The sequence below is a fragment of the Polaribacter litorisediminis genome (assembly GCF_019968605.1).
GTDB lineage: Bacteria > Bacteroidota > Bacteroidia > Flavobacteriales > Flavobacteriaceae > Polaribacter > Polaribacter litorisediminis.
Map to the genome: position 1 here is coordinate 4079977 of NZ_CP082966.1, position 57671 is coordinate 4137647.

Annotated in this window: 56 protein-coding genes and 1 pseudogene (2 of these 57 only partly in view); 21 read left to right on the top strand and 36 right to left on the bottom strand. The window is 29.0% G+C overall.

Features of this window, described 5'->3' with window-relative positions; genetic code table 11:
* The 5 genes from K8354_RS17385 to K8354_RS17405 form a co-directional block, all read right to left on the bottom strand.
* Positions 1 to 648: the start of an efflux RND transporter permease subunit gene (locus K8354_RS17385; RefSeq protein WP_223443866.1), read on the bottom strand. Its footprint begins 2364 nt before the window's first position; the window shows 648 of its 3012 coding nt (coding positions 1-648); the start codon lies at positions 646 to 648; its stop codon lies beyond the left edge, outside the window.
* 9 nt (positions 649 to 657) lie between these two features.
* Complete coding sequence (locus K8354_RS17390) at positions 658 to 1722, bottom strand: efflux RND transporter periplasmic adaptor subunit (RefSeq protein WP_223443867.1); 1065 nt, start codon at positions 1720 to 1722, stop codon at positions 658 to 660.
* A gap of 14 nt (positions 1723 to 1736) precedes the next feature.
* Positions 1737 to 2147, bottom strand: a complete 411-nt coding sequence (locus K8354_RS17395; RefSeq protein WP_223443868.1) for a DUF1573 domain-containing protein — start codon at positions 2145 to 2147, stop codon at positions 1737 to 1739.
* Position 2148: 1 nt separating this feature from the next.
* Positions 2149 to 3186, bottom strand: coding sequence for a 6-bladed beta-propeller (locus K8354_RS17400; protein WP_223443869.1), 1038 nt, complete (start codon positions 3184 to 3186; stop codon positions 2149 to 2151).
* 65 nt (positions 3187 to 3251) lie between these two features.
* Positions 3252 to 3503 carry a hypothetical protein gene (locus K8354_RS17405; protein WP_223443870.1) on the bottom strand — a complete coding sequence of 84 codons (252 nt, stop codon included), beginning with the start codon at positions 3501 to 3503 and terminating at the stop codon, positions 3252 to 3254.
* A gap of 250 nt (positions 3504 to 3753) precedes the next feature.
* Between K8354_RS17405 and K8354_RS17410 the strand changes: the two genes are divergently transcribed.
* Positions 3754 to 4008, top strand: a complete 255-nt coding sequence (locus K8354_RS17410) for a hypothetical protein (protein ID WP_223443872.1) — start codon at positions 3754 to 3756, stop codon at positions 4006 to 4008.
* 137 nt (positions 4009 to 4145) lie between these two features.
* On the opposite strand, the gene K8354_RS17415 is transcribed toward K8354_RS17410, so the two are convergent.
* The 3 genes from K8354_RS17415 to K8354_RS17425 all read right to left on the bottom strand — a co-directional run bounded on the left by K8354_RS17415 (position 4146) and on the right by K8354_RS17425 (position 6083).
* A complete protein-coding gene (locus K8354_RS17415) occupies positions 4146 to 4568 on the bottom strand; it encodes a hypothetical protein (RefSeq protein ID WP_223443874.1) in 423 nt (140 codons plus the stop codon).
* A 2-nt stretch (positions 4569 to 4570) separates the two neighbouring features.
* Positions 4571 to 5716 (bottom strand): DUF4221 family protein, encoded by a 1146-nt coding sequence (locus K8354_RS17420; protein WP_223443876.1) that lies wholly within the window; start codon positions 5714 to 5716, stop codon positions 4571 to 4573.
* 154 nt (positions 5717 to 5870) lie between these two features.
* On the bottom strand, positions 5871 to 6083 hold the full coding sequence (locus tag K8354_RS17425; protein ID WP_223443878.1) for a hypothetical protein: 213 nt from the start codon (positions 6081 to 6083) through the stop codon (positions 5871 to 5873).
* A 294-nt stretch (positions 6084 to 6377) separates the two neighbouring features.
* Between K8354_RS17425 and K8354_RS17430 the strand changes: the two genes are divergently transcribed.
* Positions 6378 to 6581, top strand: coding sequence for a hypothetical protein (locus tag K8354_RS17430; protein ID WP_223443880.1), 204 nt, complete (start codon positions 6378 to 6380; stop codon positions 6579 to 6581).
* On the opposite strand, the gene K8354_RS17435 is transcribed toward K8354_RS17430, so the two are convergent.
* The 6 genes from K8354_RS17435 to K8354_RS17460 all read right to left on the bottom strand — a co-directional run bounded on the left by K8354_RS17435 (position 6570) and on the right by K8354_RS17460 (position 10588).
* Positions 6570 to 7037 carry an efflux RND transporter permease subunit gene (locus tag K8354_RS17435; RefSeq protein ID WP_223443882.1) on the bottom strand — a complete coding sequence of 156 codons (468 nt, stop codon included), beginning with the start codon at positions 7035 to 7037 and terminating at the stop codon, positions 6570 to 6572. The two genes, K8354_RS17430 and K8354_RS17435, sit on opposite strands and share 12 nt — an antisense overlap.
* 9 nt (positions 7038 to 7046) lie before the next feature.
* Positions 7047 to 8105 carry an efflux RND transporter periplasmic adaptor subunit gene (locus K8354_RS17440; protein WP_223443884.1) on the bottom strand — a complete coding sequence of 353 codons (1059 nt, stop codon included), beginning with the start codon at positions 8103 to 8105 and terminating at the stop codon, positions 7047 to 7049.
* Positions 8106 to 8199: 94 nt separating this feature from the next.
* Positions 8200 to 8661 (bottom strand): hypothetical protein, encoded by a 462-nt coding sequence (locus K8354_RS17445; protein ID WP_223443887.1) that lies wholly within the window; start codon positions 8659 to 8661, stop codon positions 8200 to 8202.
* Positions 8662 to 8663: 2 nt separating this feature from the next.
* On the bottom strand, positions 8664 to 9617 hold the full coding sequence (locus K8354_RS17450) for a DUF4221 family protein (protein WP_496559634.1): 954 nt from the start codon (positions 9615 to 9617) through the stop codon (positions 8664 to 8666).
* Between the two features lie 227 nt (positions 9618 to 9844).
* The gene (locus K8354_RS17455; RefSeq protein WP_223443891.1) at positions 9845 to 10081 is read right to left on the bottom strand and encodes a hypothetical protein; all 237 of its coding nucleotides are present in this window, start codon (positions 10079 to 10081) and stop codon (positions 9845 to 9847) included.
* 264 nt (positions 10082 to 10345) lie between these two features.
* Positions 10346 to 10588, bottom strand: coding sequence for a hypothetical protein (locus K8354_RS17460; protein WP_223443893.1), 243 nt, complete (start codon positions 10586 to 10588; stop codon positions 10346 to 10348).
* Between the two features lie 247 nt (positions 10589 to 10835).
* Between K8354_RS17460 and K8354_RS17465 the strand changes: the two genes are divergently transcribed.
* Positions 10836 to 11048: a hypothetical protein gene (locus tag K8354_RS17465; RefSeq protein WP_223443895.1), complete on the top strand. Its 213-nt coding sequence runs from the start codon at positions 10836 to 10838 to the stop codon at positions 11046 to 11048.
* 67 nt (positions 11049 to 11115) lie between these two features.
* On the opposite strand, the gene K8354_RS17470 is transcribed toward K8354_RS17465, so the two are convergent.
* The 3 genes from K8354_RS17470 to K8354_RS17480 are packed head-to-tail and all read right to left on the bottom strand — an operon-like array spanning position 11116 to position 14063.
* Positions 11116 to 11574, bottom strand: coding sequence for a DUF1573 domain-containing protein (locus tag K8354_RS17470; RefSeq protein ID WP_223443896.1), 459 nt, complete (start codon positions 11572 to 11574; stop codon positions 11116 to 11118).
* Positions 11558 to 12883: a peptidase associated/transthyretin-like domain-containing protein gene (locus K8354_RS17475; RefSeq protein ID WP_223443897.1), complete on the bottom strand. Its 1326-nt coding sequence runs from the start codon at positions 12881 to 12883 to the stop codon at positions 11558 to 11560. The genes K8354_RS17470 and K8354_RS17475 overlap by 17 nt, the downstream gene beginning before the upstream one ends.
* Entirely contained in the window at positions 12873 to 14063 is a 1191-nt protein-coding gene (locus tag K8354_RS17480) for a hypothetical protein (protein WP_223443901.1), read from the bottom strand. The genes K8354_RS17475 and K8354_RS17480 overlap by 11 nt, the downstream gene beginning before the upstream one ends.
* Before the next feature lie 712 nt (positions 14064 to 14775).
* Here K8354_RS17480 and K8354_RS17485 point away from each other — a divergent pair.
* The 4 genes from K8354_RS17485 (at position 14776) to K8354_RS17500 (ending at position 19839) form a co-directional block, all read left to right on the top strand.
* Positions 14776 to 17898 (top strand): efflux RND transporter permease subunit, encoded by a 3123-nt coding sequence (locus tag K8354_RS17485; protein ID WP_223443906.1) that lies wholly within the window; start codon positions 14776 to 14778, stop codon positions 17896 to 17898.
* A 153-nt stretch (positions 17899 to 18051) separates the two neighbouring features.
* Complete coding sequence (locus K8354_RS17490) at positions 18052 to 18282, top strand: hypothetical protein (RefSeq protein ID WP_223443908.1); 231 nt, start codon at positions 18052 to 18054, stop codon at positions 18280 to 18282.
* A 61-nt stretch (positions 18283 to 18343) separates the two neighbouring features.
* Positions 18344 to 19438, top strand: coding sequence for a BF3164 family lipoprotein (locus K8354_RS17495; RefSeq protein ID WP_223443910.1), 1095 nt, complete (start codon positions 18344 to 18346; stop codon positions 19436 to 19438).
* The gene (locus tag K8354_RS17500) at positions 19432 to 19839 is read left to right on the top strand and encodes a DUF1573 domain-containing protein (RefSeq protein WP_223443911.1); all 408 of its coding nucleotides are present in this window, start codon (positions 19432 to 19434) and stop codon (positions 19837 to 19839) included. The genes K8354_RS17495 and K8354_RS17500 overlap by 7 nt, the downstream gene beginning before the upstream one ends.
* Here K8354_RS17500 and lepB read toward each other — a convergent pair.
* Positions 19836 to 20855: a signal peptidase I gene (lepB, locus tag K8354_RS17505; RefSeq protein ID WP_223443912.1), complete on the bottom strand. Its 1020-nt coding sequence runs from the start codon at positions 20853 to 20855 to the stop codon at positions 19836 to 19838. The genes K8354_RS17500 and lepB overlap by 4 nt on opposite strands.
* A 109-nt stretch (positions 20856 to 20964) precedes the next feature.
* Positions 20965 to 21144, bottom strand: a complete 180-nt coding sequence (locus K8354_RS18875) for a T9SS type A sorting domain-containing protein (RefSeq protein WP_367890435.1) — start codon at positions 21142 to 21144, stop codon at positions 20965 to 20967.
* Between the two features lie 121 nt (positions 21145 to 21265).
* Between K8354_RS18875 and K8354_RS17515 the strand changes: the two are divergent.
* The 4 genes and pseudogenes from K8354_RS17515 to K8354_RS17530 all read left to right on the top strand — a co-directional run.
* Positions 21266 to 21385, top strand: a pseudogene (locus K8354_RS17515) (galactose-1-phosphate uridylyltransferase); the annotation flags it as partial.
* A 249-nt stretch (positions 21386 to 21634) separates the two neighbouring features.
* On the top strand, positions 21635 to 21853 hold the full coding sequence (locus K8354_RS17520; RefSeq protein WP_223443913.1) for a helix-turn-helix domain-containing protein: 219 nt from the start codon (positions 21635 to 21637) through the stop codon (positions 21851 to 21853).
* Positions 21850 to 22176: a HipA N-terminal domain-containing protein gene (locus K8354_RS17525; RefSeq protein WP_223443915.1), complete on the top strand. Its 327-nt coding sequence runs from the start codon at positions 21850 to 21852 to the stop codon at positions 22174 to 22176. Before K8354_RS17520 ends, K8354_RS17525 begins: the two co-directional genes overlap by 4 nt.
* Complete coding sequence (locus K8354_RS17530) at positions 22176 to 23162, top strand: type II toxin-antitoxin system HipA family toxin (RefSeq protein ID WP_223443917.1); 987 nt, start codon at positions 22176 to 22178, stop codon at positions 23160 to 23162. The genes K8354_RS17525 and K8354_RS17530 overlap by 1 nt, the downstream gene beginning before the upstream one ends.
* 187 nt (positions 23163 to 23349) lie before the next feature.
* On the opposite strand, the gene K8354_RS17535 is transcribed toward K8354_RS17530, so the two are convergent.
* Positions 23350 to 23538 (bottom strand): hypothetical protein, encoded by a 189-nt coding sequence (locus K8354_RS17535; protein ID WP_223443918.1) that lies wholly within the window; start codon positions 23536 to 23538, stop codon positions 23350 to 23352.
* A 283-nt stretch (positions 23539 to 23821) separates the two neighbouring features.
* On the opposite strand from K8354_RS17535, the gene K8354_RS17540 reads away from it, so the two are divergent.
* Entirely contained in the window at positions 23822 to 24148 is a 327-nt protein-coding gene (locus K8354_RS17540) for a YraN family protein (protein ID WP_223443919.1), read from the top strand.
* On the opposite strand, the gene K8354_RS17545 is transcribed toward K8354_RS17540, so the two are convergent.
* Entirely contained in the window at positions 24145 to 25515 is a 1371-nt protein-coding gene (locus K8354_RS17545; RefSeq protein ID WP_223443920.1) for a TlpA family protein disulfide reductase, read from the bottom strand. The genes K8354_RS17540 and K8354_RS17545 overlap by 4 nt on opposite strands.
* A 104-nt stretch (positions 25516 to 25619) precedes the next feature.
* Between K8354_RS17545 and K8354_RS17550 the strand changes: the two genes are divergently transcribed.
* A complete protein-coding gene (locus K8354_RS17550) occupies positions 25620 to 26414 on the top strand; it encodes an SDR family oxidoreductase (protein ID WP_223443922.1) in 795 nt (264 codons plus the stop codon).
* Between the two features lie 77 nt (positions 26415 to 26491).
* Here the strand turns inward: K8354_RS17550 and K8354_RS17555 are convergent, their stop codons facing one another.
* A complete protein-coding gene (locus K8354_RS17555; RefSeq protein WP_223443924.1) occupies positions 26492 to 26848 on the bottom strand; it encodes a hypothetical protein in 357 nt (118 codons plus the stop codon).
* An 81-nt stretch (positions 26849 to 26929) separates the two neighbouring features.
* On the opposite strand from K8354_RS17555, the gene K8354_RS17560 reads away from it, so the two are divergent.
* Entirely contained in the window at positions 26930 to 27454 is a 525-nt protein-coding gene (locus tag K8354_RS17560; RefSeq protein WP_223443925.1) for a CvpA family protein, read from the top strand.
* A gap of 1 nt (position 27455) precedes the next feature.
* Here the strand turns inward: K8354_RS17560 and K8354_RS17565 are convergent, their stop codons facing one another.
* Positions 27456 to 28388: a LysR family transcriptional regulator gene (locus K8354_RS17565; RefSeq protein WP_223443926.1), complete on the bottom strand. Its 933-nt coding sequence runs from the start codon at positions 28386 to 28388 to the stop codon at positions 27456 to 27458.
* A gap of 89 nt (positions 28389 to 28477) precedes the next feature.
* Between K8354_RS17565 and K8354_RS17570 the strand changes: the two genes are divergently transcribed.
* On the top strand, positions 28478 to 29440 hold the full coding sequence (locus tag K8354_RS17570; RefSeq protein WP_223443927.1) for a sodium-dependent bicarbonate transport family permease: 963 nt from the start codon (positions 28478 to 28480) through the stop codon (positions 29438 to 29440).
* Positions 29441 to 29517: 77 nt separating this feature from the next.
* On the opposite strand, the gene can is transcribed toward K8354_RS17570, so the two are convergent.
* From can to K8354_RS17630, 12 genes are all read right to left on the bottom strand, one after another.
* Positions 29518 to 30171 carry a carbonate dehydratase gene (can, locus tag K8354_RS17575; protein ID WP_223443928.1) on the bottom strand — a complete coding sequence of 218 codons (654 nt, stop codon included), beginning with the start codon at positions 30169 to 30171 and terminating at the stop codon, positions 29518 to 29520.
* A gap of 12 nt (positions 30172 to 30183) precedes the next feature.
* Positions 30184 to 32046, bottom strand: coding sequence for a SulP family inorganic anion transporter (locus K8354_RS17580; protein WP_223443929.1), 1863 nt, complete (start codon positions 32044 to 32046; stop codon positions 30184 to 30186).
* 668 nt (positions 32047 to 32714) lie between these two features.
* The gene (locus K8354_RS17585; RefSeq protein ID WP_223443930.1) at positions 32715 to 33239 is read right to left on the bottom strand and encodes a hypothetical protein; all 525 of its coding nucleotides are present in this window, start codon (positions 33237 to 33239) and stop codon (positions 32715 to 32717) included.
* Between the two features lie 80 nt (positions 33240 to 33319).
* Complete coding sequence (locus K8354_RS17590; RefSeq protein ID WP_223443937.1) at positions 33320 to 36790, bottom strand: CotH kinase family protein; 3471 nt, start codon at positions 36788 to 36790, stop codon at positions 33320 to 33322.
* 452 nt (positions 36791 to 37242) lie between these two features.
* On the bottom strand, positions 37243 to 37992 hold the full coding sequence (locus K8354_RS17595; RefSeq protein WP_223443938.1) for a tetratricopeptide repeat protein: 750 nt from the start codon (positions 37990 to 37992) through the stop codon (positions 37243 to 37245).
* Position 37993: 1 nt separating this feature from the next.
* A complete protein-coding gene (locus tag K8354_RS17600; protein ID WP_223443940.1) occupies positions 37994 to 39718 on the bottom strand; it encodes a BatD family protein in 1725 nt (574 codons plus the stop codon).
* A gap of 190 nt (positions 39719 to 39908) precedes the next feature.
* Entirely contained in the window at positions 39909 to 40736 is an 828-nt protein-coding gene (locus tag K8354_RS17605; protein ID WP_223443942.1) for a tetratricopeptide repeat protein, read from the bottom strand.
* Between the two features lie 5 nt (positions 40737 to 40741).
* Positions 40742 to 41788 (bottom strand): VWA domain-containing protein, encoded by a 1047-nt coding sequence (locus K8354_RS17610; protein WP_223443943.1) that lies wholly within the window; start codon positions 41786 to 41788, stop codon positions 40742 to 40744.
* A gap of 82 nt (positions 41789 to 41870) precedes the next feature.
* Positions 41871 to 42878 carry a vWA domain-containing protein gene (locus tag K8354_RS17615; protein ID WP_223447720.1) on the bottom strand — a complete coding sequence of 336 codons (1008 nt, stop codon included), beginning with the start codon at positions 42876 to 42878 and terminating at the stop codon, positions 41871 to 41873.
* The gene (locus K8354_RS17620; RefSeq protein ID WP_437440133.1) at positions 42865 to 43836 is read right to left on the bottom strand and encodes a hypothetical protein; all 972 of its coding nucleotides are present in this window, start codon (positions 43834 to 43836) and stop codon (positions 42865 to 42867) included. Before K8354_RS17620 ends, K8354_RS17615 begins: the two co-directional genes overlap by 14 nt.
* A gap of 97 nt (positions 43837 to 43933) precedes the next feature.
* Entirely contained in the window at positions 43934 to 44803 is an 870-nt protein-coding gene (locus K8354_RS17625; protein ID WP_223447722.1) for a DUF58 domain-containing protein, read from the bottom strand.
* A gap of 75 nt (positions 44804 to 44878) precedes the next feature.
* The gene (locus K8354_RS17630; RefSeq protein WP_223443945.1) at positions 44879 to 45868 is read right to left on the bottom strand and encodes an AAA family ATPase; all 990 of its coding nucleotides are present in this window, start codon (positions 45866 to 45868) and stop codon (positions 44879 to 44881) included.
* A 142-nt stretch (positions 45869 to 46010) separates the two neighbouring features.
* On the opposite strand from K8354_RS17630, the gene K8354_RS17635 reads away from it, so the two are divergent.
* The 4 genes from K8354_RS17635 to K8354_RS17650 all read left to right on the top strand — a co-directional run bounded on the left by K8354_RS17635 (position 46011) and on the right by K8354_RS17650 (position 53589).
* Positions 46011 to 46574 (top strand): RNA polymerase sigma factor, encoded by a 564-nt coding sequence (locus tag K8354_RS17635; protein ID WP_223443946.1) that lies wholly within the window; start codon positions 46011 to 46013, stop codon positions 46572 to 46574.
* A 71-nt stretch (positions 46575 to 46645) separates the two neighbouring features.
* The gene (locus K8354_RS17640; RefSeq protein ID WP_223443947.1) at positions 46646 to 47635 is read left to right on the top strand and encodes a FecR family protein; all 990 of its coding nucleotides are present in this window, start codon (positions 46646 to 46648) and stop codon (positions 47633 to 47635) included.
* A gap of 21 nt (positions 47636 to 47656) precedes the next feature.
* The gene (locus K8354_RS17645; RefSeq protein ID WP_223443948.1) at positions 47657 to 50587 is read left to right on the top strand and encodes a TonB-dependent receptor; all 2931 of its coding nucleotides are present in this window, start codon (positions 47657 to 47659) and stop codon (positions 50585 to 50587) included.
* 155 nt (positions 50588 to 50742) lie between these two features.
* Complete coding sequence (locus K8354_RS17650; protein ID WP_223443949.1) at positions 50743 to 53589, top strand: TonB-dependent receptor; 2847 nt, start codon at positions 50743 to 50745, stop codon at positions 53587 to 53589.
* A 239-nt stretch (positions 53590 to 53828) separates the two neighbouring features.
* On the opposite strand, the gene ttcA is transcribed toward K8354_RS17650, so the two are convergent.
* Positions 53829 to 54611, bottom strand: a complete 783-nt coding sequence (gene ttcA, locus K8354_RS17655; protein WP_223443951.1) for a tRNA 2-thiocytidine(32) synthetase TtcA — start codon at positions 54609 to 54611, stop codon at positions 53829 to 53831.
* 131 nt (positions 54612 to 54742) lie between these two features.
* Here ttcA and K8354_RS17660 point away from each other — a divergent pair, with 131 nt between their 5' ends.
* Both K8354_RS17660 and K8354_RS17665 read left to right on the top strand, forming a co-directional pair.
* Positions 54743 to 55648 (top strand): ABC transporter ATP-binding protein, encoded by a 906-nt coding sequence (locus K8354_RS17660; protein WP_223443954.1) that lies wholly within the window; start codon positions 54743 to 54745, stop codon positions 55646 to 55648.
* 9 nt (positions 55649 to 55657) lie between these two features.
* Positions 55658 to 57671 carry the 5' portion of an ABC transporter permease gene (locus K8354_RS17665; RefSeq protein ID WP_223443955.1) on the top strand. 197 nt of this gene lie beyond the right edge of the window, so the window shows 2014 of its 2211 coding nt (coding positions 1-2014); it begins with the start codon at positions 55658 to 55660; its stop codon lies off the right edge, out of view.

The window sequence follows — 57671 nt, forward strand, 5'->3', positions numbered from 1 at the left end:
TAGTTCAAAGTTATTTTGTTTAATTGCATTAATTAACTCATTTGTGCCAATTCCTAAACTTTGTAACTTTTGAGTATTAGGAGTAACTGAAATTTCTGGTTTTGTTAAACCACTAATATCTGCAAGAGCAATATCTGGTAATTGCTCTATTCTTTTTTTTAAAACAGTTTCTGTAAAATCACTTAATTCTAAAAATTTTTCTTTAGAAAAATTTTCTTTTAATGAGACTGTTAAGTTAACAATAGGAATATCTGTGGCAGAAGCTTTTATAACTTTAGGTCTTTCTAAATCTCTAGGCAAATAATTTAATGAAGCATCTACTTTTTCATTAACCTCAATAAAAGCTAAATTAGTGTTTGTACCATATTCAAACACTAACTTTAGTGTTGCAAAACCATCTCTTGTTTCTGAAGTAATATCTTTTAAGTTACCGACTTGAAGTAGCTGATTTCTTAGCGGTCTTATTAAGTTTGTTTCTAATTCTCGAGTTGTATTGTTAGGGTAACTAACTTGAACTGTAATTTCTGGTATTGGAATATTAGGCATTAAAGAAGTTGGAATTCTTGATGAAGAAACAACACCTAATAATAAAAAGGCTAGAGTAGCCATAAAAACAGCAATGGGTCTATTTATTAGAAACTTTACCATAGTTTCTAATTATTTTATATATACCTCTTTCTCAATAAAAGTAGCATTAACTTTTGCATCGTGAGATAAATTTAAATTACCTGAAACTATAATAGTGTCCGAAACTTTTAAACCTTTTTTAATTGCATAACTATTATTATTTTCTCCAGCCACTTCTACATAGTTCCATTTTGCCAATCCTTTTTCTAGGGTAAAAACAACTTGCCTATTTGAACGTAAAACCAAGGCTTCTTTTGGTATCACAATAACATCTTTTAAAGGCTTATTAATTAAAACTTTTACATTCATACCATCTAGTAAATTAGTTTCTTTACTTAAAACCTTGGCTTTAATTTTAATTAATCCATTTTTATCAACTAGTGGGTTAATCTCTGTTATTCTGCCTTTTAACGATTCATCATTGTTAACAAAAGAGAGTATTTCAATTTCTTGCCCAATTGAAACAAACTGAAATTCATTTTCTAAAACCGAAAAGAAAACTTCTAATTTATTAGGATTGATTAACGTGCAAAACACATCTGCAGTAGTGATAAAATCACCTTCTTTTTTTTCTAAATTAGCAATAATACCAGAAAATGGAGCTTTTAATATTGTTTGATTATATTCTATTTGAGCCCTATCTAAATTATTCTGTGCTTCAAATAGTCCGCTTCTTATTTTTAGGTTTTCAAAACTAGATTTTGTAATGTTATTGCCGAAATTTATTTTTTCTTCTTCAAATTTGTACTTAGCTTTTTGTAGTTCAATTTTTGCTTTTTCTATACTGTTTTCTAAAATTTTATTTTCTAATAATCCTAAAACTTGATTGTATTTAACAATTTCTCCTACACTAGTCTTAATTGAACTAATGATGTTATTTTGTGTAAAACGTAAATCTGATTTTAAAGAGTAATTAATTTTACCATTAAATAATATTTTTTTATTAAAATAATTTACATCTATTTTTTTTGTTAAAACTTTAATAGTATCATATGAAATATCATTATAGTCTTCATTATTCACTATCTCATTATTTTTACATTTAGAAAACATGTAAATAATAAGAATTAAAATAAAATAAAATTTTAAATTCATAGATAATAAGATTATTAATCCATTACTATACCTGAAACTCGAAGTGTTAAAGGTGAAGTTTCATTATTGGAGACAATAAATATTTCTTTTGAAAAACGACCTTTTTTATTTGAGTCATAAACAACCAAAATACTATCTATATCATTAGGTTTTAGTTTTTTTTTTGACCAAAAAGGAATGGTACAACCACATGATGCTTTAACTGATTCAATTTTAAAGTCATTTTCTCCAATATTCTTGTATGAAAAATAAATAGAATCTGCTTTAAATAGTTTCAGTTTATCAAAGTTATAATGTTGATTCTCTAATTTTATAGTTGTCTTTTTGCTTAAAATTCTTTTAAAATCGTTTGGCTTTCTTATACTATATGAAATTAGAAAGAATATTACAAAAATAAATATAAGAATTACTGTTTTTTTTATCATATTATTGTAAAGTTGGCTTTAAAAAAAATAACTCAAAATCTTCATTTTTATAAAAACTACTTTCCAAATTTTTAACTGAAATTAAAAATTCATCATCTTTACCAACAATGAAAGGAAAATATTTTTCATTAGTAATATCGTTTTCAACATTAGAAACATCAAAATTCATTACTTTTCTAGTTGATTTATTAACTATAGCAACATATTCTTTACTCTTTTTGATAAAAGAAAAATAAAAATGCTTGTTTGTTGAAAAGAAAAACTCTTTAATGACTTCTTTATAAAAAAACGGATTACTTTTTTCTGTTTTAAAATTTTTTATATCACCTAATTCAGCTTCGTCTAATTCCACGCCATTAAAAATTATTTTATATCCTATTTTTAAATTAGAACCTTTTATTTGGTAAAGAGCATTTGAGTAATTCTTAAAAAAAAACAAATCTTTATTAATATTTATGAAAGAATTATATGGGTATACACCATGTGATGGATGTTCTTTTAAATACTGAATTTGTTTATTAAAATTCATGTCAGCAATCATTAATAAGTCCTGACCTTTCCCATTTACTAAATAATAATATTCATCTGTCTTATAAAACCTTGTACTTGGATAATCAATTCTTTTGCTATTAATATATTCAAAAGTATTAACATCGAAAAAAAGGACTTTACCTGCAACAAGCATTTCAATTTTTTGTGAATCAATTAAAAAGTCATAAATATTTTGTGTTTCATCAAAAGGAACAGTGATTTTTTTTATAAACTCACCCTTAGTATCAAATATATACACGCCAGGAGATGAAAATCTATTCAAGATAAAAATAAAATTTTTATGAACAAGTATTTTATCTATTGAAGCAATTAGATTTCTGTTTTTTGTGTTTAATTTTATTTTTTTTTCAACTTCAAAAAAAGCGCTTAATTTATGTCTAACTATCTGCTCATTTGTGTCTATATTTAAAACCTTAAAATCTCCTGAATCTTTATTTTTACAAGAAAACAGAAGTGAAAATAAAATAATTATAAAGATATTTTTCATTATATTTTTAAATGAAAATAACATTCATTATTTAAAATAATGAATGTTATTTAGTGATTTATAAATTAATTTGGTGCTTGTGTAATAACTGGTTTATCACCACATGTTGTTGAATCCCCACAATTACAACCAACACCATTACCATTAACATGGCAAATAGTTCTGTCTCCAGTCCCCCATCCAGGGCAGTCTATTTGCTCAGATGTACATTCATTTTGAAATGCATTTGCTTCATTAGGAACGAAACTGAATGCAATTCCTAAAGCCATTGAACAAACTAATAATGCGCTAAATAGATTTTTTTTTAATTTTTTCATTTTAAGTGTTTTTTTTAAACCATTAATGTAGTTTAAGTTAATAATTAATTAAATAGTGTGTATGATATAAAATCACATGAAAAATTATGCACAATTTTTAAATAAAAATAAATATTCTTAGCTAAAGACAATTAAAAAAACAATAAAAGCAATCTTAATCATTACATAAAGTAATGATTATACTTTATTTTATTTAGCTTCTTTATCCTTTAATCTAAAATTTTTAGTTTTATTATTTTCTATTAAAAAAATGAGTTTAAAAAAAACCACTTACTTTAAATTTTTTGTTGCTTTCCTAGTTTTAAGTTTTTTAGGGTTTTTAATACTTCCTAAACTTTCTGTTCGGTTAAACCTAAATGAATCCTTGCCATCCATTTCTGTAAGTTATAGTTGTGCTAATGCATCACCCTATACTTCAAGAAGGGAAGTAATTATTATTTTAGAGGGAAGTTTTAGCACTCTAAAAGATTTTACTAAAATTAATTTTAAATCTTCTAGAAAGTAAGGAAATATTATTTTGATTTTGCAGATACGAATAACTTAAATAAAAGTAATTCTCATTTCTTGATGGTATCGAAAGAATTATTTTTAGAATTTGAATAACACAAGAGAAACTTTTTTACATGATATTAATATAAAAAATTATTCAATATTCTCTATCATAAACACTAATTCTTCAAAATTTTCATCTAAAGAAAAATTAACCAATTGGTTAGAATAATTTAGGTAGCTTGGTTTATTAATTTTAAAAATTAGTGACTCTTTTGAAAACGGTTTAGTTAGATAAATAATATTAGAAAAATCTTCATATTTTGAGTATGTGTATTTTAAACTTTTTTTTGAATAACCTGTAATAATAATAATTATTGATTTTTTCTCTTTTACTTCTTCTAACACTTTAAAATTACAAGTATTACATCCTTTATCTGGCAAAATTATTAACAAGTTTTCTGCTCCTTCAAACCTTTTTTTTAAATGGGTTTCAGCATATTTAATAAGTTCATATTTATCATTTGAACAGCTTATAAGAAAGATTGAAATGATTAAAATTTTAATAGATTTCATATCTATTTTTTATTTTCCACAATTTTTAATAATGAAAAAACTAACTTATTCTCATTAAATTCTTCATTTAACTCATTATTCTTTGACATCCACAGGCCTTTTTTTGTTAAAAAGTAGTCATAGTAATTATATACTGAACCAGTGAATTTTGTTTCACTGATTTTTACTAAATCTGAATTTAAAATACTAATAGAAAAAGGACTTAATTGATTTGAAGGTTTTGTATTATTCAAAGACTCTCTTTTTACAGGAAGAATAGTTATTAAGTAATATAAATTTTCGTATTTATTGTAAATTATCGACTTGTATCTATGTTGAGTTAAAAGATTACTCATCATTTCTTCGAATGATGAAGAGCAACCATTTTTAACATTTGTATTAATAAATTTACTTTTAAAATTATGCTCAGATACTATTCTATTTTCTTCTAAACTAAATTTGAATAATTTTGGAGTTATTCCAAATAAATATATAAGCTCTCCTTTGTTATTTTGTGTATATGACCTGTAGTAATAGTCATTTTCCCAACACTTATCAAAGTAATCTTTTGGAAAAGAAATATTCATTTTCCTAACTGAATCATTTTTTAAATTATATTCCATTAAAATTTTTGAGCTATAGAACTCATCAGTAGGTGGCTTGCCATCATATGCGAACAAATTAACGTATAGTTTTTCATTATATAAAGATACTTTTGCGTCATTCCAACTCATCATAAAAAATAAATTAGAATTTGACTTTTCTTGGGAAGTTTCAATTCTATCAGACTTGATAATTTTATTTTCTTTGGTAAAATAAACATTGCTAAAATAGCTTCCTATAAAATTCAAATCTTTACTTAGTGGATAAAATGCTGCCATATCAAAGTTGTTTATCCTATCTGGCCCTTCATCAGCAAAAACTATTTTTTTTATTCTTTCTTTTTTTTTTAGATCATAAATATCTAACGTATTTTGGTAAGATCCTTTTCTGTATAGAAACGTAGAACCATTTATCTCTATTACATAATTCAAAAAACTTTTGTAATGTGTATCATTATCAATTTCCATAACTATAGTCTCGTCCTCAATCAGCATTATATTATCAGTATTCTTTTTATTCTGGCAGCCAAAGAAAAATAAAAGCAAAATTATTTTTAGTATTTTCATAAATTTTTAATTTAAATAAGCAGAAATGAAAGTTTAGAATTCCTCAAACGGAAATTAAATTAATAGAATTTAACCTTTAACGTTTTTTTAATATAATTAAAAAAAAATTGCACAAGAATTTTAGTCTAGTGCAATTTTTATTTTAAGTAAAAAATTACTTCGGTACATGAATAATTACTGGATCCATAACTGTCACAGTACATTGATCCCCATTTCCGATGCAGAAACCATCAGAAGCAATTCTTGTTCTGAAAGTTTCCCAATCTCCATCCTCTTGTGCATAAGCACTTTCTAAGTTAGTCAAACTTAAAATTCCAACAATCATAAAAGCATAAGCAAATAGACTTCCTAAAATTTTTTTATTCATAATAAAAATAGATTTAAAACCTACAAAATGTAGACATGATTAATAAGTACTATATCTAATATGATATAGTTGTAAATTTTACATAAAACAGAAATAATTTTATCTAAAAATGAATCTGTTATAATTCAAATGTAAATATTATAACTGCTGTTGTTGTAACAAGGAAGTTTAGTTTACTTAAAAAGCATACTTATGGTAATGTATTTCCTTTTTACTGATAATTAAACATATAAATACTTTTTAGATAAAATAATTTTAATAATTTAGTTATAAATATAAATACTGAGAAGTAATTTGAAAAAGGAAATTTTTAAAATATTAATAGTTTTTTTAATACTAAGTTTTTTAGGTTTTTTAACTTTCCCTAAACTTTCTGTTCGGTTAAACCCGAGTGAATCCTTACCTTCCATTTCTGTAAGTTATAGTTGGGCAAATTCATCACCTTATGCTTTAGAAAGGGAGGTAACAAATATTTTAGAAGGTGGTTTAGGAATTTAAAAATTTTTCATCATTAAAATTTTCCTTTAAAGAAACGGTAAGATTTAAAATAGGTATATCTGTTGCAGATGCTTTACTTACTTTTGGTCGGTCTAAGTCTCTTGGTAAGTAATTCAATGAGGCATCAACTTTTTCATTCGCTTCAACAAAAGCCAAATTAGTATTAGTACCATACTCAAATTGAAGTTTAAGCGTGGCAAAGCCATCTCTTGTTTCTGAAGTAATATCTTTTAAGTTACCAACTTGAAGTAGCTGATTTCTTAGCGGTCTTATTAAGTTTGTTTCTAATTCTCGAGTTGTATTGTTAGGATAACTAACTTGAACTGTAATTTCTGGTATTGGAATATTAGGCATTAAAGAAGTTGGAATTCTTGATGAAGAAACAACACCTAATAATAAAAAGGCTAGAGTAGCCATAAAAACGGCAATGGGTCTATTTATTAGAAACTTTACCATAGTTTCTAATTATTTTATATTTATTTCTTTATCAATAAAAGTAGTATTAACTTTTGCATCGTGAGATAAATTTAAATTACCTGAAACTATAATAGTGTCCGAAACTTTTAAACCTTTTTTAATTGCATAACTATTATTATTTTCTCCAGCCACTTCTACATAGTTCCATTTTGCCAATCCTTTTTCTAGAGTAAAAACAACTTGCCTATTTGAGCGTAAAACTAAAGCTTCTTTTGGTATCACAATAACATCTTTTAAAGGCTTATTTATTATAACTTTTACATTCATACCATCTAGTAAATTAGTTTCTTTACTTAAAACCTTGGCTTTAATTTTAATTAAACCATTTTTATCAACTAGTGGGTTAATCTCTGTTATTCTGCCTTTTAACGATTCATCATTGTTAACAAAAGAGAGTATTTCAATTTCTTGCCCAATTGAAACAAACTGAAATTCATTTTCTAAAACCGAAAAGAAAACTTCTAATTTATTTGGATTGATTAACGTGCAAAACACATCTGCAGTTGTGATAAAATCACCTTCTTTTTTTTCTAAATTTGCAATTACCCCAGAGAAAGGAGCCTTTAGTAGAGTTTGATTATATATAATTTGTACTCTTTCTAAATTATTTTTAGCTTGTAAAACACCGCTTTTAATCTCTAAATTTCTAATTCTTTCTTTTGTTAAGTTATTATTATAATTTACTTTTTCTTCTTCAAGCTTAATTTCCGATTTTTCTTGATCTATAAAAGATTTTTCTATATCGCTTTTTAAAAGATTATTCTGTAAAGATGCTAACAATTTACCTTTATTAACATTTTGTCCATTGTATATGCTAATAATAGCGATTTTTTCATTTGAATTAAACCTTAGATCAATTTTATTTACTGCACTTATTTTACCATTAGTTACGATTTGATAATTGAAAGAATATTTATCTATTTTATCTATAATGACATTTAATTTATACGACTTTTTTTTACTTAATTTTTTGTCAATTTCAGGTACTTCTAATTTATTTAAGCAGGAAAAAAATACAAGAAATAGTAAAAACTTATAACGATTCATAAAAACTAAATTAATCTATTTTTGAATTTTAAAAATGATTTTAGTAATAAATAATTTATTTATTAAATTAAAATGAAAGTTATAGTGAATATTTCTATTGAGTATTAAAATCTTGCACTGTATTATCTTTAAAATTTTCCCTATCAAAAATAGACACACTATTAACACAGTCCTGATTTAATTTTAAAACTTGTGGGTATATTGAAGATACATTTGTGTTCATGAAAATATTATCTTTATCCATAAAAACATTTTTTTTATTCAAAAAAGAACTTCCTATAGAAATTCTTAGCTGTTTAATATCATAAACTCCAGTGAATATAATAATTGTATTATTCTTATACAACATATTATTTTCTTTAAAAAACAAAGTAGCATCAGATATACAACCTCCACATCCTTCATTAGTTATTACTACTACATTCTTAATCTTTTTCTTTTGAGAATTTGAAACCAAAAAATGATTTAATGATTTACTATAATCATCGCCACAGATTTTTGAATTACAAGACACTAATAGTAAGAAAAAACAAAGCAAAATAAAATAAAATTTCATTTCTATTTTATTAATTTAAAAATACTAAAAGTTAATTTATCATTATCTTGTTCATATAAATCTTTTCTTGCTATAGCTAGGCCTTCTTTTGATACTAAGATAAAATTATTGCTAAAAGTATTTGAATCAAACTTTTGCTCACCTAAAACATTAAACTTTTCGTCTAAGACAATTATAGAAAAATCTGGTTTCCGATCACCAGAAATATATTTATCTAAATCTGGTCTTAAATAAACGACTCTGTAATACAACTTATTGAATTTATCAAATATTATTGAATTGTAGTCTGATGAAGTTAAACTGTAAGAATTTATTTTTTTCCAATCTGCAATGTTCTTATTCCCATATAATTTATCATTATTCATAGGTTCAATATTGTCTATAAATTTAGATTTACACTCAATTTCTTTTAAAATATTTCCTTTAAAATCTATTTTGTAAAGATTTGTAGAAATAGGTAAACTTATCAAAAATTGTTGATCATTCGTTGTTTTAGAAATACTCAAGTTATATTTAAATAATGCTCCCCAAAAGTTTTCTTCATATACTTTTGGAAGAGAGAATATATTTTTAGTTTTTCCATCAATAATAGATAGTTCTCTAACCAAAGGGACATCTTTGTAATTTCCAAAATATTTCACCAAGGACTCTGTAAAATACAGTCTATTATCTAAGTAAATTATTGGATTATTAATCGAATTGTAGGGAAAAGAATAGAAGCTTTTTCTATCATTAATATTAAATAATTCAAATTTATTTAAAACCTTACCTTTTTTACTTAGTAGAAAAACTTTTCCCATCTGGCTCTGAACCAAGGCAACAGTATTGTCTGGTAATATTTTGTGCGAAGTAAAAGTATTTAAATTTCCAACTCCATTAGCACCCTCAACCTCTAATTTAATGATCTTTGGTATTGAATCCTCATAAATTACTAAAGAGTTATTGTTAATATTCAAAAAACTAAAATTTTCTTTATTCGAGAGATTCGAAAAAAAACTAGATGACTTTATGTTAAACGAAGATGACTCATCTAGAATAAAAACTTTTTTTTGAATTTCTTCTAAAAGAAAATCAGTATTTTTATTAGAGCATGATATTAATATTAAAAATATAAAAATCAATCTAAACTTATTCATTTTTTATAAAGGTTTAAGGAGAGTTAATTTAACTCTCCTTGGTAAATTTAATTTACAGTTATTGTTCCATTACAGAAAGAGCCCGCTGTTGCAAGCAGAGCACAATTTTTACCTCCACTAGGCGTTGTGTAACATCGTCCATAATTTTCAGATGATGTTGAACTGACAGTACACATTACAGTTCCTTCCCCTTCTCTAGTAATCTCTTGAGCAGAAGAATTTTCAAAAGAAAATATAGTTGATAGAACAACTAAACTAAAACCAATTAAAAACTTTTTTTTCATTTTTTTTATTTTTTAATAATTAAACTTATACAGGTTTTTTTATGATCCAAAACATAATGAATCGACACTAAAATAATTTGTAATAAACATAATCACAATCGTTAAAAATATTCATACAATCATGATTACATCTTCTTATTTTATAAAAAATGTATATTCTACACTTTGCATATTACCATTAGAGAAGACTTCTTCACTATATAGCAATAATTCAAGTGAAATATAACTATGAGAATATAGATTTTTTACATTGATAAATAAAACTTAAACTGGAGTTGCTGTTCCTGAACACAAAGGTCCAACACTAACTGTTGTGCTGCGCGTGTCACCAGTGCCATCAGAGGCAGCAACGCAATGATCTTTAGCAAAATCATTTGTAATACAAACTGTATCTCCACCCACTTGTGTAAGATCATTAGCGAATGCTTCTGAATTTAAAGGTAATAAGCCCAGTGAAATAGATAGAAATAAAGCGTAACTTAAAAATAATTTAGATTTTTTTTTCATTTTAGAAATCTATCAAATAGATAAATTTTATTAATAGTGTAAAAGAATTCTAATACTTTTGTAAATTGTTTAATCGATTAATAATTCAAAAGAATAACTTTTTTTTCAAAAAAACCTTTCAAAAAAACTTAAAAAACTTAAAAACCTTACATAAATTGATGAATTTCCTTTTTATTTCATATCATTTTTATTTTTTAATAAAAATTTAGATTTATAATCTATTTTTGAATTAATTTAAAAATTTAATTTGAAGACAAGAAATTCATCCACTTTTAAAATTTTTATTACTTTCTTAATTTTGAGCTTTTTAGGGTTTTTATCACTTCCAAAATTATCAATTAGATTAAACCCAAGTGAGTCATTACCTTCCTTAAATATAAGTTATAATTGGGAAATTGCTTCAGCATATAATACAGAAAGGGAGGTAACAAATATTTTAGAAGGTGGTTTAGGAATTTAAAATATCACTCCGAACTTATTGGGGGCTAAAATAATTTATTTACCAGAAACTTGAGCTACTTCAAATTTTATTCTATTATTTCAAAGCGTGTTCTTAATAAATGGAATGTTTTTTTTCCATTAGTTTGAATTGTCGCTGTAACATCGCCTTTTCCTAATCTCTTATCCTCTGTAGAAACATGCATGTTAAATGTAATAGAGTCTCCTGGTTTTATCAAATCTTTATTTGCATATATACCAGTACAATCACATGATTTTGAATAACCTATTAATTTAACACTTTTCAAACCCTTATTAATCATAATAAAATTTTGTTTTATAGTATCGCCTTTTTTTACTTTTCCAAAATCAATTTTATTTTTTAAACCAATCAGAACGCCACTATTATAATCGATAGAGTCACCTGAAGTAACAATCTTATCGAAGATAACAGATTTTTTTTGGGAATTTTCTATTTTATTACAATTATAACAAAAGATTGTGAGCAATAAGATTGATAGATAATTGTATTTATTTGTTTTTCTCATGTTCTTTTTTAAGTTTAAGGATTTTACTTTCTTCATTTGCATATTTAGAAATAGTAGAAATATTTTGAGAAGCACCTTGTCTAAACAGTGTGTCAGCAAACTTCCCTCTAAATATTTCTTTTATTTCGTATCCTAAATTAGAAGTTAATAGTGACCTATTTTTCCAGTATTTAGCTTCATACTTATTATAAATTTCAGAATTGGAGAATAAAAATCGGTTACCAGTAATTATATTTTTGGGGTTATCTAATTCTTTTGTATTTATTTCTTTGAATGAAAATAATCCCTTTCTCACAATTTTATTTTTATTTAATATGAAGCTTAAGTTAAAGCTGATACTTTTTGGATATAGAGCTTCATTTACTTTTTGATATTCAGCAGTAAATACAGTTTTGATACCTTCCATTCGGTAATATGCTGTTATCTTTTTTAATATTAAATTTTCCTTATTAATGATTAATTGACCTCTTATACTATAAAAGTTTCTTCCTTTTATTTTAGTCTTTTCCTTTTTTGAAGTGAAACTCAAAACATAATATTCCTGACCTTCTATGTTTATTGTTTTTTCGAAGGTAAAATTATAAAGATTTAAGTTTTTTGATAGTAAAGGGTGACTTTCTTCAAAAAAGTGATATGCTATTAAATCTTCATAACATAGGTTAGTAATAGCATAATGACTATGCACTTCATCCTTTCTTAACTCATTAAAAGACAAACCGTCATACCTTATAAAATTTTCTACTGTACGCCTACTTTTATGTGGTATTAATATTGGGCTGTCCCAAACATTAGCATAACTATTTCCATACATCAATAAATCTCCATCTATTTCTAAATAGGCTGGCAACGTATCATTAATAATAGTTACTTGTTTTAGATTTATTTTAGACCAGTAGGGCGTCTTTTTTACAACTTTTCTAAACTTCTTTTCAAATGTTTTATGAAGTTTTCTTTTGACTTCTTTTAAATTTTCTTTCTTTATACCAATTTCAATTTCATCTAATAGTATAGTTTTCTCTGTAAGTTTTATTATTTCCTTATTCAACTCAGAAATTAAAAATTCTTTATGAAAATAAGCAGAATGATAGAAACCAATCGTGTCATTTTCATTCGCAAAAAGCTTAAAGCTATATTGTCCTTTCTCGTTGGTGTATCCTACTTGATTATTATTTAAAAGTAAAATTACATCTGTGATAGGTTTATTAGTTTTTAATTCAAGTACCATCCCAGAAAACTTATACTCTTTTTTTTGTGAATAAACCGAAATCGATATAAACAATACAGTAAAAATTAATATTTTATTCTTCATAAATAAAAGTTACTTTAAAAAGTTTTAAAATTTCCTCATCATTTTCTTCTGGGTCTTTTACTGTCGCTATAAAACAACTGTTAACTTTTCCAATGATTTTAAATCCAATAGGAACTTTCAAGTCTGCAATTAAATTAAAGTCCTTATAAACTTGCAAGCCATCTGTTGTTGAATTGTTACCTTTAGTATAACTTCTAAAAATAAGATTTTCTTCAGAAATAAATTTTAAATCTTTATAATACCCATATTTTCGAAGATCTGAAATTTCATTGTCTAATGCTTCTTCGTAAGTGTCTGTGAGTAAGTAATCAGTTTTCATATTCAATCCACTTTTACCAAATTTCCCTATTGCTAGCTCTGTTTTTTTATCAATCACATAGATTACTGGGTCAGAGTGAAAACTTACATACAAGAAATTGTCATCTATCTCAAATGAGAAATGATTAAAATTCGGAATATTTTTTTTCTCCAAAAATATTGGGGAACGCCTTCCAACTAACTTTTCAATTTTACCTGTTTTTTTATTTATAAGACCTATAATTCTAGAATAATTATAGAAAAAATCACTATTAAAATACCCATTAAATTTAGGATGTGAAGCGTTCATTGCAATTGCTAGATAATTTTTATTCCAGTTTTTTAAAATTCCATCATAACCTGTTTCCAATTCATAAGCTTCTGCAATAAGGGGATTAGGATCTTTTAATACTTCTTCTCTACTTCTATTTATTTCAAAATCTATTACATTTCTCTCAATTATAGTCCATCTATTATCAAAATAATAAATCGAAGATGTTGATGAACTCAAAACAGCAAAGTCTCCATTTTTTAATGGTACAATATCGTCAAGATCTGGAATTTCTTTCGGTCCATTCCCCTTACCTAAAAATGTATTACTTAACTCTCCATTTAAATCAAACTCAAATACATGATTAAAGTATTTATCGGAAAAGTAAATAGCTTTATTGTGAACCCAGAAATCTCCAACAAAAGATGTTGGAATAGTATTGACTATATTTATGGTATCTATCTTTATATCAATAATGCTATTTGTATTGTTACTACTTTCCATACTCTGAACATCATAATATTGTTGAGCGTTGGATTCTATATTTTCTTTATTCTTTGTACAAGAATAAAATGTTAAGTATACGATAAAAAGTAATAATAATTTTTTCATAAAATAAGTCATAAAATTTAAGGTACGAATCGCTTCATACCTCATAAGGATTTTAATTTAATTCATACTAACTTATAAGTCCTTTTTTTTGTTAAGATTAAATTTCAGAGATCTAAAAATAAATAAAAAAAGAGCAATTGTTAAATGATATTTTTGAAGATACTTTTAAAATTGCTCATGAAAGGTGTTAGTTAATTTGAAACTACTTTAATTAGTACAAGTAGCACTTCCTGGTAAACCTAAAGGCTCCAAATTATTTCCGCAAGGTTCTTGTCCACACATTTTTCTAAATGAAACAAATGCTGAGGATTCACAAGATTCAGACTTGCACACGCATTTCTTCGCTCCAATGACTTGAGCCTCTACTTGATTTGGCTGAAAACATAAAAGGCCTGTAAATAGTAAAGTGCAAACAATCGAGGTTTTAATAATTTTTTTTTCATGATTTATTATAATTTTAAGTTAATAATTATTTTTTTATAAACATTCTTCTTTTTGCTAGCATTTTCTAGGAATAGCTAATTCCTTGTAATATAAATTTAAATTTAATTTATTAGTTTTAAGCTTTTGGATTGTAACATCCGCTGTTAAACCTTATACAAAGTAATGTTTTATCTATATAGTGTGCTTATTTAATTAGAACTTAGTTAGACTTATTATGTTATTTTGTAAATTCGTAATTATTGTTAATCTTATTCTTATATATAGTAATTTGAGTTCAAAAAAAATCTCGTATTTTAAAATTTTTATTACTTTCTTAATTTTAAGCTTTTTAGGTTTTATATTACTTCCTAAATTATCAGTTAGATTAAACCCAAGTGAGTCATTACCTTCTTTAAAAGTAAGTTTCAATTGGGTAAATGCTTCAGCTTATACTACAGAAAGAGAAGTTACAAATATTTTAGAAGGTGGTTTTAGTGTTGTTAAAGGACTAACCCAAATTTATTCTAAGTCTTCCAAAGGAAATGGTAGTATAACTTTAGAGTTTAATAAATATACAAATATAGACTACGTTCGTTTCGAAATTGCGACTATTATTAGACAGCTTTCTAAAAAACTTCCAGAGAAAGTTAGTTATCCAATTATAAGTGTAAACAAACCCAATGACGAGAATGAGAGAGCCTTTTTATCTTTTAGCGTTAATGCAAAACAAAGTCCATTTGCAATTCAAGAAACGGTAAAAAATCAAATAGAGCCAATTATTGGTGCAATACAGGGCGTAGATAAAACTCAAGTATATGGTGCAACTCCTAAAGAATTTATTATTAATTATAATTTTCAATTACTAAAACAACTGTCTATAAATAAGCAAGACATTATTACTACTTTACAACAACAATTTACTAAAGAAAGTTTAGGGTCTATTTTCTACAAAAAAGAATATATTACTTTATCTATTAACACAAATAATGAATTAAACTGGCATATTCCTATAAAAAAGGTAGAAGAAAGAATTATTTATTTAGATGATATTGCAAAAATTTTAGAGCAAGAACAAGAAACACAAAGTTATTATAGAGTAAATGGTAAAAATGCTATAACGTTATCTATTTACGCTACTAAAAATGCAAATACAATTGTGTTGGCAAAAAGGATAAGTGAAAAACTGCAAGAAATACAAAGTTTATTACCAAATGGATATTCAATTATTGAAACCTATAACGCAACTGAATATTTAGAAACAGAATTAAATAAAATTTATGAAAGATCTTCTTATACGGTTCTAATTTTACTTCTATTCATACTACTTACAAGTAAGAGTTTTAAATATTTATTAATTACTATAATTAGTTTGGTGGCTAATTTAGGCATTGCCTTTTTACTGTATTATTTATTTAAAGTAGAAATTCAATTATATTCTTTAGCAGGAATAACTATTTCTCTTGGACTAATTATAGACAATAGTATTGTGATGATTGATCATATTAAAAAACAAGGAAATAGAAATGTATTTGTACCAATTTTAGCATCTACTTTAACAACTGTAGGTGCTCTTTCAATTATTTATTTTTTAGATGATGCTTATAAGGTAAATCTTATTGATTTTGCACTTGTTATTATTATTAACTTGAGTGTTTCGCTTTTTGTTGCCTTGTTTTTAATACCTGCTTTATTAGAAAAAATTCCTTTAAAACCTACAATCTCTAATAAATGGCAATTAAAAATTGAAGAAAAGTTTTATACTTTATATCAAAAGCTCTTAAAAGTACTATTAAGATTAAAAAAAACAGCTCTTATTTTTATTATTCTAATATTTGGAATTCCTTTTTTTATGTTGCCTCAAAAAATAGAAACGAATACTACATTCTTTGAAAAAGCATACAATAATACGTTAGGGAATGAATGGTATAGAGAGAATATTCGACCACATTTAGACAGATATTTAGGAGGAAGTTTTCGTCTTTTTAATTATTATGTTTTTGAAAACTCATATTACAATAGAAATGAAGAAACAAAACTATATGTATCTGCTTCTATGGAAAAAGGAGCTACTGTGCATCAAATGAATGAAGCATATTTATCCATTGAAAACTACTTGCAACAATTTATAGAGATTAAACAATATACAAGTACTATTTATAGTGGAGATAATGCTAGAATGGAAATTACTTTTAAAGATGCCTTTAAAGAATCTTCTTTTCCTTTTATATTAAAAGCGCGATTGGTAAGAAAAGTTTTAGATCTTGGTGGTATCGACTGGAATGTATATGGTGTAGGTAATGGATTTAGTTCAGGTGGAGGTAGTAATGACCCTGTTAATTTCACAGTTAAAGCAAAAGGTTATAATTATGATGATCTAAATAGTTGGGCAGATACTTTAAAAACAGCTTTAGAAAAACACCCAAGAATTCAAAAAGTTCTGGTAAAAGAAAATTCTTATTGGTCTAAAAAACCTTCATATGAATATCTTTTTAGCTTAGACAAAGAGCAAATAGCGTTAAGAAATAGTAACCCTTCAAAAATCTTTAATGAATTAAAATCTTTAACACTTTCTAAACAGTCTGATATTTCTATAAATATTAAAGGAAAATATATGCCAATTCGATTAGAATCTGATAATTCTAAAACTTTTGATTTATGGGCAATAAAAAATACGCCCTTAGATAGCTTGCATACTCCTATTGTTTTAAAAAATATAGCAGTTACATCCAAAGAAAGAGAAGAAGAAAGTATTTATAAAGAAAATCAAGAATATATTAGATTGGTTCAATTTCAATATACAGGTTCTGCTAAGTTTGGAGCAAAGTTTTTAAAAACAACGTTAGAAGAACTAAAATTAAAATTGCCCTTAGGATATCAATTTGAAAGTTCTCAAAATAACTGGTTTTTAAACGATGATAAAAATAATAACTATACTTTTTTATTGTTGCTGGTTTTAGTAATTATTTATTTTATATGTGCCATTTTATTTGAGAGCCTAAAACAACCTTTTATCATTTTAAGCGTAATACCTATATCATTTATTGGAGTATTCTTAACTTTTTATCTCTTTGATTTTAATTTTGATCAAGGTGGATTGGCTAGTTTTGTTTTATTAAGTGGAATAACTGTAAACGCATCTATTTTTATAATTAATGGTTTTAATAAACTAAGAAAACAAAAGCCAAATGAAAATTATCTAAACTTATATATTGAGGCTTTTAAACAAAAAATATTTCCAATTACACTTACTATTATCTCAACAATTCTAGGCTTTATTCCATTTGTAAAAGATGGTCAAAATGAGGTATTTTGGTTTGCTTTAGGAGCAGGAACTATTGGAGGGCTAGTTTTTTCTATTATAGGTATTTTGTTTTATCTGCCTTTGTTTACTTTGAAAAAAGAAAGTTTGTAGAATACTTATTTTTTTAAAATGAACATTACGATTAGTAAGGTTTTATTGTTTCATTTAAATTTTTATAGTTTATTTCATCTATACTAAATTAAATTTATAAAATTGTTTGTTTAATCTGTTCTGCGGTAATTGCAGAATGTAAATTTATTTATTATGAAAAAATTTAAAAAGAATTTTTTTAGTCTTAGTTTGATGTTTTCGATGATTCTAGGAGTATGTATTAGTTTAATACCTAATGAGGCTGAAGCTTTAGTTGTTTTAGGAAAAACAAAATGTTATCAGCAAGTAACTTCTGGGGCTCCAGGAGATGTTGCAAATTTCTGTTCAGGTAGTGTATGCAAAGAAAAAGATGGGGTAGGCAGTAACTGGAATAATTGTGGGTAATACAATCATCTTCTCCTGTCTTTCGTAAAAAAAACACAGGAGAATATTTTTTAAATATTTTATGAAAAAAATAATTATAATTACATGTTTTATATTTATTAATTGCAAAACTAACATTGATAAAGAGATTGTAAAAATAAGTAAAGATGATTTTCCTAAAACCGAAAAAATTTCAGGTGAAATAATACTGAAAGAAGATTACAATAGAAATTACTCAATAAAAGTTTTTGAAAATATTTTGTTAATACGACTATCTGATTCTCCCAATTATTATAGTGTATATAATAAATACACTTTTGAGTATTTAGGTTCTATAGGGGTTAAAGGAGAGGCAGGGAATGAATGGATAACAATGTATGATAGTGGGCAACTTGAAAAAACAGAGTCAGGAATTTGTCTATGGGTTCATAGATATCAAAAAGGTTTTTTTGCCCAAGTTAACATTACTAAAACTTTAGCAACAAAAAAACCTATTCCAATTTATGAAAAAATTATAAATATTGATGCAAAAAGCTTTCCTTTTTTTAATCTTTTTTATTTAGAAGATAATCTAAATATAATAGGTAATTGTTGGTTAACTGATCAAAATCAAGTTAGAATTAAATCTTATGATATCAATACAAAAAAAATAAAAAAATCGGAACTTTTCCCAAAAATAAAAAATTTAGAAAAATTACCAATTCAGGTTGTTAAAAGCCTGTATTCAAGTGGTTTTAAGAAGCATCCAACTAAAAATATCTTTTTTCAAGCAATGTATATGTTTGATAGGATAGATATTTTTGACGAAAATTTGAATTTGAAAAAATCTATTGTAGGAGGTGAAAATTGGAAAGATAATTATTATGATGCAAGAGAAATTAATCCAGCTTCAAATTTTTTAGAGGGAAAAGTAAATGGCTATGCTGGGATTTCAGCTTCTGAGAGTTATATCATTGCTGTAGACGTAAATAAAAAGAAGAGTAATATAGACAATACAGTTAAAGAATCTTATATAAAGATTTTTGATTGGGAAGGAAAACCTATTTGTAGGTTAAAATCTACTGACGATTTATTTTCTATTTCATTAGACGAAAAAGAAGGAATACTTTACGCAACAGATATCAATAATGAAAAAGTATTAAGATATGATATCAATAAGATTATGGAAAAATGGTAAATTTTAAACAATTAATTATATTCATTGTTGCAACAATATTAACGATTTTTTTATCCTTAAAAGCGAAAAATTGGTATCATAATAAAAATTATTCTAAAATTCTTTTTGAGAAAACTGAAATAAGTATGGATACTATTATAACCCAAAAACAAGCTGAAATTTTCTTCAATTATAAGAATATTGGGAATAAAAGTTTAAAAATTTTTAGAATTGAGACTTCTTGCGGTTGCACAATACCTACTTTTAATACAAAATTAATTCTTCCAAATAAAGAAGATAGATTTAAAGTAAGGTATGAAAGAGTAAATAAGGGTTTTTTTACAAAAGAACTAATCGTCTACTCTAATAGCATTACTAGTCCCGATCGTTTAGTAATTTCTGGATTCGTCCCTTTTGATTAAAATACTCCAAACATCTTTCCCTGAATATAACTTTCTGGAACAAAACCAAAACTCCTTGAGTCTATAGAATTGTGTCTATTATCTCCCATCATAAAAAAATAATTATTTTTAAAAGTATATGTTGTATTTTTAAGTTTTGATAAATCTGTATTTTCAAATTTAACTGCACACGTATTATAAAAAGCTATATTTTCTTCTGTTAGTTTTATTTTCATCCCTTTTTTAGGAATAACGATTTCTCCATAATTATCTCTTGTCCATTCATTTTGTTTGCTAACTGGAAATAAGAAATAGTTATGGTTTGTTTTTTCTTCTATTTTTTTCTTGTAGTTTTTTCTTTCCTTATCTGAAACTGCTACATATTCTTTATTAGAATAATTTTGATGCAATGTGACATTATTTTTTTGTTTAAAAATATAACTATAAGTATAATTTTGTTTTTGTTTTAGCTCTTTAGAATTAATATAAACATTTGTTTTTTTAATTTCTATGGTGTCTCCAGATACCCCTATAATTCTCTTGATTAGAAATTTATCTGAGTTATCTACCGCTTTAAAAACCACGATATCTTCTCGTTTAAAATCTTTGAAAGATTTTAATAGGGTATATAAATTAAATTCATTTTCTGGTGAAACAAATAAAGTACCTAATACTGGCAAATTTCGAAGATGATTTGGAAGTTTTACTCCATAACTAATTTTATTAATCAGCACATAATCTCCAGGATATAAGGTTCTTTCCATAGAACTAGAAGGAACATAATAAACATCAAAGAAAAAGGTTCTAATAAAAACTGCAAATAGAATTGGTAGAATAATTATGTAAACATACCTAATAACCGATAGAACTATTTTTGATAAATTAGTTTTTAAGAAAAAATAAATTTTATTAAGTGTAATGGTATCTAAAACGATAAGAAGCACTAATGAAACTATCAATAATTTAGACCAAAGTAAGAAAAGCAGCACTCCTATAACCCCCAAAATAAAAACTCCTTTTTTAAATAGTTTTACCATTTTTCAAAAATAGTTTTTTTATCTAAATTTAGTGAATTTTAAAATTAAATTAAATTAATTACTTAATACTAAGGCCTAAGATTGGTCTCCAAACAGACAAAATGATTATTTATTTCTTAATAAAAAGTTGAGACCATTTTTTATCTTCATTTTCAATATGCAGAAGATAGACTCCTTTTGATAAATTTTCTACATTAATCATTGCAGAATTATCTTTGACTTTTAATTCGGATTTTCTTCTTAGATACTTTATAATGTTTACAGAAGTATTACTTAAAATAAATTCTATTTTTTTTTATGGTATCATTAATATACCAAGAGTTTTAAACTCCATTTCTTGTATTTCATATCTCAAATATATTAGTTTTGAAATTTAAAATAATACTCCGAACTTATTGGGGCTAAAATAATTGCGATCTGCATCCGTAAAAAAGTTTATGGTAGGTTATGAAATGTTTGCAATGCCCCAGAGAGATATTACACCAGAACAAGCAGCGGAAGAGTTGAAGTTACTTGCAGAAAATACTTAATTTTTAGATTTAGACTGAGTGATTTAGCGTTAAAGATACGTAAGTTTAACGCTAAATTGATAAAAATCAATACATTTTATCGTAATCGAATGTATAAATATTTATGAGGATGGACTCTAAAAAATCGTCACATCAAAGGTAGACACTCCAATTAAACCCCAAAAAAAACACATAATAAGTGCAATAAAGAGTACTTATTATAAGTAAATTCCAAAAAAAGATATATCTTTACATTAAAAGAGCTTTGTAATGCACTTTCAATCTTTAATTGAAGCCATCAAAACACGCAGACAGAATCTAGCCGTAACTCAAGAAATGCTTTCAGAGTTATCTGGAGTGGGCTTGCGCACACTAAAGCAATTTGAAAGCGGCAAAGGAAATCCTACTTTAGAGACCCTACAAAAATTAGGGAATGCCTTAGGAATGGAGTTAATGTTTGCCGTTAAGGAACTAAATGTTAACGAATGAGAGAAGCAACAGTTTTTTATAAAAATAAAGTGGCAGGTATTTTAACGCAGTTAGATAAGGGTAGCTTTGTGTTTAAGTATGACCGGGATTGGTTTCTTGACACTAAGAAACCAGCAATCAGCTTAACATTACCTAAAACAAAGCAAAAATACACATCTAACTATTTGTTTCCTTTCTTTTATAACATGTTGCCAGAAGGTTCTAATAAACAAACAGTTTGTTTTGAGAACAGAATAGATACAAAAGATTATTTCGGAATTTTATTGACAACAGCAAACCAAGATACCATTGGAGCTGTTACCCTTAAAAAAATAGAAGCGTAATGAAGTTTCCTACAATCATAGTTTGTCCTAGTACATTGGCTAAAGGTCATAAAATATATAGTAGCGCCGCTTTAAGACGTGTGTTTGATGGTAAAAAAGTAAGTCCTATTTTACTATACGATTCGCCAGCAAGTAACGAAAGTACTGACGCGTTGTTTACAGAAAACAGAAAACGCATGTCTATTTCTGGCGTACAAGAAAAATTTTCGATACGGTTAGAGAAAAACAAATTACGCTTGCTTAAAGATGGCGAGCAAGGACAATACATTTTAAAACCAATTCCGAATGTTGGTAAAAATGCTCATCAAATGCCAGCTAACGAGCATGTAACGATGCAAATTGCGAGACAGGTATTCAATATGGAGACCGCTGAAAATGCTTTGATATTTTTTAAGAATGGTCAACCGGCATACATTACAAAACGCTTTGATGTAAAAGGTGATGGGAGTAAATGGGCTCAAGAAGATTTTGCGTCTTTAGCAGAGCGAACACCTCAAACACATGGTGCGGATTTTAAATATGTAGGTAATTATTTAGAGCTTTTTACGATTTTAAAAAAATATACACCTGCATATGCTGTAGAGTCCATAAAATTACTAAAATTAATTCTTTTTAACTACTTGTTTTCAAATGGCGATGCGCATTATAAAAACTTCTCATTGATAGAAACCCCTTTAGGTGATTTTAAATTAAGTCCTGCATATGATTTACTAAATAGCAGATTACATGTAAACGATAGTGATTTTGCTTTAGAAGAAGGTTTATTGCCACCCAATAGGACTGGGGGTAAGGTTGCTCAACAATTTTATAGATTAGGAGAGCTTGCTGGTATTTCAAAAAAACAAATTGAAAAAGTGTTCCACCTTTTAACTTCTAAAACCGATGAAGTATTGCAGTTAATTGAGGCTTCATTTCTAGAGGAAAAATTTAAAAGAAATTATACCCAGGCTTATCAAACACGTCTCAATAAATTAAAACGGACATAGTAGTATAATTGCTTTTTTAAGAACTTTAAGATTTAATGCTTCTAATGATTATTTTTTTTATTGCAATACAGGTTCAAAATCTATCAAAAATACATTCAAAATTATGTATCTTTGATTTGAAATTAATTATGAATCACCGTAAACGCTATCGTAAACGTTTTTGGGTAAATAATCTATAAATAGGGGCTTATTTTGACATTTTGTCGAACTCATAACCCAAAGGTTGTCTAACATATTTATCTGAATTGGCAATCCACAATAAACGGTCATAATTGGTGTTCAGCGTTAGCCTAATCACAGATAAAACAATCAATTCCCAGATGGTCATGCCTTCTCGACCAGTTTGTTTTTTGTCTTTCTTTATAATAGGTTCCACAATAGAGAACATCTTTTGATAGTAGACTTCATGTACAAAAATGGTTTGTAAAGCTAGTAAAACCGGTGGTAGTTTAACGCTGCTTTTTAAAGGAATTTTTACTTCTGAAATTGGGAGGCTTCCAATGGATGGACATAACTCAAATTGTTTGCGTATTTTCTAACTTTTTAGCTCGAATCTAATGGCTCTAAAACCAGTAAATCCGTTGATTATATTAAAATAAAGCTTTTTTTGATAGTGATTCAATGGCTAAACAGAAGTTATTAATCTGGTAATTAGCAGTTTGAAGGTTTACGGGCAGACACAAATTAAAAACGAGTATAAAATCTTAGAAAAAAACTACCGATATTTAAAAGCAGAAGTAGATATTATTGCGAAAAAAGGAACTGTTTTAGCCGTTGTTGAAGTAAAAACACGCTCCACAGATTATTTTGGAGATCCTCAAGATTTTGTCACTCCCAAAAAAATAAAACTATTACTTTCTGCTGTAGATTATTATGTGGTGCAACTAGATTTAGATGTTGAGGTTCGTTTTGATATTATTGCTATTATTCATCAAAAAAACGAAACAAAAATAGAACACCTAAAAGATGCTTTTTTGCATTTTTAAAGCTTTTCTAAATATTCTTTAACATCTTTAATTTCATTAGGTTTTGCAACTATCTTTTTATTTTTATCTAATAGAAAGTAGGTGGGTGTAGCGTTTATCTGATAGGTTCTTGCAGTTTTATTCTCCCATTTGTTTAAACCTAAAACATGATGCCATCCTGGTAAATTTGTCTTTGTATACGTTTCCCAAACAAACGTATCATTTTCTAAAGCAAAAGCAATTACTTTTATAGTTGCTTTGTTTTTCATGTACGTGTGTAATTGAGGAATTTCTCGTAAACAATGAGAGCAACTGGTACTCCAAAAAACTAAAACGTATTGTTCAGCATCATTTAAAGTAGATAACTTTATGGTTTTACCACGTTCATTCCAAGAAAAATCTGGAGCTATTCTGCCAATTTCAACAGCTAATAAAGCGAGCTTTTCTGTTTTAAATTTTTTATCTTGTAAGTTTACAGGCAGCTTATTATAGTGGGTTTTAAATAAATAATCTATAATTTCTAAATTTTTAGAAGTTTCAAATTGTTCTATTAAATATTGGATGATATCTCTTTTGTAAGATTCTTTTTTAACTTTAGAAAGAACGGTTTCTATGGATTCTTTATAGAGTATTTGTTGTTGTGCTTCATCATCAGAATAATTAATATAAAACACATATTCTAAGATTCTATTGGTTAAAAATGAAGAATTTACCAAGGCTTCATTAGAGAAGTCTAGTGTTTTAAAAAACGTATTTTTAATATTTGATAGATAGTCGTTTACAGAAGATAAAATTTCTGTAGAATTAAAGCGAGCACTAGCTTTTACAAAGGGAGCTATATATTTATTTTTTGTAATCTCCTCGTATTTCTTTTGAACATTCTCTACTTCTTTGTAAACTTCTTTATAATATTCTTTTAAATTTAATTCCGGGTCTTGTAAAGCAGCTATTTGAACGGAATCTAATTGCCGTTGTGTTAAAGAAATATCTCTCATATAAGCATTATAAAGCTTATTTTCTGAGGACTCTTGAAAAGCAATAGCTTCTTGAGGATAATCTGGATTAAAAATAAAAGAAACATTTTCCTTATTGTAAAAAAAATCCACAAAACCTTCTCCTTCAAGTCTATAAGTTGCTCTATAAGCGCCTGGTTTAGCAGATGAAGGTAGTTTAATTTCAAAATTTCCAACAGCTTGCTTTTTTCCGCTTATTAAAATAGAATCTGTTTTTATGTTTGTGTTGTTGATAAAGACCTGTTTTGTGCCTTCAATTTTATACAAAATAACCCAATCACTTTCTAATATCGGACTCATCGATCCTTTAATGGAGTGCTGTGCATGCGAAATGGCAGCAATTAAGAGGATAAAGGCGAGTATGTTTTTTTTCATTTTAAATCAATTTAATGCTAAACAATTTTATATTTTCAAGAAGTATACCAAAAATACTATTTCTGCTTTAAAATAGGTATATTGTAACGTTAAAATATAAAATTATGAGTTTTTCTAATCAAATAATTTGGATTACAGGTGCTTCTTCTGGAATCGGAAAAGCATTGGCGATTGAATTATCGAACCAAAATGCAAAATTGATTCTATCATCAAGAAAAAAGGAAGATTTAGAGTTGGTAAAGCAGCAATGCAGGCATCCTGAATTTGTGAAAATTATTACGTTAGATTTAGAAGAGTATTCCAATTTACAACCTATTGCAGATAAAGCCATAGCTGCTTTTGGCAAGATTGATGTTTTAGTAAATAATGGAGGCGTTAGTCAGCGCTCACTCGCAAAAGATACTGCTATTGTTGTTGACAAACGGATTATGGATATTAATTATTTAGGAACCGTGGCTTTAACAAAAGCTATCTTGCCACATTTTATCAAAAATAAAAAGGGTCATTTTGTGGTTACAACCAGTATTGTTGGTAAAATAGGAACTCCTTTACGTTCTAGTTATGCTGCGAGTAAACATGCTTTACATGGTTTTTTTGATAGTTTACGAGCAGAACACTTTCAAGATCATATTGCAGTTACATTGGTTTGCCCAGGTTTTGTAAATACCAATGTTTCTAAAAATGCATTAACAGGAGATGGAACGCCACAACAAAAATTAGATGTTGCTACAGAAAACGGAATTCAGCCAGAACGTTTTGCAAAATTGATGGCAAGAGCGATGAAAAACAAAAAAGAAGAAGTTTATATTGCTGGGGCGAAAGAAAAATTAGGGGTGTATGCCAAACGTTTTTATCCTAAATTAGTATCTATCTTAATCCGAAAATTGAGCGTTACTTAGTTTGATAAATTGTTCTTGCAATATGCTAAAAAACAGGATGATTTGTTTTTTAAAAAACGAGTGATTTTATTCCTTTTTTAATCAAAGTACTCCAATACTTCGAAATAATTTACAATAGCTTCTTTCATTAAAACGGTCTGCTCACCAGGCTTTAAACTAGGTAACTCTGTAATTACTTTATAATGTGGCCAACCCTCATCGTCAAAAAAATCAAATTCATAATAGCCATAAGGTTCTAGCAATTTGCAAATAGCAATATGCATAAGGTTCATTTTTTCGTCTTTTTTAAACGATTGATGACCTTGCCCTAATTCTTGTACACCAATTAAATATAGAATTCCATCTACATTTAATTCATCTCCTTCAGAAAAATCATCAGTTAATTTTGTAACCAAATAATTCCATTTTTCTTTTAAGACATTAACTTTATCCATAAAATATATATAAAAAGCAAAGATACAATCTGGATTTTTAAATTGTAAAAAAAAGATGTAGGTTTACAAAAATTATCTAGAATGAATGTTTTTGATATTGTTATCATAGTACTACTTATTTTGGCATTTGTAAGAGGAATTATAAAAGGTCTTTTTTCTGAAATAGCCTCTTTAATAGCGGTAGTAGCAGGTGTTTTTGTTGCTATTCATTATTCTAATTACATAGAGTTTTATATAGTGAATTCTACTTTTATAGATTGGTCAGATCAAACGAATAGAATTGTAGCTTTTTCAATTACGTTTTTAGCGGTGGTTCTCTTAATTATTTTTATTGGAAAATTATTGACTAAGATTGCAGATATTACCGCTTTAGGAATGATTAATAAATTTTTAGGAGGCGTGTTTGGCGTTTTAAAAATTGCCTTAATTTTAAGTATTATTTTTATCTTTTTTGGTCGAGTAAACAGTACCATACCCTTTATTACAAAAGAAACTTTGGATGAATCTATGTTATTTTATCCTATAAAAAGTATCGCTCCACAATTGTTTCCAACCATTATAAAAGAAGATAAAAACGGAAAAACAATTATAGAATTACCTAGATAATTTACTTTTCTATGTCATCGATCCAACTAAAATAGTTGTGATAAACATTTTCTTTTTCTAGCGCTACATATTCTAAAAAGGCCGCAGCAACTGGAGATAGCGTTTTCTTTTTGAGATAAATTAGTTTCCACACAGATTTTAGTGGCAGTCCTTTTGCGGGTATAATTTTAAGGTCGTTTTGTAATAGTTCGTTTTTTATACTCAATAAAGAGACAATAGAAACACCTATATTTGCAATAACAGCTTGCTTAATCGCTTCGTTAGAAGTTAACTCTACCATAATTTTAGGTGCAATTTTTTCTTGTTTAAAAAACAGTTGCATCGTATGTCTTGTACCAGAGCCTTCTTCTCTAAAAATTAAAGGTATTTTATTAAAAATAGAAGTATCCTTATTTTTTTGAGAAATGATTGTATTTTCTTTGGATGCCACTAATACCAAATGATTATCCATAATAGGTAATTCCTCCAAATCTAAATGATGAGGACTTACGGTAACTAAAGAAAAATCTACAAGATTTTTTTCTAAATCTTTAATAACCGTTGTTTTGTTAGAAACATCTAAAACCAATTCAACTTTAGGATGTTTTTTTAAGAATCCGTTTAAAAAATAAGGCATTACATAATTACCAGTAGACACCACAGAAATTTTTAGCTTACCCGAGAGTAAACCTTTAAAAGCTTCCGTTTTATATTGTATGGTTTTTGTTTTATTTAAAATTTCTTCTGCAATCTGATGAATTTCTTTCCCAAAATCTGTGACATAAAATTGTCTTCCTATAATTTCAGACAAAGGAATATCAAACTGATCTTGAAAATTTTTTAATTGAATAGATGCCGCAGGCTGCGTCATATTGAGTTCACTTGCAGCTTTTGTAATACTTTTGTTCTCTACAATAGTGGTAAAAACTTTTAGTTGGTGTAAAGTAAAATTCATTAAAAATCTTTATGATTTGCATAACAAATTTAAATAAAAATAAATGAATTATTGCATATAGTTTTGGCGTGTCAAAAAAATAGGTAAAAATGAGTGTAGATGTTTTAATCAGTAATTTAACAAATCCAGTATTATTATTTTTTGTTCTAGGGATTATTGCTTCGCTAGTAAAAAGTGATTTAAAAATTCCTGAATCATCCTCAAAGTTTATTTCTTTATATTTATTATTCGCAATCGGTTTTAAGGGAGGACAAGAATTATCGCATAGCGAATTTAATGCGGAAATTATTTATTCTATTTTATTTGCAATTGGTTTATCAGTGGTTGTTCCTTTGTATACATTTTACATTTTAAAAAGGAAAATAGGAACACCAAATGCTGGTGCAATAGCCGCAGCATATGGCTCGGTAAGTGCCGTTACTTTTGTAACAGCAGTGTCTTTTCTAGAAAATCAAGGGGTTCCTTTTGGGGGGCATATGGTGGCTATTATGGCAATTATGGAATCTCCAGCAATTATTGTTGGGGTTATTTTAATTATGTTGAATGACAATACCAAAAAGGAGAAAAAATCTATTGGAGGTATTTTAAAACATTCATTTACAAGTGGAAGTGTCTTAATGCTAATTGGTAGTTTAATGATCGGTTTAATTGCCGATGCATCTCAAGCAAGAGGAATTGAACCTTTTACTACCGATATTTTTAAAGGTTTTTTGTCTTTATTTTTATTAGAGATGGGTATGGTTACTGCCAGCAGAATAAAAGGCTTTAAAAAACATGGAATGTTTTTATTTTTCTTCGGAATTATGGTGCCACTTTTTAACGGTATGGTGGTCGCTTATGTAAGCGGATTTTTAACAGAAAGTGAAGGAAACAGATTGTTATTTGCAATTTTAGCAGCAGGTGCTTCTTACATCGCTGTTCCGGCAACAATGAAATTAGCAGAACCCAGGGCAGATGCAGGTATCTATATACCCATGGCTTTAGGAATTACATTTCCTTTTAATATTACAATCGGTATGCCTATTTACTATGCGGTTGTTCAATTATTTTAACGAACACTTTAAGAAAGATCGTTTGTAGGTTTTTCTGGACAATATTTTTTAGGCATTCGTTGTTTTTCAGTTACCACCTATTCCTGTGTTTTTTTTAAATTTAGTGTAAAAATATCATCTAGATGAGATGTGCTATGCATGGTTACTTTTAAATCTTTAATGATACCATCATTTAATCCATATACCCAACCATGAATTTCTAAACCTGTTTCATCGATCCAGGATTGTTGTACAATGGATGTTTTTGCTAAATCATACACTTGAGCTATTACGTTTAGTTCTACCAAGCGATCAAAACGCTTTTCATCACTGTCTAATTTTTTTAATTCGGTAATATTTTCTTGATATACCTCTTTAATATTTCGAATCCATTTGTTTATGAGTCCTAAAGATTTGTTATGCATGGCAGCTTCTACACCGCCACATCCATAATGTCCACAGACAATAATATGGTGCACTTTTAACGTATTAACAGCATAATCTAAAACACTTAACATATTCATGTCTGTATGCACTACCATATTGGCAATGTTTCGATGTACAAATATTTCCCCAGGAAGAGTTCCTGTTATTTGATTTGCGGGTACTCTGCTGTCTGCGCAACCAATCCATAAAACAGGAGGAGTCTGACCTTTTGAAAGTTCTTCGAAATAATGAGGGTCATCATCAATCTTTTTCTTAACCCATTCTTTATTGTTCTCTAATAACTGACGATAATAGTTGTCTTTCATAGTGTTTTTGATTTAATCACGGTCATTTATTGTTTGTTTTGCCCAATTTACACAAGTACTAAACGAACTAAAAATGTGTTTATTAGGAATAATGTTTGGAATAATATCAATTCTTTCCATCATATATCTAGGTTGCTCTTGTAGATGAACAAATAATACTTCAATATTTTTTTTCTTTAACTCTAAAAGAGTATCCTCCATGGCATACAAACCAGATTGATCCATATAATGCATTCTTGTTAATCGGATAATAACAATACTTGCAGTGGTCGGTATTTGTCTGGATAGTTGCTGAAAATCACTTGTAGAACCAAAAAATAAAGGGCCTTTGATATGTTTTATAAAAACTTTTTCTTTTAAGTTTTTTGTAAAGCCTTTTTCATCAGGCCAAGATTCTTCATCTAATACTTTTACTAAACTTCTTTTTGCTGTTAAATCTCCAATCTTTTTCATAAACATTAAAGATGCTATGACTAAACCAATACCTACGGCATAGATTAAATCCCAAAAAGTAGAAAGTAATAGCACCATAAGCATGATTAACACTTCTGAACTTATTTTTAAAAAGCCAAGTTTTATGTCTTTTGGTAAATGAGGAATTGCTTTTAAACCTTTATAATCCATCACACCAATTCCTACGGTTATTAAGATTCCTGCTAAAACAGCTGCTGGGATTTTAGAGGCTACAGGTCCTAATAACAACATAATTAATAAAAGCATGATACCCGCAATCATTCCTGAAAGTTTGGTTTTTCCTCCAGCATTAATATTTACCACAGTTCTAATGGTTGCCCCAGCGCCCGGAATACCGCCAAAAATTGCCGCAATACTGTTTCCTATTCCTTGCCCTACCAATTCTTTATTAGGCTTATGTTTTGTTTTTGTCATATTATCTGCAACTACACTTGTTAATAGTGAATCAATGGCTCCTAAAAGCGCTAAAGTGAGTGCAGTAAAAATATAAGGGGTGATGCTAGAAAAACTAAAATCTGTTATGATTTCCCATTTAGGAATGGGAATTCCTCCAGGAATTTCTTGAATTGCTTTATAATCGAGTCCAAAGCCTACAGCAATGCCAGACATTACGATTAATGCGACTAAAGTACTTGGAATTGAAGTAGTAATTTTTTTAAAACCATAAATTATAAAAACAGTACCCAATGCTAGTATTAGTTCTAACCAATTAATATTTTGCAATGCTCTGGGTAAAACTCTAATGGCTCCAATAGTGCCGGAAGCATTTTTTGATGCTAGTATTCTTGATTCTCTTTCAATATCTTCTGTCGTAATTTTTTCTGCTCTAGAAATCGTTTCTCTAAAATCTTCTAACACCAAAATGCCTTCACCTGCTTCCTCTTTTAGTATATTTTCTAAAATTACTTCTTCAGCTTCCGCTTTAAAATTTGATACGAATTCTACGTCTTCCTTTGGGTAATAGCCTAAAGAAGGCAATACTTGAGTTAACAAAATAATAACGCCAATAGCCGTCATAAAACCAGAAACTACTGGATATGGAATGTATCTTATGTATTTTCCTAAACCGATTAAACCCAAACCAATTTGAAAAAAACCTGCTAGTAAAAAAACGGTTAAAATAGCAGGTAGCGCTTTAGAAACATCACCATCATTGGTGGCAATTATACCCGCAATAACGACCATACTTACCGCAGTCATAGGTGCAGTTGGTCCTGAAATTTGAGTAGCTGTCCCTCCAAAAAGCGCCGCAAAGAAACTTATAAAAATTGCGCCATACAAACCGGCTGTAGGTCCTAAGCCAGAAGAAACTCCAAAAGCCAATGCTAAGGGTAGTGCAACAATACCCGCAGTAATTCCGCCAAAAGCATCTCCTTTTATATTCGAAAAAAGTTTTTTCATTTTGGATTGATTTTTTACCTATCAGAATTACAATAATAAGCTTTTTAGATTCTAATTGAAAATTTATTTTTTAAGTTAAATATGTTGTTTTAATCGATTTCCTAAGTTAAACTATTTTAAGTTTATAATGGGTTTTAAATATATTGAAATATTAAAATTAAAAAGAAGAACACAGCCTTCATCACGGGTTTTTTTTGATTAAAATAGGGTGAAAAAAAGCGGTTATACGTTTAAAATGGAATGTTGAGCAAAAAATAGATAAAATTATATTTTTAGGACTCAAAATTTATCAAATGCTAATATACCCGTAATTTTATCAATAGTGAATGGCTGTCCAATATTTCTGCACATAAAGATAATGGCCTCCTAAATTTTTTTAAGAAATAAGAGGATAAAGTCAAATATCTTTGATTAGTAAAATAAACCTCCATTCATTGATAGTAAATGTAATTGTATTTTCTCAAATAATTTCAAAACTCCGAAGTTCAAAATTCAAGAAACTGGTGAATTTATTCATCAAGCAGATAATACCATTTATGATTTGAATTTACCGAAAGATAAAATAATGACTTTTTTCTTTATTCAAATTTAAAACATCAACTATTGCCATTAGCTATGGTTTATTTTTAAAAATTAAAATAAAAGTAGAACATTCATTTTGCTTTAGATTAAAATCTTTTTCCAATTCCGATACCAATAGACCAGGTGCCAAAATTATTTGAACGATAATCATAAAATATAGTAGGCGCAACATCCCAATGATTGGCAATTTCCATCTCATATTCCAAGCCAGTTCTTATAATAAAAAGATTTTCAGTTTTTTCAAATTCTATACCTGAGCCAAAAACGAATACCCATTCTTTGTGAAACTTCCATAACGCATCCAAAGTTACAACTACCGGAAACTCTTTTTCAATAAAAAATTGCTCTTCTTTTTCTATCTCAAAAGTTTCTAATTCCAAATCATTATGAAAACCAAGACCCCATTTCTCATTGAACCAATATTCTAAATCTAAGCCAATGGAAGGAATAATAACAGTTGCATCACCATTATTGGTTGCCATAGGAATGTATGTATGACTTAAAACGGGACTAACTCTAAAATGTTTAAAATGTTCATCTACTGAATGTTCTTGGGATGATAGGTTAAAACCAAAAAAAATTAGGGTTATGAGTGTGATGTATTTGTTCATTTTTTTTTATTTAGTATGCCTAACAAAAATAAGCGGTACTTTTTTATTGAAATATGATAAATGTTATCTTATTCCATACATCACTGTTTTATAAATTTTAATGATTTACTTTTTTGACCTTGCATTATTTTAATAAAATAAACGCCTTCTGAAAGTTGATTGATATGTATTCGATTGGTATTTTCAGATTTATAAACTTTTTGACCTATTGCACTGTATATTTCAACCTCGAAATTACTGGCGATTCCTGCTACATAAAGTATATTTTTAGCAGGATTTGGATACATATAAATATGATTGAAATTTTCTTTGTTTAGAGCAAGCGTATGGCTATTTATTGCGTTCGGACTTCCGTTGAGGTTTAGGCATTTCCAGTTTTCTGGTAAACTATTATCTAAATTTGGAGTCATTAGTTCTAAGGTATTTCCGGTTCCATTTGCACAACTTGACCAAGGTGCGTTTGAAAAATAAATTACTTGATCTTGTAAAATGTTATTTTCGTTAAACAATCTAACAGCATCAGAAGTGCCCAAACCAAAACCTAAATTACCAACATAATTTGTTATTTCGGGAAATACAGCAGTAAAGTCATTCGTGTCTCTTACTAAAACTAAATATCCTTTTGGGGTTATGATGGTTCCTGCAGGAAAGTTGAATACATGTGTGTCATTATCATCTTTCAAGCTCCAATTCGATACATCCAAAGAGTAGGAATTAGGATTGTAAAGTTCTACCCAATCATTTGCATTAAAATCATCGCTAGATTTATAGTTAATTTCATTGATGACAATTGTTTCTACAGCGTCAGACGGTTTAAAATTCGGAACCAATTCGAGAGCTTTGGATACATTTAAATTAAGGGGGTTATTTGTAGAAGAAATGTCACCACTCCAATGAGAAAACTCATAACCTAGTTTAGGAATTGCTGTTAATTGGATAGGAACAGTTTCAAAATAATCACCAGTCCAAGAAGAATTTTGAATCTGTAAATGATCATTTACGGTCACAAATCCTTGGGTTAAGTCATTATTTTTAATGGTGATTGCATGATAATCAGGTAGGTTAAATTTCGATTTTATGTGATCTTTTGCAAAAGAGGATCTATTTTCTGCAAAAATTTTCATTTCATCTATATAATAGGTTGCTTCGGATGAGTTTGCACCCCAACGACTATAATGGGCTTGCAATTCTGGCTCAATAGTTTTATAAATTTGATCGATATGTTCATTGATATTGCTGGATAGAAAACGCGTATTGAGTTCATCAGCATACAAATTAATAAATCGATTTCTAAAACCAATGTTTGTGATCAATTTTCTAAAAAGCAAAGTAGACCAGCTAGGGTTCGGCCAAGCAGGACCATTGGCCTCTAAGGCAAAACTCAAGGTGTCTTCCCAGTAATTTTGGGTGTTCCAAAAAGGGCCAAAGCCAAAATCAGTATCATACATAATCCATCGCCATTTGCCATTAGGATGTTTCCAAAATTTAACATTATTGCCTGGCCAATCCGTGTTATTTATAAAAATATTGGTCGCTTGGTACAAGGCATATTCTTTGATGTCAATTTGTTGTTCAATATACTCGAAATTCGAATCTGTAGATAAATCTGTATTCCTTACATATTGCATTAGCTCTTGGTAAGACGCATTAGACCCCTCAATTTCTTCAGCATTGTTGGTTAAAAGAGTAATGTCATCGGCATTCAAATTGTGTTTTGAAGCCAACATATGTTCATTAATTTTTTCACGAAGATGATACATACCCCAATATGTTCCGTTGAGATAGGTTGCCACTGAATTGTGTTCTTGAAAATCTAGATCAGAGTCTCTCATTAAACTAGTAAGCATGATGTCTTTCATCGATGACTTTAACCAATCTTGCCCAGAATTCCGCAACACCAAAGACTGAAATTCAGCATAATTTAAATGTTTAAAATAGGAGTGCTTAAATTCTGAATCACCATATTGGCCTCTAGCAAACAAGGAGAGTGACCTTTGTTCATTTTGACCACGACTCCATCCTCCAAAAATTTTAACACCGCCATCAAAATCAATCACATGGCTAGTTGCTTGTTCAAAAAAAGAAAAGTGTATAGGTCTTTCCCAATCTTCCCAAAAATTAGCTCCAAAATAAGGTTCTTCCGTCTCATAAGTGCCCGCAGGTCCAAAAGCATAAATGCCATTGGTTTCATCAAAAAAATTATCTGGGTTGGTACTTAAAAAAACAACATCTAGTGCATGGTTTGCTCTTAGTATATATGATTTTGTAAAAACTTTAGAAGGCAAATAATTTTCTAAAAAAATTTGAGCCCTAACGTTCAAGTTTTCATTAATTGGGATGGGGTTTGTATACATTGGGGAATTTTCATCGGGGATTTTTCCACCAAGTTCATACCGAATTATTGCTGGGGAAGAACTGCCAGAAAGAACTAAACTAAAAGGGTTTTCTACAAAACCTCCTTGCTGAGAGAAAATTACGTCGTTGTTTATAGTTCCTAAATACTCATGAATAGAATTTTCATAACTAGGAGTAGTGTGCTCGTAAAAAACAATATTTCCCGATTTGATAGAAATACCTGTACTGGTGTTTGGAGGAAGTTTTTCTATTGTAATTTCATCGATGATCGCACCAAATTTATCTGTTAAAAATAGTGTTTCTGCTGTTGATGAAATCTTAAAGTTCGTGTGTAGGTGCGTTGTTTTTAGATTTAAAATTTCAGGAGGAGAAACTCCATTGTTGGTTGGCGCAACAAAAGAAGCGGACAAAAATGGAATTATTGTAAAATCAGAAGAATTGACATCTGTATTATGAGCCTGAATTGTTAGGATATTTTCTCCTTCTCTTAAAATTGATTTAAAATCGGATATTATAAACCTTTTTGGCGTTCCTCCGGAGTACATTTGAGCTTCTGAGAACGTTATAGCATTGGAGTTATAAAGAGGAGGGACTCCATTTATATTGGCTCTAGCAATTTCAAAGCCATTCAGGTACGCAACAAAAGCGTCATCATAATCAATATCTAAAATTAATGATGAGATATTCTCTGTATTTTGAACGATAATTTTTTTTCTCAAATAGACAGAAACGGTACCGTTGGGTAATATGGTCGCATCATCTCCGTCTGCGTAACCAAAGCCAGAAGGACCTTCAAGCCAATTTGCATCGTTAAAATCTAAAGACTTCCAATTAGAACTAGGTTCAGAAGTTGGTATGCTATATTTAAATAAATCCCCTTGATTGATTAAGGTTTTATAAATTGTTTGAGAAGCACGGTTCTTTGAAGAAGCCCATAAAAGCATATACTGGTTTGGTGGTAAAGTAATATCAGGAAACGACCATTTTTTTAAATTATCTTGGTCATCAGATAATGACCAGCCGTCTAAAGAAGTGGTTTGGGAACCATAATTATGCAGTTCTATCCAATCGGGTGTATCTCCATCCTCATCTAAATATACGGAGTTGGAAGCAACAACTTCATTAATGCTGATTTTCTGAGCTGAAACTTGGAAAATACCGAATAAACAGAAAAAACTAAAAAGAAAATATTTCATTGCACCAAATATGTTTTTAATGATTATCTATTTTCTGTGTCTGGTCTTTAAAAACTTCTTTTTTATTTATCGGAAGAACCTAGCGTTTTAGAATATAAAAATCTCATAATACCATTTTAGACAGATAACGCGGCAATAAATCGTTTCTTTTTTGCCTATCTTTTGATTTCAATGAATCAAAAGATAATTCAATTTATGGACACCGTTTCATAAAGCTAAATTTGTATAAAATCTCTTGTAAAGGTATAAAATTAGATGTTCGTTTTGAAATCAATTATGGTCTAAATGATTAAAAAATAATAGATTAAAGTTAAATATTTCAAAAAATCTCAAAGATTGACAGTTCAATTCTCAAGAAATTGATGAATATATTTGTCAAAAAGATAAATCAAATCAGTAAATTTAATTAGCAGAAGTGCTTAAGGACAAATAGTTTTAAAGTGGGAATAGTTTTAAAGTTCTTTGATCTCATCAGCAATAATCCAGCCTAATTTGCCATCGGCTAGTTTAATCTTTTTCCAGTCGTCTACCCGATCTAAAACGATAACTTTTGTGCCTTCATGTAAAGTAAATACTTCTTCAGAGTTTAGAGTTGGTGCATTTCTTACTGCTGTTTTTTCTGCAAAAACGATGGCTACTTTATTTTTTTTAGTGAAATTATATTGATTGTAAGTAATAAAGAATGAGAAGATCAATAGTAAGAAGCTTACAGTGCTAGTGACAAAGTAAAAACGTTTTTTTGATGGAGAATCAGCAAAATAAAAGAGTAAAAACAGCAAGCTACCTAAAAAAGAAAAGACCACGACCACAATTGCCCATTGATTATAAGAGAGTTTTTGTAACCAATTTTTATTCAATTTCTGAAATACTGTTTTTGGTAATTCTTCTATATTATCTAAAGCTAAACGTTTTGCAAAAACTAAATTATTTTTTACATCTTCGTTTAAAGGATTTAGTTGTAAAGCCTTTTCATAATAATAAATAGAAGGCCCCACTTTATTTAATTTATAATAACAATTTCCTAGATTATAGTAGAGTTCAGAAGAAACGAATCCTTGCGTTTCTATTTTCTTATACAGTTCAATAGCCTCTTCAATTTTTTCGTTTTTATATAAATCGTTGGCATCTGTAAACAGTTCAGTTGTATTTTGTGCAACGACAGCGTTTGCAATGATCAACAATAAAAAAAGGATTTTTTTCATCTTATAATTGTTTATCTAATTCAACGATTACTTGTTTTGCTTTCTCAAATTCAGCTTTCATTTCTGTATTCGTAACAGGTGTATAACGTGCGAAATCAGAAGCTTTTAACACATCTATAAAGTGCATTATAGTCGTGTTGTTTATATTTCTGTCTTCAAGAATTTTTGTAATGTTTTCTTTACTGATATCCGCAATTTCAACACCTAATTTTGCTTTTAAATAGTTATGCAAAGCTCTTTCTAAAGCCTCATAAAAAGCTTCTTTTTTACCCAATTGTTTCTGTGCTTCAGACAAATATTTTTTAGCTAATTTTTCGGCTTTTCGTTGTTTTCTTCCAATAATGTCGCTATTTCGTTTTTGATTATTTTTAGCAATTAGAATTCCTATTGGAATGATTATTAATGGAAGAAAAAGAAGTGCATAAAAAAGATTTGATTGATAAAAATCGATGGATTCTTTTAAAGTTAGTGCTGTAGTGGTTTGAATGTATCTAAAGTTTTTTCCAGTCGAAACAACATTTCTCTTCGCTACAGTATTTGTATTATTCGATACTATTTCTTTTCCTTCTGTAACATCTACAAATAAATCATCTGTAGCGATGGTGGTATATTTTTCTGAACTAGGATTAAAGTAGGAAAAAGAAACGCTTGGTATTTTGTATTTTCCTTTGTATTGAGGCACTACAGTATAGGTATCTGTAACACCACCCGTCAAGCCATCGGTATTCACTTTTACTCTTTCTTTTCTTTCGGGTTGATATTTTTCTAACTCAGCAGGAGTTTGAACAGTCGGTAGTTCAAATAATTTTAAATTTCCTTTTCCTGAAACCGCTACTTTTATTTGTGACGATTCATTGGCTTTTAAAATATCTTTACTTAAAGAAACATCAAAGTTAAATTGACCCACTGCGCCTGTAAAATTCTCTGGTTTGCCTTCTAAAGGAAGACTTTTAGGACTAATTACTTTTTTAGCCGAAGCAAATTCTTTGCGAATATTTTTGGTAATTACGTTTCCAAAAAAATCTGCCCTGCCTGAGGGAACTCCAATAACAATATCCATTTTCATGGGATCTATCGTCAATTTTCCGGTCTTAGTAGGAATTAGTAATGCTTTCTGAAGGACAATGTATCTGTAATTTTCACCATTATATTTTCCCATTTTTACAGGAAAACCTTTGATGTCAATTTCTTGATTCCAGAAACCGTTGTATTGCGGAGCTTCGGTTACAGAAGTATCATAAACGCTTACATTTTCACTGACATATAATCTATATTCTACATAAATTCCTTCGCCAACAAACGGTTTAGATTTAGAAATTTCTGCAATTAAATGGATATTTTGTTGGGCAATATAATCAGGATCATTTGGGTTTTCAGGAACATCAATAGGATCTAAAACTATGATTTTAATCATTTTAGAATCGATGGCAGTTCTGTTAATTTCTATACTAGCTGGACCAATAATAAGCTCTCCTTTTCTTTTAGGTTGAAGAATATAGGAATAAGACTGAGAGAAACTTTTTTTTCCGTTAATCCAAGACTGGCTTACAGATTGGCTAGGACCTTGTATCACCTTAAAATTATTAAATTTAGGCGGTTTAAAATTATCTGCACCTTGTCTGTTAACAGAAAATTGAATTTTTAAACGTTGATTAAGACCTAATTTATTTTTACTCACGGTAACTTCTAGCGTAGGTTTTTGAGCAAATGCAGAGAGTGTTAGCAAACTTATGCATATCAAGAACCCTCTCCTAACGTTCTTGAATAGGAGAAAAGCAATACTTAAACTGGACTTTTTAAAATAATCTTTTAAATTCATACTAGGCAATTCTAACTTTTCTAAAAGGAAAGAAATTTTTGATTCTATTTTTATTTAATGTGATTGTAATTTCTTTCTTCTTAAGAAGGATTGGAGGCTACCAATCTTTTTCTTGTTTTACTTTTTTACCTTTTGCTTTTTTAGCATTCATTTTCTTTTGTGTCTTTTTTTCCTCGTTATTTAAACTTTCTAGCAATTGCTTAATTTGTTGAGGAGACATTTTTCCTTGTTGAGGTTTTGGCTTTTGTTTTTCGTCTTTTTTATCATCTTTTTTAGGATCTTGATTCTTTTTTTTATCTTCATCTTCATCTCCTTTACCATCTTTATCCTTGTCGTCTTTTTTATCTTTCTTATCATCATCACCTTCTTTCTTGTCTTTATCTTTGTCCTTATTTTTATCGTCCTTATTTTTTTTGTCTTTGTTTTTATCGTCTTTATTTTTGTCGTCTTTATTTTGCTCATTTTCTTTGTCAAGTAGTTTTTGAGCAACCGCTAAATTATAGCGCGTTTCATCATCTTTAGAATTGTTTCGCAATGAATTTTTATAAGCATCTACTGCTCCTTGATAATTTTTAGTTTCCATCATAGAATTACCAAGATTATGGTAGGCTTCTGCTTTTGTAAACTTGTCTTCTGCTGTTTTTGCTGATAATTCGTATTGAGGCGCTGCTTCTTTAAAATTTTGGCTTTCATACAAAGCATTTCCTAAATTATAACTTGCCTTATCGTAATTGGCGTTGTTGTCTAAAGCTTTTCTATAGGCAACAGAGGCATCTGTATATTTTTTTTGCGCATATAATTGATTGCCTTGTCTTACCATTTTTCTTGCTTTACGTTGCAAAGCAATAGAGTCTTTTTGTGCAAGCATTTTTGCTGATGAAAATAGCATTAAAAAGATAAGAATCGTTTGTATGTAAATTTTCATTTTAATTAATTTTTTGTTTTCTCTTCATTAAATAGATCTACTTTCTTTAACCATTTTGTTTTCTTATCGAACAAGAAAGTATCAAAAAGTAAAAATAAAATTCCGATGCCTAAAAACCATTGAAATTGGTCTTTGTAATCTGCAAATTGTTTGGTTTCAAACTCGCTTTTTTCGGCATTTGCAATGATTTCAGACATCCTTTTTACAGGGTTTTCAGTAACATTACCATCAATGTAGCGCCCGTTGGCAATGTCTGCGATTTCCTCTAAAACAGCGGCGTTCCGTTTTGTTATCACCGTTTCGCCTTGTCGATCTTTTTTATAGCCAATCATTGCACCATTTAAGCGCATCGGAATTGGTCCTCCTCTTTCTGTGCCAACTCCAACGGTATAAATCTTTACACCATCATTAAACAAATTTTGTGCCACTTGTTTTGTTTCTTCTTCATGGTCTTCACCATCAGAAATAATCACTAAAAACCGATTGGTTTGATCATCATTATTATAATAGGTTTTGGCCAATTGTAACGCTTCATTAATAGCCGTTCCTTGACTAGAAACCATATCTGGATTGGCATTTTGTAAAAACATATTTGCCGCCGCATGATCTGTGGTAATAGGTAAAAGAGGATAAGAATTACCTGCATAAATAATAATACCAACTCTATCGGAACCAAGTTTATCTATAATTTTTGAAATGATTTGCTTTGCTTTTTCTAGTCTGTTTGGGGCAATATCTTCTGCCAACATACTTTTAGAAACATCTAAGGCAAAGACGACATCTACACCTTCTCTTTTAACCGTTTTTAGTTTAGAACCCATTTTTGGATTTACCAAAGAAATCACCAAAAAAGCAATTCCCAAGGACAACATCATCAATTTTAAAACGGATTTAAATGTGGAGGAGTTGGGCGCTAATCTTTTTAGCAATTCAGTATTGGAGAATTTACGCTGCGTTCTTTTTTTCCACCATAAAACCAATAGAAAAACTACAATCATTGCTGGAATGACTGCTAATAGATAAAAATAAATTGGTTCTTCTAATTTGTACATCTCTTGATTATTGAAAGATTCAAAAATTCAAAAATTAAATTCAGTTTGTTTAATCTTTAAATTCTTCAATATTTTAATATTTTTAAATAAAGCTCTTAAATATTGTGTTTCTCAGTAAGAATTCTAAAAGTAAAAAACCAAGTGCCAAAAGCACTAAAGGTCTAAACATTTCTTGATAATTATAATATTTAAATTCTTCTATTTTTGTTTTTTCGAGTTTATCAATTTCATCATAAATCTCTGCTAATTTCGTGTTATCAGTTGCCCTAAAATATTGTCCGTTTGTTTCAGCTGCAATTTCTTTTAACAACTCCTCATCAATCTCTACTTGCTGTTTTCTAAAATTTAATAACCCTGTTCTTGGATCTTTACTCCAAGGAAAATCTGCCATTCCGTTTGTACCGATACCAATAGTATATACTTTAATCCCTAATTCTTTCGCTAATTCTGTGGCGGTTCTGGGGTCTATATTTCCGGAATTATTAACACCATCGGTTAGTAAAATAATCACTTTGCTTTTTGCCTTACTATCTTTTAATCGATTTACACTAGATCCTAAACCCATACCAATAGCTGTTCCGCCTTCTAATTGCCCCCATTTTAATTCAGAAATTGTACGTTTTACAATTCCCTTATCACTTGTAATAGGAGTTTGCGTAAAGCTTTCTCCTGCATATACAACAATACCTATTCGGTCATTTGGTCTTCTATTTACAAAATCTATTGCTACTATTTTTAAGGCTTCTAACCGGTTAGGGCTTAAATCTCTCGCCAACATACTTGCAGAAACGTCAATTGCCATTACAATGTCTATTCCTTTATTTGTTTTTGTTTTTTTACTTACAGAAACATTTCTTGGTCTGGCTAAGGCAACAATAATAGCCGCCAATGCTAATAATCTTAAAAGTGATAAGACTGGTTTTAGTTTCGATACGAAAGAAGATTTTGTTTTAAAACCTTTAATACTGGGTATTGTTAAAACAGCAGCATCTTTTTTTCTGACAAAGAAATACCAAATCGCTAATACAGGAATTAATATTAGCAACCACAAAAACTCTGGATTTAGAAATTCGAAATTACTCCAATTCATCATTCTTAATAACTGGTTTTGGTTTTAGATTATGCACTACTTCTTCGGCATCTTTTCGGTCTTCTTCTATTTCAGGAGCCAAAGGTTTTGATTTTGCAAACTTTACTAAATCTGCCTCACGCAATAAATCTTTTAATTTGTTAATGGTTTCTTTGTTTGTTTGAATCGCTTCTGAATCATGAAAATCTTTTAACATGTCTATAATTTCATCCGATGTTTTTTCTAAGGCAGGTACTTTAAGTTCGCGCTCAATGTAACCACGAATTATATCCGTTAATTCGCTATAATATTCTTTTACTTTATTGTTTTGCCAAAGTAGTTTTTCGTCTAATTCGTTTAATTTATAAATGGCCTCTTCAAAAGGAGGAAGTAATTTATAGGTAGGTTCCTCTTCTTCAATTTTTCTTTTTCTGATTACAAAATAATAAAGCCAAAAGCCAATAATGAGTAAAGCCGCAATGAGTAAATAGATATAAATTTTAAAATCATCAAAAACATATGGTTCTTTTTTGATTGTTTTTATAGGGTATTTTTTAATTTTAGTGGTATCAATAGCTACCGTTGCTACTTTTATCAATAAGGAATCTGTTAAATAAGCTTGGTTTTTAACAAAAACTTGTTGTTGAGGTATGTAAAAAGCGCCACTATCAAAACCAGTGATAATATATTTTTGAATAAGCATATTACGAAGCGTATCGATTTTTGCGGAATCGATAATTTCTAAACCTTTGAGTTCTAATTTGGGTAGGATTACATTTTCTATTTCGTTTACAGAAATTCTAAAATTAAACTGTTCACCAATTTTAATGCTAGAGGTTTCTACCTGCGCTTTTACCATTGGATTTTGGCTAAAGACAGTATGGCTGAAAATTAGGAAAATAAAAAAGAACAAAAAGCCTCTTACCTCAATCCTCTTTCCGAAAGGAAAGGAATACTTGGCTTGTACTTTTTTATGCATTTTTTGAAATATGTTATAGGTACTTATTGTTTTCAATTTTTATTTTGTTTTACTCGTCATGAGTTTCTTCCTTTTAAGAAGATTAAGATGGGCTTTTTTATTTCCCTTTATATTTAAAATAGCCTAATAATTTTTTTACATAACTTTCATCAACCCTTGTGTTAATAGTGCCGGCACCGCCTCTTTTAAAGGTATTCATGTAATAATCAGCAAGCCTTAAAGCATTGGCTTTGTAATTTCTTCTAGTTGTTTTAGACGATGTATTCACTAGTTGAATAGCTCCAGTTTCTGAGTCTAACATAGGAACCATTCCTAAATTCGGAATTTCTTCATCGTGCTTATCATACACTCTAATACCCGTTAAATCGTGTTTGTTAGCTGCAATTTTAAGTGTTTTTTCATAATCATCATCCATAAAATCAGATAGCATAAAAACAATTGCACTTCTTTTAATGACACTAGATAAAAATTTTAAAGCTGCCGCAATATTTGTTTTTTTACTTTTTGGATGAAATTCAATCAATTCTCTAATGATTCTTAAAACGTGGCTTTTTCCTTTTTTAGGCGGAATAAACAACTCAATATCATCAGAAAATAAAATTAAACCTACTTTATCGTTATTTTGAGTGGCAGAAAAAGCAAGGGTTGCTGCAATTTCTGTAACCGTATCTTTTTTAAATTGTGAGGATGTTCCGAAAGATTCTGAACCAGAAACATCCACCATTAACATCATGGTTAATTCACGCTCTTCTTCAAAAACTTTAATATAAGGTTCGTTATAACGCGCAGTAACATTCCAGTCGATGGCTCTTACATCATCACCAAATTGATATTGGCGCACTTCAGAAAAAGTCATACCTCGTCCTTTAAAAGAGGAATGGTATTCGCCCCCAAAAATATCATTAGACAAACGCTTTGTCTTAATTTCTATTTTACGAACTTTTTTGAGTATTTCTTTGGTATCCATTTGTTGAATTGTCATTTAACATTTATCAATTATCGGTTTCACATTTTAAACAAATAATTGTTCAGTGATAATTGTTTATGGCACTTCTACTTCATTAATAATTGAATTAATAATATCTACAGAAGTTACATTTTCTGCTTCTGCTTCATAGGTAATGCCAATTCTGTGACGCAAAACATCAAAAACAACAGCTCTTACATCCTCTGGAATTACGTAGCCTCTTCTTTTTATAAAAGCATAACATTTTGCCGCTTTTGCTAAATTGATACTTCCCCTTGGCGAAGCTCCAAAACTGATTAAATCTTTTAAATTGGGTAAATTATATTTTTCAGGATAACGCGTTGCAAAAATAATATCAAGAATATATTTTTCGATTTTTTCGTCCATATACACTTCACCAGCAATTTGTCTCGCTCTTATAATTTGTTCAACAGAAACCACAGGATTTACATTGGCAAATCCTCCTGTTAAATTCTGACGCATAATTATTTGTTCATCTTGTAATTTCGGATAGTCGATCACAACCTTTAACATAAATCGATCTACCTGAGCTTCTGGTAAAGGATATGTACCTTCTTGTTCTACAGGGTTTTGTGTTGCCATTACTAAAAAAGGTTCATCCAATTTAAAGGTCGTATCACCAATGGTAATTTGGCGTTCTTGCATGGCCTCTAATAATGCAGATTGTACTTTTGCAGGTGCTCTGTTAATTTCATCTGCTAAAACAAAGTTTGCAAAAATAGGCCCTTTTTTAATCATGAAATCATTTTCTTTCATGTTATAAATCATGGTTCCAACAACATCTGCAGGTAATAAATCTGGCGTAAACTGCACTCTACTAAAACTTGCTTGAATAGCTTTGGACAAGGTATTAATTGCTAAAGTTTTTGCCAAACCAGGCACTCCTTCTAATAAAATATGACCATTACCGAGCAAACCAATCAACAAACTTTCTATCATTTGTTTTTGCCCAACAATTACTTTATTCATCTCAAAAGTAAGAATATCTATAAAGGCACTTTCTCTTTCTATTTTTTCATTAATAGCTCTTACATCTACATCCATTGTAATATTGTGTATTTCATGTTAAATTTTATAACAAACAAAGCTACAATATTAGCAAAATTTTTCTTGTTAAAAGAAGGTTAAAGATGATTCATTATTTTTTTATTATTTTTAGGGCTACCTTTACAGAAGACATTTTATTATGGAAAAATTACCAGATAAGTTTATATGGAAATCTTTGAAAGAAGGTGATTTAAACGCATTTTCTATTCTTTTTGAAAGTTACTACCCCAAATTACATAGTTATGGTTTAAAAATATGTAAAGACATTGCTTTAACAGAAGACACTTTGCAAGATTTCTTTTTATATGTATTTGAGCATAGAGAAAATTTGAGTGATTTAGAGACCATTGCACCGTATCTTTTTACATCTTACAAACGCTTTTTAATAAGAGTGATGAAAAAAAACATGAAACTAAAACATTCCGATTCTTTCGATGATACTTTTATAGATCTTCAGTTTACGGTAGAAGAAGTGATGACAAATCAAGAAACAGAAAATTTTAAAAACAGTAATCTTACCGTTCTTTTAAATAAGCTACCAAATAGGCAAAAAGAAGCTATTTATTTAAAGTATTATAGTGATTTGAAAGCCGGAGAAATTTCCGAAATTATGGGTATTAATTACCAAAGTGTTGTCAACACGCTCTACAAAGCGCTTAAGAATTTGAAACAGGAAATTTCTATTTTAAAATTATTTGACTAAACTTTTATAAAATAATAGAGTATAAAAAACATAAAAAATACTTATTTAATTAGACTTACACAAATCAAATAATGATTCATAAAAAATATACCTCAATTGATGATTTTCTAGAAGACGTCTCTTTTCATAATTGGGTTTTGCAGAAAAATGCCACTGATGTTCATTTCTGGGAATTTTGGATTGCCAATAATCCTGAAAAAAGAGAGCTGGTTAATAAAGCCAAAGCTCTTGTTTTGGGGGTTTCTTTTAAGAAAGATTTTGTAAGCAAAGAAAAAGTTGCTTTCGAGTGGAAAAAATTAGAATCTACAATTAAGGCCCAAAACACAATCTCAAAACGAAAAGTAAGATTTTTAAAACCATTAACTGTGGCAGCTTCAATACTTTTAGTAGTTACGCTTGGTTTTTATTTTAAAAATAGTTTCTCTAAAATTACACATAGAACACATTTTGGCGAAATTTTAAACATTAAGTTACAAGACGGCAGCGATGTTACTTTAAATTCAAACTCTAGCTTATCGTATTATAAAAATGAAAGTAGAAAAGTTTGGTTGTCTGGAGAAGCTTTTTTTGAAGTTGATAAAAAACTAGAAACCAACGCAAAATTTTTGGTGCTAACCAATGATTTAACTGTAGAAGTTTATGGAACTTCTTTTAATGTAAACTCTAAAAATAAAAAGACCGCAGTTTTTTTGGAGGAAGGAAAAATTTGGTTAAAACTTAAAAATGGCACCGATAAAAAAATGATTCCAGGCAACTTTATTACGTACTCTTCTGAGAAAAAAGAAATTTTAGAGGATAAAAATATTTTTAATGCTACCATAAAAACTTCTTGGAAAGATGGATCTTTACTTTTTGATAACTTATCTTTGATTGAAGCCATGAAAAAAATAGAAGAATCTTATGGTTTTTCTATTATTTTTAAAGATGATGAAACTAAAAAAATTAATATTACGGGGGCTGTTCCTACAACAAATATTGACATTTGTATCAAAGCAATTGAAAAGTCTGTAGATGTCGTTATCGAGAAAAAAGACAATAGTTTAATCATCAGTAAAAAATAGCTTTCATTTTAAATTGATAAAATGGTCCAAAACTCAGTACTTTTAAAATTCTTAGTGCTCTTCTTTGTGCTTTTTTTTTTTCAAACTGCTGTTGCTCAAAAAGACAAGAAGCAAACTATTCCGTTAGTTAAGTTATTAGATAAAATTAGCAATACTCATAAGGTATTCTTTACGTATAGCAGCAATCTCTTATCGAACAGCAAGGTTCAAGAAAAAGGGTTTTTAAATTTATCGCTTAATGAATCTATTTCATTATTAGAAAAATTAACGTCGTTTTTTTTCGATGACTTAGGAAATAATTATTATGTTGTTTATCCGAAGAAAGAATTTAAAAAAAAGCAACTTAAATCAACATCAAAAATAAAAACTAGCCTTCAAAAGAATAATTCTTTAAACGTAGATAAAATTATAATTGAAGGGATCGTTTTAAGCTCAGACAATGTACCTTTAAACGGTGCAACCTTACAAGAAGAGGGTTCTTTAAAGGGAATAACCACGAATATCGATGGTACTTTTAAGTTTGAAATTAATCCTAATAATCTAGTAACAATTTGTTTTATTGGTCATAATTCTAAAACACTAAAGCTTGTTGCAAATAAGTTTCAAACCATTGTGTTATTGGCAGGTCAGGAGTTGGATGAGGTAAAAGTTGTAGGCTCTAGAAATATAAATAGAGTAGCGAATGACACGCCCGTTGCCATTGATTTTATAGATATTCAAAAAACGGCTACCAGAAGCAGTCAAGTAGAATTAAATCAATTTTTGCAATATATAATTCCATCTTTTAACGCTACAAAACAATCGGGTGCAGATGGTGCAGATCACATAGATCCGGCAACTTTAAGAGGTTTAGGACCCGATCAAACATTGGTTTTAATCAACGGAAAAAGAAGGCATCAGGCATCTTTAATCAATTTATATGGCACCAGAGGCAGGGGGAATTCGGGCACGGATTTAAATGCGATTCCTATTTCCGCTATTAAAAGTATAGAATTATTAAGAGATGGTGCTTCGGCGCAATATGGCTCTGATGCTATCGCGGGCGTTATAAATATTGTATTGAAGGATTCGGATAATGAACTGAATGTAAACGCTACTTTTGGGTTTAATAATGCAAATAGTCATCAATTTTTTCCGAATCAAGTAGATGGTTTTACTTATAAATTAGGACTCAATTATGGAACCAAAATTAACAAAGGAGGTTTTCTAAATTTTACGACAGAGGTTTTGTCAAGAGACAATACTTTGAGACAAGGTACCGCGGCAAGAGAAAACTTTGGCCAAGCAGCAGTTAAAAATATAAGCCTTTTTTTTAATACGGAAATTCCGATTTATAAATACACAAAAATATATGCTTTCGGAGGCTTTAATCATAAAAATACGGAGGCGTTTGCTTTCACTAGGACTCCAAATAGTGAAAGAAATGTTTTGGATTTGTATCCTTCAGGATTTAACCCATTAATAACTTCAAACATTCTCGACAATTCATTTTCTGTCGGAATGACTACAGTATTTAAAGATTGGAATATTGACATCAACAATACGTTAGGAAGAAATAATTTTCATTATTTAATTAAAAATACTTTAAATGCTACCTTAGAAGAAAATTCTCCGACCGAGTTTGATGCTGGCGGACATGAATTGATTCAAAACACCACAAGTATCGATTTTTCCAAGTATTTTTTGGCAAAATCATATGGATTTAATGTTGCTTTAGGATTGGAGTATCGATTGGATAAATACAAAATATTTTCTGGAGAAGAAGGGTCTTATAGTTCTTACGATGTTAATGGTAATTTGGTAGATTCAGAAACTCCAGTTGCTAATTATAGCATGTATAACCAGGTTGTTAGGCCGGGAGGTTCTCAAGGTTTTCCAGGATATGCTCCAGAAAATGAAGTAGACAGAAACAGGTCTAATTTTGGTTTTTACTTAGATACAGAGATAGATTTCTCTAAAAAATTCATGCTCGGTACTGCATTGCGTTTAGAGTATTACACAGATTTTGGCAGCACCTTAAATTACAAACTCGCCTCAAGATATAAATTGTCTAAGAAGTTTAATGTTAGGGGTTCTTTCAGTACAGGTTTTAGGGCGCCTTCCTTGGCTCAAAATTTTTACAATTTAACATTTACTAATTTTATTGGAAATACACCCACAGAATCACTTTTAGTAGCTAATAATAGTCCTATTGCAAGAAGATTTAACATTGATGAATTAAAGGAAGAAAAAGCAATTAATTTTAGTTTAGGTGTAGCGGCAAAAGTTAGCTCAACAATTAATTTTACAGCAGATGCTTATTATGTTGAGATTAAGGACAGAATTATTTTAAGTGGTAATTTTGATGCGTCAGATTTAGGTTTAAATATTCAGAATGTTCAGTTTTTTGCAAACGGAGTTCATACAGAAACTACAGGAATTGATTTGGTCTTAAATTGGAAAAAGAAATTTGAAAACAGCCAATTAACTTTCGATTTTTCTGGAAACATGAACAAGATGATTATTGCAGATATCAATAATAAAACATTAGATCAAGAAACTTTCTTTGGAGTAAGAGAGCAACAATTTTTGCTAGCTTCTGCACCAAGTAGTAAATTTAATCTAGGCATTAAATATCAATACAAAAGACTTCAAACTTCTTTAAATTTTACAAGATTTAGTCAGATTAAATTAATCGACTGGCAAATAACAAAAGACTTAGAGAACTTTAATAATTCTGAAACAGAAAGGTTACGTGCCGCGACAGACATTTACCAACCAAGAATAACTACCGACCTTCATGTTAACTACAAAATAAATAAAATCATTAACCTACAATTCGGAGCAAATAATCTGTTAAATGTGTATCCTACAAAACAAAATGATTTTACAGATAGTGGAGGTTTATGGGATGCTACACAAATGGGTTCAAATGGTTCTTTTTACTACACAAAATTGAACGTAAAGCTTTAATCGTTGCATAATTTATTGCTTTCTTTTATTTTTTTTAAAAATAATTAAATTTTTAGGAGTATATTTTTCTGTTACTCGCTTATGTAATAAATGGGTTCAAACTTTTTGATAAAGTAAAGACCAAACAAAAACATTTATTAATTAATAATTTATTTATGAAACAAAAGTATTTTTTAAAATTTTGTACCATCGCTTTTATGTTTATGCTACCTCTAGGGATAATGGCACAAACAGTAAAAGGAAAAGTTACAGATTCATCAGGAGAGGCATTGCCTTACATGAATATTGTAGAAAAAGGGAACAAATCTAACGGAGTGGTTTCTGGGGATAACGGTGAATTCTCGATAACTTTTAAAAGTTTACCAGCAACCATCATTATTTCTTCTATGGGTTTTAAAACAAAAACTGTAAAAGTAACAAACACCTCTTTTTTAACAATCATTGTAAATGAAGATAACGCTTTAGATGAAGTAGTAATTACAGGGTCTAGAACACCAGTAAGATCGAATACTAAAAGTCCTTTACCTATAGATATCGTTTCTTCAAAAGATTTAGTAGCCACAGGGCAAACTACTTTTGATAAGGCTTTACAATTTAAGATTCCATCTTTTAATACGGTTCAAACACCAGTAAATGATGCAACATCTTTATTAGATCCTTATGAAATTAGAAACATGGGACCTAGTAGAACCTTAATTTTAATCAACGGTAAACGTAAAAATTTATCTGCGCTATTATACACACAAACATCTCCAGGTAGAGGTGAAACAGGTTCAGATATTTCAGGAATTCCTATTGATGCCATTAAAGATATTCAGGTTTTAAGAGACGGAGCATCTGCTCAATATGGTTCTGATGCCATTGCAGGGGTAATTAATATTATCTTAAAAGACAACGTTGATGGAGGCTCTGCAACCTTAAGAACAGGAATGACTTCAGAAGGAGATGGAGAAATGTTTGGGGTTTCTGTAAACAATGGTGCTTCTATTGGAGAAGACAAAGGATTTGTGAACTATACTGTAGATTTTTCTAAAACAAGCTTAGCAAATAGACCAGGTACTGTAGATGCAGCTGGTGAGGCAGCAGATTTTGGAGCCAATATTGCAGATGTGAATGAGTTTTTAAGTAGAAACCCAGATGCTAACAATATTAATGGTTCGCCAGAAACAGCGGCTGCTAAATTTTTAGTGAATGGAGAGTATAATTTAAGTGATGAGTCTAAAGTATATTTTAATGCTGCATTTATCAATAAGAAAGTAAATTCTTTCGCAAACTATAGAACTCCGTATTGGAGATCTGTAGATGCCTATCCTTATTTGGCAGATTTTTTTCCTGGCGATAACCCAACGACTGCAGGTGGTTATGACGGATATGTTCCTACTTTTGAGGGAGATTTAAATGATTATAACGCTACAGTTGGTTTTAAATCAATTATTAATGACTGGAATGTAGATGCTAGTTTTACAACAGGAGGAAACACTCAAACATATAAAGTAAACCAATCTCATAACAGAAATGTGGTATATTCTCCATCTACTTGGGTAGATGCTAACGGTAACGGTGCGGTAGATGCTGGTGAAATTACCGAAGGATCTCAATTATATGGTAGTAACTCTAAACAATCTTTTGATCCAGGAGGAACAGGATTTTATCATAATGTTGGGAATTTAGATATTTCTAAAATTCTTACAGATAACTTAAGTGTTGCTTTTGGTACCGAGTTTAGATATGAAACTTTTGAAGTGATTGAAGGAGAATTAGCTTCTTATGATGGGGGTGGTGCAGATTCATTTGCAGGAAACAGCCCAGAAAACTCAGGTAAATTTACCCGTTATAATTTTGGTGGTTATGCTTCTTTAAACTGGAATCCAGTAGAGAATTTAACTTTAGATGGTACTATTAGAAGTGAAAACTATTCTGATTTTGGAAACGCTTTTGTTTGGAAAGCAAGTGGAGCTTACACTATTAGCGATAAGTATACTTTAAGAAGTTCTTTATCTACAGGTTTTAGAGCACCAACCTTACACCAAATTTATACACAAAAAGCACAATATAGTTTTGTGCCAGGACAAGGTATTCAAGTAGGTGGTTTGGTAAACAATGTATCTTCCCAAGCGCAATTATTAGGAATTGATAAATTAGATGCTGAAACTTCTACGAATTTTACTTTAGGTTTAGGAGGTAAAGTAAATAAAAACTTAAGCTTTACAGTAGATTATTATAGTATTAATGTTGAAGACAGAATTGTTTTAAGCACCGAGATAGGACCTACAGCTGCTGGTAATACTGCTTTAGATCAAGTTTTAAATGCAAACAATTTAAGTGATCTTAGTTTCTTTACAAATGCCATAGATACAAAAACATCTGGTATCGATGTGGTAATTGGTTACAATAAGATTGAAGCAGGAGAAGGGATGCTAGGTTTTAATTTATCTGGAAACTATGTGATAGAAAATGCAAGAGACGGTGCTGTTAAAAATCCTTCAATTGTAGCGTCAGCAGGTCAATCTGTTGTAAACCAAACACAAGAAGCTTTATTCTTTACCTCAAGACCAGAAACAAAATGGATTTTAGGAACTACTTATGATGTTGGTAAATTCGGATTTAATTTAAACAATACATTTTTCGGTAAAACTACATTTTTTCAACAAGGTTTAGCCACAGAATCTGTTGCCGTTAGTGAAGCATATCCTACTGGAGAAAGATATAGTCTTAGAACAGAATTTACACCTAAAGTTGTAACTGATTTAGGAATTAACTTTAATGCAACCGATAAATTGACATTTGCCTTAAACATAAATAATTTGTTTAATGTATTGCCAGAATGGGGCTTTAAAGCAGAAACACCAACAGGAGAGGCTATTTTAGCAGATCCTGCACAAGTTAAAAACCAATCCAATCTAATTACTTTTAATCAGCGTTATTCTCAAATGACGTATGATGGTTCTCACTTTAGTCAATTAGGAACGATGTTCAATTTATCATTGAATTATCAGTTTTAATCAACTAAGTATTTGAATTATTTTAAAGAGGCTGTCTGAAAAGGCAGTCTTTTTTTTGCATTTTTTCTGATGTTTTTTATACCAATTTGTGTTCTAAATGGCGTATTAAAAATTTGAATTATTTTTTATCCAGTTTAGGAATAAAATTTAAGCACAGCAATAGTTAAGGTTCTATTTTATGACGACAAATGGGTGAAAAATAAACTAATTTTATACGGCATTTGAAATGCCAATTGGTATTATTCAGAAATTTTACTTTCTAAATTTTTAAAATCATACAAGTTTTTATCCAATAGGTGAGAAGGATACACATTTTGTAAGGCATTCATCATAATGGCATTTCTATTAGGGAAATCCGTTTCCCAATCAGCAATCATTTGTTTTACTTTTTTACGTTGTAAGTTTTCTTGAGACCCACATAAATTACAAGGGATAATTGGGAAATTTAAATAATTAGAATATACTTCTATATCTTCTTCTTTGCAAAATGCTAATGGTCTTAAAACGGTTAAATCTCCAGCATCATTTTTAAATTTTGGTGGCATCGTTTCTATTTTTCCAGAGAAAAAGAAGTTTAAGAAAAAGGTTTCTAAAATATCATTTTGATGATGCCCCAATGCAATTTTATTACAGCCTAAATCTTTTGCAGCTTCGTATAAAGTTCCTCTTCGTAAACGAGAGCACAAACTGCAAGTAGTTTTACCTTCAGGAGTTTTTTCCATTACAATTTTGTAAGTGTTTTTTTCAATAATCTTATAATCAACGTTAAGATGAGTTAAATACCTTGGTAAAACATCTTCAGGGAAACCAGGTTGTTTTTGATCAAGATTCACAGCAATTAAATCAAAAGAAATAGGAGCTACTTTCTGAAAATATAACAACATCTGCAACATAGCATAACTATCTTTTCCGCCAGAAAGACAAACCATAATTTTATCTCCTTCAGCAATCATAGCGTATTGCTGAATAGCGGCTGCAACTGCTTTTTGTAATTTTTTTGTAACCTGTTTTTCAGAATCCATAACCGCAAAAATAATAGTTTGTTTGATAAGGAAATCAACTTTTAATTGAAATTTTATTTACAAATTTTAAGACAAAATATTTTAATCTTTACTCTGCATGATGTTATATTTACAAAAAATCATTTGTTGCTATGAAAGACTTCGTAATTAGAACAGAAAATTTATCGTTTTCATATGCTAAGAAAAAACAAGCGTTAAAAAATGTAAATATTAATGTACCTAAAGGTTCAATTTATGGTTTTTTAGGTCCAAATGGAGCTGGTAAATCTACAACCATGCAATTGCTCACTGGAATTTTAACGAGTACTGAAAAAAATATTACCGTTTTCGGGAAAGAATTGAATAGTCAAATTCCAGATGTGTTTTCAAAAATTGGTGCTTTGGTAGAATCTCCAAGTTTGTATCTACATTTGTCTGCTATCGATAATTTACGCTGTATTACAGAGCTCAAAGAAATTTCTGAAACCAAAATACCTGAAGTTCTGGAGTTGGTTGGTTTGCTTGAAAATGGAAAAGAAAAAGTGAAACATTTTTCCTTAGGAATGAAACAACGATTGGCAATAGCCATGACTCTTTTAGGCGAACCAGAATTATTGTTATTAGATGAACCTGTGAACGGTTTAGACCCAACAGGAATGTCTGATATTAGGGAGTTGCTAGTAAAACTAAACAAAGAAAAAGGAATTACCATTTTTATTTCGAGTCATTTATTAGCTGAAATAGAAAAAATGTGCACACATATTGGTATTATCAACAAAGGCGAAATTCGTTTTGAGGGAACTATGGAAGCGCTTTCTAAAAGAGCCCAAGGATGCAGTATTCTAGTAGAAACTTCTAGTTTGAAAAAACATTTTGAGTGTATTAAAACAGCATATCCATCAACAAAAACTGAAGGTAAAAATCAGTTTAAAGTTGTACTAAAAAGCAAAGAAGAAATTCCTGCCTTTTCAAAATTTATGGTTGTAAATGAAATTCCACTTTACGAACTTAAAATTGTAGAAGGTTTGGAAGAGTGGTTTTTATCCTTAACAAAATAATATTGCTTGATGAAAAATAGATATAAAGACTTTACTAAGACCATCAAAACAGAATTGATAAAAAAGAAACGTTCAGGTATTTTTAGCCTAAGTTTCGCAATTGGTTTGTTACTTCCTTTAATTGGATTTATCGTAAAAATAAATTTTCATTTAAAAGGAGAAGAAGTAGCCAAAGGTATTCCTGTGAATTATTACTTTGAACATTTAACAAACTCTTTATCACCTTTTGTCTTCTTCTTTTTTCCAGTACTTATGATTTATGCTGCTAGTAAAATAGCGCAAATAGATCATAAAAATAAAGGCTGGCACTTAATGGAAACCTTACCTACAAGTAAGTTTTCTGTTTACTTTTCTAAGTATATTTTATTGCTAACAAGCAATCTTATCGCTATTTCAACCTTGTTGATTTTTACGTTTTTATTTGTCTTTTTAGAATCCCTATTTTTTGAAATAGCTTCAGATAAATTATTGAGTTTTCCATTAATAGACTTTTTAGAAGTTGGTTTAAGATTGTTTCTTGTAAGTCTTTGTGTTTCTGCGTTGCAATATGGTTTATCCGTATTAATTTCTAGTTTTATTTGGCCTATAATTATTGGTTTTATAGCCATGTTAATACCTTTAATGCTCTCTGATTTATATATTGTACTGAATTGGTATCCGTATCAATTATTACATCACATTGCCAAGTATCCAAAGGGTAATGATTTTGGATATTGGTTTACATACTCAGAAGTTCTGAGTTTATTATATGCCATTATTAGTCTCTATATTGGCTACAATTGGTATCGATTTAAGGTATTTTTTACTGCCTTTTATAAAAATAAGCGCTTATTAAAATTGTTAGGTGTTTTATTGATTTCTGGAACTGTAATCCATTTTACTTTAAAACCAAAACAGCAAGAACTAAAAAGCAAAACAATTATTAAAGGAGAAATATCGTCTGATAAAGAAGTGAATACTGTTATTATTTTTGATATTATAGCGAGCGATACTTTAGCTAAAATACCTGTTGTCAATAACCAATTTAGACAAGAATTTACACAGAATTTAAATACAGATTATTATACCTTACAATTTGATAATTATACTAGAAAACTCCTATATTTTGGACAAAATGATAGTGTATATTTAGATTATAAATTATTTGGTACCAAAGACAAACTAGCGGTAAAAGGGACAAGAGTCTCAGAAAACATTCAAGAAAATAGTTTCAGAACCTACACATCTTATCGTTATTATTTAGAAAATAATTTAAAAATTGATGATGCCGATTTTTATATGGAAGGAATTTACGATGATTGGCACAAGAGTTTGAAAAAATTAAACGCTATTAGAACTGTGGATAATATTATTCCAAGATCTGATTATAGAGAAAGACAAACCAAACTACTGTCTATTGAATTTTTAAATTATTGGAATTCTTTTAAGAAAAAACGCCAAACCTTATATCCAGATAAGCCTTATGTTGTTAACGATAATATGAAAAAATTAGAGAATAGCGTACCTTTAAATGATGAAACCTTACTATCTAATAATAACTACTTAAACTACATTCTAGAAGATTTAATTAAAGATGATCATAGAGAAGTTTCTGAAAGTGAAAAATATTTTGCAGCTATCGAAAAAATGGACGAAGGTTTATTTAAAGATCGCTTGTTATTACGACAATTAAATAATAGTTTGTCTGAGGCAGAATTAGTGAGTGTTAGAGATTCTTTAATCGATACCTATTTACATTTAATTTCTAAAAAAAGTTATAAAGATCTCATACTTACTAAATATCAAGATTATAATCGATTGTCAAAAGGAGCCAGTGCTCCAGAGTTTTTAGCCTATGATACCCATGGAAAAAAATACAATCTAGATAGTTTTAAAGGCAAAATAGTAATTATAGATTATTGGGCTTCTTGGTGTGGGCCCTGTAAAAGAGAGGATCCTTTTTATGAAAGAAAAGCATTAATGTATAAAAACAAACCGATTCAATTTATTTCTATGAACATAGATGTAAAAAAAGAAGATTGGT

Excerpts from the sequence above, each read along its gene's own strand:
- K8354_RS17610 (WP_223443943.1), bottom strand. The coding sequence starts at position 41,788 with ATGTACAAATTAGAAGAACCAATTTATTTTTATCTATTAGCAGTCATT.
- K8354_RS17565 (WP_223443926.1), bottom strand. The coding sequence starts at position 28,388 with ATGAATTTTACTTTACACCAACTAAAAGTTTTTACCACTATTGTAGAG.
- K8354_RS17555 (WP_223443924.1), bottom strand. The coding sequence starts at position 26,848 with ATGGATAAAGTTAATGTCTTAAAAGAAAAATGGAATTATTTGGTTACA.
- lepB (WP_223443912.1), bottom strand. The coding sequence starts at position 20,855 with ATGGTAAAACTATTTAAAAAAGGAGTTTTTATTTTGGGGGTTATAGGA.
- K8354_RS17460 (WP_223443893.1), bottom strand. The coding sequence starts at position 10,588 with ATGAAAAAAAAATCTAAATTATTTTTAAGTTACGCTTTATTTCTATCT.
- K8354_RS17640 (WP_223443947.1), top strand. The coding sequence starts at position 46,646 with ATGATTCATAAAAAATATACCTCAATTGATGATTTTCTAGAAGACGTC.
- K8354_RS17605 (WP_223443942.1), bottom strand. The coding sequence starts at position 40,736 with ATGAAAATTTACATACAAACGATTCTTATCTTTTTAATGCTATTTTCA.
- K8354_RS17445 (WP_223443887.1), bottom strand. The coding sequence starts at position 8,661 with ATGAAATTTTATTTTATTTTGCTTTGTTTTTTCTTACTATTAGTGTCT.
- K8354_RS17570 (WP_223443927.1), top strand. The coding sequence starts at position 28,478 with ATGAGTGTAGATGTTTTAATCAGTAATTTAACAAATCCAGTATTATTA.
- K8354_RS17650 (WP_223443949.1), top strand. The coding sequence starts at position 50,743 with ATGAAACAAAAGTATTTTTTAAAATTTTGTACCATCGCTTTTATGTTT.
- K8354_RS17660 (WP_223443954.1), top strand. The coding sequence starts at position 54,743 with ATGAAAGACTTCGTAATTAGAACAGAAAATTTATCGTTTTCATATGCT.
- K8354_RS17525 (WP_223443915.1), top strand. The coding sequence starts at position 21,850 with ATGAGAGAAGCAACAGTTTTTTATAAAAATAAAGTGGCAGGTATTTTA.
- K8354_RS17470 (WP_223443896.1), bottom strand. The coding sequence starts at position 11,574 with ATGAGAAAAACAAATAAATACAATTATCTATCAATCTTATTGCTCACA.
- K8354_RS17580 (WP_223443929.1), bottom strand. The coding sequence starts at position 32,046 with ATGAAAAAACTTTTTTCGAATATAAAAGGAGATGCTTTTGGCGGAATT.
- K8354_RS17490 (WP_223443908.1), top strand. The coding sequence starts at position 18,052 with ATGAAAAAATTTAAAAAGAATTTTTTTAGTCTTAGTTTGATGTTTTCG.
- K8354_RS17425 (WP_223443878.1), bottom strand. The coding sequence starts at position 6,083 with ATGAATAAAAAAATTTTAGGAAGTCTATTTGCTTATGCTTTTATGATT.
- K8354_RS17440 (WP_223443884.1), bottom strand. The coding sequence starts at position 8,105 with ATGAATCGTTATAAGTTTTTACTATTTCTTGTATTTTTTTCCTGCTTA.
- K8354_RS17615 (WP_223447720.1), bottom strand. The coding sequence starts at position 42,878 with ATGAATTGGAGTAATTTCGAATTTCTAAATCCAGAGTTTTTGTGGTTG.
- K8354_RS17520 (WP_223443913.1), top strand. The coding sequence starts at position 21,635 with ATGCACTTTCAATCTTTAATTGAAGCCATCAAAACACGCAGACAGAAT.
- K8354_RS17595 (WP_223443938.1), bottom strand. The coding sequence starts at position 37,992 with ATGAAAAAAATCCTTTTTTTATTGTTGATCATTGCAAACGCTGTCGTT.
- K8354_RS17550 (WP_223443922.1), top strand. The coding sequence starts at position 25,620 with ATGAGTTTTTCTAATCAAATAATTTGGATTACAGGTGCTTCTTCTGGA.
- K8354_RS17405 (WP_223443870.1), bottom strand. The coding sequence starts at position 3,503 with ATGAAAAAATTAAAAAAAAATCTATTTAGCGCATTATTAGTTTGTTCA.
- K8354_RS17530 (WP_223443917.1), top strand. The coding sequence starts at position 22,176 with ATGAAGTTTCCTACAATCATAGTTTGTCCTAGTACATTGGCTAAAGGT.
- K8354_RS17635 (WP_223443946.1), top strand. The coding sequence starts at position 46,011 with ATGGAAAAATTACCAGATAAGTTTATATGGAAATCTTTGAAAGAAGGT.
- K8354_RS17545 (WP_223443920.1), bottom strand. The coding sequence starts at position 25,515 with ATGAAAAAAAACATACTCGCCTTTATCCTCTTAATTGCTGCCATTTCG.
- K8354_RS17415 (WP_223443874.1), bottom strand. The coding sequence starts at position 4,568 with ATGAAATCTATTAAAATTTTAATCATTTCAATCTTTCTTATAAGCTGT.
- K8354_RS17400 (WP_223443869.1), bottom strand. The coding sequence starts at position 3,186 with ATGAAAAATATCTTTATAATTATTTTATTTTCACTTCTGTTTTCTTGT.
- K8354_RS17620 (WP_437440133.1), bottom strand. The coding sequence starts at position 43,836 with ATGCATAAAAAAGTACAAGCCAAGTATTCCTTTCCTTTCGGAAAGAGG.
- ttcA (WP_223443951.1), bottom strand. The coding sequence starts at position 54,611 with ATGGATTCTGAAAAACAGGTTACAAAAAAATTACAAAAAGCAGTTGCA.
- K8354_RS17625 (WP_223447722.1), bottom strand. The coding sequence starts at position 44,803 with ATGGATACCAAAGAAATACTCAAAAAAGTTCGTAAAATAGAAATTAAG.
- K8354_RS17645 (WP_223443948.1), top strand. The coding sequence starts at position 47,657 with ATGGTCCAAAACTCAGTACTTTTAAAATTCTTAGTGCTCTTCTTTGTG.
- K8354_RS17410 (WP_223443872.1), top strand. The coding sequence starts at position 3,754 with ATGAGTTTAAAAAAAACCACTTACTTTAAATTTTTTGTTGCTTTCCTA.
- K8354_RS17390 (WP_223443867.1), bottom strand. The coding sequence starts at position 1,722 with ATGAATTTAAAATTTTATTTTATTTTAATTCTTATTATTTACATGTTT.
- K8354_RS17455 (WP_223443891.1), bottom strand. The coding sequence starts at position 10,081 with ATGAAAAAAAAGTTTTTAATTGGTTTTAGTTTAGTTGTTCTATCAACT.
- K8354_RS17590 (WP_223443937.1), bottom strand. The coding sequence starts at position 36,790 with ATGAAATATTTTCTTTTTAGTTTTTTCTGTTTATTCGGTATTTTCCAA.
- K8354_RS17630 (WP_223443945.1), bottom strand. The coding sequence starts at position 45,868 with ATGGATGTAGATGTAAGAGCTATTAATGAAAAAATAGAAAGAGAAAGT.
- K8354_RS17475 (WP_223443897.1), bottom strand. The coding sequence starts at position 12,883 with ATGAAGAATAAAATATTAATTTTTACTGTATTGTTTATATCGATTTCG.
- K8354_RS17495 (WP_223443910.1), top strand. The coding sequence starts at position 18,344 with ATGAAAAAAATAATTATAATTACATGTTTTATATTTATTAATTGCAAA.
- K8354_RS17585 (WP_223443930.1), bottom strand. The coding sequence starts at position 33,239 with ATGAACAAATACATCACACTCATAACCCTAATTTTTTTTGGTTTTAAC.
- K8354_RS17395 (WP_223443868.1), bottom strand. The coding sequence starts at position 2,147 with ATGATAAAAAAAACAGTAATTCTTATATTTATTTTTGTAATATTCTTT.
- K8354_RS17560 (WP_223443925.1), top strand. The coding sequence starts at position 26,930 with ATGAATGTTTTTGATATTGTTATCATAGTACTACTTATTTTGGCATTT.
- can (WP_223443928.1), bottom strand. The coding sequence starts at position 30,171 with ATGAAAGACAACTATTATCGTCAGTTATTAGAGAACAATAAAGAATGG.
- K8354_RS17500 (WP_223443911.1), top strand. The coding sequence starts at position 19,432 with ATGGTAAATTTTAAACAATTAATTATATTCATTGTTGCAACAATATTA.
- K8354_RS17420 (WP_223443876.1), bottom strand. The coding sequence starts at position 5,716 with ATGAAAATACTAAAAATAATTTTGCTTTTATTTTTCTTTGGCTGCCAG.
- K8354_RS17480 (WP_223443901.1), bottom strand. The coding sequence starts at position 14,063 with ATGAAAAAATTATTATTACTTTTTATCGTATACTTAACATTTTATTCT.
- K8354_RS17435 (WP_223443882.1), bottom strand. The coding sequence starts at position 7,037 with ATGGTAAAGTTTCTAATAAATAGACCCATTGCCGTTTTTATGGCTACT.